General features: G+C 57.1%; 51 protein-coding genes (2 of these 51 cut by a window edge). 26 read left to right on the forward strand and 25 right to left on the reverse strand.

From position 1 onward, the window contains the following. Positions 1–300 carry the 5' portion of an OmpA family protein gene (locus ABY734_RS02955; RefSeq protein ID WP_372777483.1) on the reverse strand. The gene continues 735 nt to the left of window position 1, outside the view, so only the first 300 of its 1035 coding nucleotides appear in the window; its start codon is at positions 298–300; the stop codon falls past the left edge of the window. Between the two features lie 136 nt (positions 301–436). Between ABY734_RS02955 and ABY734_RS02960 the strand changes: the two genes are divergently transcribed. Both ABY734_RS02960 and ABY734_RS02965 read left to right on the forward strand, forming a co-directional pair. Then, positions 437–730: a hypothetical protein gene (locus ABY734_RS02960; RefSeq protein WP_372777484.1), complete on the forward strand. Its 294-nt coding sequence runs from the start codon at positions 437–439 to the stop codon at positions 728–730. Positions 731–773: 43 nt separating this feature from the next. Continuing rightward, the gene (locus tag ABY734_RS02965; RefSeq protein WP_372777485.1) at positions 774–1841 is read left to right on the forward strand and encodes a dihydrodipicolinate reductase; all 1068 of its coding nucleotides are present in this window, start codon (positions 774–776) and stop codon (positions 1839–1841) included. A 15-nt stretch (positions 1842–1856) separates the two neighbouring features. On the opposite strand, the gene ABY734_RS02970 is transcribed toward ABY734_RS02965, so the two are convergent. The 3 genes from ABY734_RS02970 to imuA are packed head-to-tail and all read right to left on the reverse strand — an operon-like array spanning position 1857 to position 7189. Continuing rightward, entirely contained in the window at positions 1857–4985 is a 3129-nt protein-coding gene (locus ABY734_RS02970; RefSeq protein ID WP_372777486.1) for an error-prone DNA polymerase, read from the reverse strand. Further along, complete coding sequence (locus ABY734_RS02975; RefSeq protein ID WP_372777487.1) at positions 4986–6434, reverse strand: DNA polymerase Y family protein; 1449 nt, start codon at positions 6432–6434, stop codon at positions 4986–4988. Then, positions 6434–7189, reverse strand: coding sequence for a translesion DNA synthesis-associated protein ImuA (gene imuA, locus ABY734_RS02980; protein ID WP_372777488.1), 756 nt, complete (start codon positions 7187–7189; stop codon positions 6434–6436). Before imuA ends, ABY734_RS02975 begins: the two co-directional genes overlap by 1 nt. Before the next feature lie 301 nt (positions 7190–7490). On the opposite strand from imuA, the gene ABY734_RS02985 reads away from it, so the two are divergent. Then, a complete protein-coding gene (locus ABY734_RS02985) occupies positions 7491–9662 on the forward strand; it encodes a PQQ-binding-like beta-propeller repeat protein (protein ID WP_372777489.1) in 2172 nt (723 codons plus the stop codon). A gap of 155 nt (positions 9663–9817) precedes the next feature. Here the strand turns inward: ABY734_RS02985 and panD are convergent, their stop codons facing one another. The 11 genes from panD to dksA form a co-directional block, all read right to left on the reverse strand. Further along, a complete protein-coding gene (gene panD, locus ABY734_RS02990) occupies positions 9818–10198 on the reverse strand; it encodes an aspartate 1-decarboxylase (protein ID WP_372777490.1) in 381 nt (126 codons plus the stop codon). Between the two features lie 53 nt (positions 10199–10251). Then, positions 10252–11136: a pantoate--beta-alanine ligase gene (panC, locus tag ABY734_RS02995; protein WP_372777491.1), complete on the reverse strand. Its 885-nt coding sequence runs from the start codon at positions 11134–11136 to the stop codon at positions 10252–10254. Positions 11137–11426: 290 nt separating this feature from the next. Then, entirely contained in the window at positions 11427–12218 is a 792-nt protein-coding gene (panB, locus tag ABY734_RS03000) for a 3-methyl-2-oxobutanoate hydroxymethyltransferase (protein ID WP_372777493.1), read from the reverse strand. Positions 12219–12230: 12 nt separating this feature from the next. Next, the gene (locus tag ABY734_RS03005) at positions 12231–12881 is read right to left on the reverse strand and encodes a deoxynucleoside kinase (RefSeq protein ID WP_372777494.1); all 651 of its coding nucleotides are present in this window, start codon (positions 12879–12881) and stop codon (positions 12231–12233) included. Between the two features lie 15 nt (positions 12882–12896). After that, complete coding sequence (folK, locus tag ABY734_RS03010; protein WP_372777495.1) at positions 12897–13376, reverse strand: 2-amino-4-hydroxy-6-hydroxymethyldihydropteridine diphosphokinase; 480 nt, start codon at positions 13374–13376, stop codon at positions 12897–12899. Next, positions 13376–14707 carry a polynucleotide adenylyltransferase PcnB gene (pcnB, locus tag ABY734_RS03015; protein WP_372777496.1) on the reverse strand — a complete coding sequence of 444 codons (1332 nt, stop codon included), beginning with the start codon at positions 14705–14707 and terminating at the stop codon, positions 13376–13378. Before pcnB ends, folK begins: the two co-directional genes overlap by 1 nt. Before the next feature lie 521 nt (positions 14708–15228). Continuing rightward, positions 15229–16659, reverse strand: coding sequence for a sigma-54-dependent transcriptional regulator (locus tag ABY734_RS03020; protein ID WP_372777497.1), 1431 nt, complete (start codon positions 16657–16659; stop codon positions 15229–15231). 155 nt (positions 16660–16814) lie between these two features. Continuing rightward, positions 16815–19766: an ATP-binding protein gene (locus tag ABY734_RS03025; RefSeq protein WP_372777498.1), complete on the reverse strand. Its 2952-nt coding sequence runs from the start codon at positions 19764–19766 to the stop codon at positions 16815–16817. Further along, the gene (locus tag ABY734_RS03030; protein ID WP_372777499.1) at positions 19744–19920 is read right to left on the reverse strand and encodes a hypothetical protein; all 177 of its coding nucleotides are present in this window, start codon (positions 19918–19920) and stop codon (positions 19744–19746) included. The genes ABY734_RS03025 and ABY734_RS03030 overlap by 23 nt, the downstream gene beginning before the upstream one ends. 63 nt (positions 19921–19983) lie before the next feature. Beyond that, positions 19984–20877 (reverse strand): tRNA glutamyl-Q(34) synthetase GluQRS, encoded by an 894-nt coding sequence (gene gluQRS / locus ABY734_RS03035; protein WP_372777500.1) that lies wholly within the window; start codon positions 20875–20877, stop codon positions 19984–19986. 36 nt (positions 20878–20913) lie between these two features. Next, on the reverse strand, positions 20914–21351 hold the full coding sequence (dksA, locus tag ABY734_RS03040; protein ID WP_372777501.1) for an RNA polymerase-binding protein DksA: 438 nt from the start codon (positions 21349–21351) through the stop codon (positions 20914–20916). 230 nt (positions 21352–21581) lie between these two features. Between dksA and ABY734_RS03045 the strand changes: the two genes are divergently transcribed. The 11 genes from ABY734_RS03045 to ABY734_RS03095 all read left to right on the forward strand — a co-directional run bounded on the left by ABY734_RS03045 (position 21582) and on the right by ABY734_RS03095 (position 31490). Beyond that, positions 21582–22742, forward strand: coding sequence for a pyridoxal phosphate-dependent aminotransferase (locus tag ABY734_RS03045; protein ID WP_372777502.1), 1161 nt, complete (start codon positions 21582–21584; stop codon positions 22740–22742). Positions 22743–22886: 144 nt separating this feature from the next. Further along, positions 22887–23954: an amidohydrolase family protein gene (locus tag ABY734_RS03050; protein WP_372777503.1), complete on the forward strand. Its 1068-nt coding sequence runs from the start codon at positions 22887–22889 to the stop codon at positions 23952–23954. Positions 23955–24194: 240 nt separating this feature from the next. After that, a complete protein-coding gene (locus tag ABY734_RS03055; RefSeq protein ID WP_372777504.1) occupies positions 24195–24668 on the forward strand; it encodes a Na+/H+ antiporter subunit E in 474 nt (157 codons plus the stop codon). 8 nt (positions 24669–24676) lie between these two features. Continuing rightward, complete coding sequence (locus ABY734_RS03060) at positions 24677–24961, forward strand: monovalent cation/H+ antiporter complex subunit F (RefSeq protein ID WP_372777505.1); 285 nt, start codon at positions 24677–24679, stop codon at positions 24959–24961. Further along, positions 24954–25277, forward strand: a complete 324-nt coding sequence (gene mnhG, locus ABY734_RS03065) for a monovalent cation/H(+) antiporter subunit G (protein WP_372777506.1) — start codon at positions 24954–24956, stop codon at positions 25275–25277. The genes ABY734_RS03060 and mnhG overlap by 8 nt, the downstream gene beginning before the upstream one ends. A gap of 72 nt (positions 25278–25349) precedes the next feature. Then, positions 25350–26282, forward strand: coding sequence for a Na(+)/H(+) antiporter subunit B (locus tag ABY734_RS03070; RefSeq protein WP_372777837.1), 933 nt, complete (start codon positions 25350–25352; stop codon positions 26280–26282). Beyond that, positions 26282–26629, forward strand: coding sequence for a cation:proton antiporter subunit C (locus ABY734_RS03075; protein WP_372777507.1), 348 nt, complete (start codon positions 26282–26284; stop codon positions 26627–26629). Before ABY734_RS03070 ends, ABY734_RS03075 begins: the two co-directional genes overlap by 1 nt. Further along, entirely contained in the window at positions 26623–28095 is a 1473-nt protein-coding gene (locus ABY734_RS03080; RefSeq protein WP_372777508.1) for a monovalent cation/H+ antiporter subunit D family protein, read from the forward strand. The genes ABY734_RS03075 and ABY734_RS03080 overlap by 7 nt, the downstream gene beginning before the upstream one ends. Then, positions 28092–29534, forward strand: a complete 1443-nt coding sequence (locus ABY734_RS03085) for a proton-conducting transporter membrane subunit (RefSeq protein WP_372777509.1) — start codon at positions 28092–28094, stop codon at positions 29532–29534. The genes ABY734_RS03080 and ABY734_RS03085 overlap by 4 nt, the downstream gene beginning before the upstream one ends. Next, positions 29534–29794: a hypothetical protein gene (locus tag ABY734_RS03090; RefSeq protein ID WP_372777510.1), complete on the forward strand. Its 261-nt coding sequence runs from the start codon at positions 29534–29536 to the stop codon at positions 29792–29794. The genes ABY734_RS03085 and ABY734_RS03090 overlap by 1 nt, the downstream gene beginning before the upstream one ends. Then, the gene (locus ABY734_RS03095) at positions 29787–31490 is read left to right on the forward strand and encodes a Na(+)/H(+) antiporter subunit D (protein WP_372777511.1); all 1704 of its coding nucleotides are present in this window, start codon (positions 29787–29789) and stop codon (positions 31488–31490) included. The genes ABY734_RS03090 and ABY734_RS03095 overlap by 8 nt, the downstream gene beginning before the upstream one ends. A 275-nt stretch (positions 31491–31765) precedes the next feature. On the opposite strand, the gene ABY734_RS03100 is transcribed toward ABY734_RS03095, so the two are convergent. After that, on the reverse strand, positions 31766–32926 hold the full coding sequence (locus ABY734_RS03100) for a fatty acid desaturase (RefSeq protein ID WP_372777512.1): 1161 nt from the start codon (positions 32924–32926) through the stop codon (positions 31766–31768). Between the two features lie 211 nt (positions 32927–33137). On the opposite strand from ABY734_RS03100, the gene ABY734_RS03105 reads away from it, so the two are divergent. The 3 genes from ABY734_RS03105 to ABY734_RS03115 all read left to right on the forward strand — a co-directional run bounded on the left by ABY734_RS03105 (position 33138) and on the right by ABY734_RS03115 (position 38021). Next, positions 33138–34475: an acyl-CoA dehydrogenase family protein gene (locus ABY734_RS03105; RefSeq protein ID WP_372777513.1), complete on the forward strand. Its 1338-nt coding sequence runs from the start codon at positions 33138–33140 to the stop codon at positions 34473–34475. Then, a complete protein-coding gene (locus ABY734_RS03110; protein ID WP_372777514.1) occupies positions 34472–35506 on the forward strand; it encodes a phosphotransferase family protein in 1035 nt (344 codons plus the stop codon). Before ABY734_RS03105 ends, ABY734_RS03110 begins: the two co-directional genes overlap by 4 nt. Positions 35507–35642: 136 nt before the next feature. Next, on the forward strand, positions 35643–38021 hold the full coding sequence (locus ABY734_RS03115) for an RND family transporter (RefSeq protein WP_372777515.1): 2379 nt from the start codon (positions 35643–35645) through the stop codon (positions 38019–38021). A gap of 37 nt (positions 38022–38058) precedes the next feature. On the opposite strand, the gene ABY734_RS03120 is transcribed toward ABY734_RS03115, so the two are convergent. The 5 genes from ABY734_RS03120 to ABY734_RS03140 form a co-directional block, all read right to left on the reverse strand. Beyond that, positions 38059–38655 carry a TetR/AcrR family transcriptional regulator gene (locus tag ABY734_RS03120; protein WP_372777516.1) on the reverse strand — a complete coding sequence of 199 codons (597 nt, stop codon included), beginning with the start codon at positions 38653–38655 and terminating at the stop codon, positions 38059–38061. Continuing rightward, complete coding sequence (locus tag ABY734_RS03125) at positions 38645–39952, reverse strand: hypothetical protein (RefSeq protein ID WP_372777517.1); 1308 nt, start codon at positions 39950–39952, stop codon at positions 38645–38647. Before ABY734_RS03125 ends, ABY734_RS03120 begins: the two co-directional genes overlap by 11 nt. Further along, positions 39952–40836, reverse strand: coding sequence for an outer membrane lipoprotein-sorting protein (locus ABY734_RS03130; RefSeq protein ID WP_372777518.1), 885 nt, complete (start codon positions 40834–40836; stop codon positions 39952–39954). The genes ABY734_RS03125 and ABY734_RS03130 overlap by 1 nt, the downstream gene beginning before the upstream one ends. Before the next feature lie 28 nt (positions 40837–40864). Then, complete coding sequence (locus tag ABY734_RS03135) at positions 40865–43435, reverse strand: RND family transporter (protein WP_372777519.1); 2571 nt, start codon at positions 43433–43435, stop codon at positions 40865–40867. Between the two features lie 155 nt (positions 43436–43590). Beyond that, on the reverse strand, positions 43591–45738 hold the full coding sequence (locus ABY734_RS03140) for a PQQ-dependent dehydrogenase, methanol/ethanol family (RefSeq protein ID WP_372777520.1): 2148 nt from the start codon (positions 45736–45738) through the stop codon (positions 43591–43593). 141 nt (positions 45739–45879) lie between these two features. Between ABY734_RS03140 and ABY734_RS03145 the strand changes: the two genes are divergently transcribed. The 3 genes from ABY734_RS03145 (at position 45880) to ABY734_RS03155 (ending at position 48035) form a co-directional block, all read left to right on the forward strand. Then, on the forward strand, positions 45880–46209 hold the full coding sequence (locus ABY734_RS03145; RefSeq protein ID WP_372777521.1) for a BolA family protein: 330 nt from the start codon (positions 45880–45882) through the stop codon (positions 46207–46209). After that, complete coding sequence (locus tag ABY734_RS03150; protein ID WP_372777522.1) at positions 46206–47159, forward strand: rhodanese-related sulfurtransferase; 954 nt, start codon at positions 46206–46208, stop codon at positions 47157–47159. Before ABY734_RS03145 ends, ABY734_RS03150 begins: the two co-directional genes overlap by 4 nt. A gap of 174 nt (positions 47160–47333) precedes the next feature. Further along, positions 47334–48035 carry a hypothetical protein gene (locus tag ABY734_RS03155; RefSeq protein ID WP_372777523.1) on the forward strand — a complete coding sequence of 234 codons (702 nt, stop codon included), beginning with the start codon at positions 47334–47336 and terminating at the stop codon, positions 48033–48035. 14 nt (positions 48036–48049) lie between these two features. Here the strand turns inward: ABY734_RS03155 and ABY734_RS03160 are convergent, their stop codons facing one another. Genes ABY734_RS03160 through ABY734_RS03170 form a run of 3 tightly spaced genes read right to left on the reverse strand, consistent with a single transcriptional unit; the run spans position 48050 to position 51040 of the window. Next, the gene (locus ABY734_RS03160; RefSeq protein ID WP_372777524.1) at positions 48050–48427 is read right to left on the reverse strand and encodes a DUF2237 family protein; all 378 of its coding nucleotides are present in this window, start codon (positions 48425–48427) and stop codon (positions 48050–48052) included. Positions 48428–48451: 24 nt separating this feature from the next. Beyond that, complete coding sequence (locus ABY734_RS03165) at positions 48452–49069, reverse strand: transferase hexapeptide repeat family protein (RefSeq protein WP_372777525.1); 618 nt, start codon at positions 49067–49069, stop codon at positions 48452–48454. A gap of 12 nt (positions 49070–49081) precedes the next feature. Next, entirely contained in the window at positions 49082–51040 is a 1959-nt protein-coding gene (locus ABY734_RS03170; protein WP_372777526.1) for a pyrroloquinoline quinone-dependent dehydrogenase, read from the reverse strand. 153 nt (positions 51041–51193) lie between these two features. Here ABY734_RS03170 and pyk point away from each other — a divergent pair, with 153 nt between their 5' ends. Then, positions 51194–52624, forward strand: a complete 1431-nt coding sequence (pyk, locus tag ABY734_RS03175) for a pyruvate kinase (protein ID WP_372777527.1) — start codon at positions 51194–51196, stop codon at positions 52622–52624. Between the two features lie 97 nt (positions 52625–52721). Here pyk and ABY734_RS03180 read toward each other — a convergent pair whose 3' ends face one another. After that, positions 52722–53498, reverse strand: coding sequence for an SDR family oxidoreductase (locus ABY734_RS03180; RefSeq protein WP_372777528.1), 777 nt, complete (start codon positions 53496–53498; stop codon positions 52722–52724). Between the two features lie 308 nt (positions 53499–53806). On the opposite strand from ABY734_RS03180, the gene npdG reads away from it, so the two are divergent. The 5 genes in view from npdG to cofH are tightly spaced (at most 11 nt apart) and all read left to right on the forward strand, a layout consistent with a single transcriptional unit that may run on beyond the window. Further along, on the forward strand, positions 53807–54484 hold the full coding sequence (npdG, locus tag ABY734_RS03185; protein ID WP_372777529.1) for an NADPH-dependent F420 reductase: 678 nt from the start codon (positions 53807–53809) through the stop codon (positions 54482–54484). After that, entirely contained in the window at positions 54481–55248 is a 768-nt protein-coding gene (cofE, locus tag ABY734_RS03190) for a coenzyme F420-0:L-glutamate ligase (protein WP_372777530.1), read from the forward strand. Before npdG ends, cofE begins: the two co-directional genes overlap by 4 nt. Position 55249: 1 nt before the next feature. Further along, a complete protein-coding gene (gene cofD / locus ABY734_RS03195; protein ID WP_372777531.1) occupies positions 55250–56197 on the forward strand; it encodes a 2-phospho-L-lactate transferase in 948 nt (315 codons plus the stop codon). A gap of 11 nt (positions 56198–56208) precedes the next feature. Next, the gene (cofC, locus tag ABY734_RS03200; RefSeq protein ID WP_372777532.1) at positions 56209–56934 is read left to right on the forward strand and encodes a 2-phospho-L-lactate guanylyltransferase; all 726 of its coding nucleotides are present in this window, start codon (positions 56209–56211) and stop codon (positions 56932–56934) included. Next, on the forward strand, positions 56931–57671 hold the 5' end (the start) of the coding sequence (gene cofH / locus ABY734_RS03205) for a 5-amino-6-(D-ribitylamino)uracil--L-tyrosine 4-hydroxyphenyl transferase CofH (protein WP_372777533.1). The gene runs 1746 nt beyond the window's last position; only the first 741 of its 2487 coding nucleotides appear in the window; the start codon lies at positions 56931–56933; its stop codon lies off the right edge, out of view. Before cofC ends, cofH begins: the two co-directional genes overlap by 4 nt.

Genomic DNA, 57671 nt, shown 5'->3' on the forward strand with positions numbered 1-57671 from the left:
GTTGTCTGTGGGCTCGCGGACTTCCAATCCCGGCAGCTCAAATACGGTCGACTCACCGCATTGAATGCCTTCGCAGGTATTGTTTGGGCTTAGTGAGTCGCTATTGTTGCCATCGGCGCCGATCAGGTCGGTAATTCCGAATACATCGGCATCTCCGCCTCCCTGCGGTAAAAGCAGGCCTTCTACGCCGCCCACCGTATCCGACAGCAGATCCTGGGCATGAGCTGGCGCGCAGCAAAGCGCTGCGGCCAACAGCAGAGCTTTGCCAGTGTCAAATGCCTTGTGTGCCCGGTTCTTCAATGCGTATTACACCTGTCATCTCTAAGCATTTATTATGGGTCAAGCATAGCGCGTGTGCCGGGATGATGCATCTGCATTGTGGGCCATGCGGTTTGCTTGTTCGAAAAATAAAAAAAGCCAATCACGGAGGATAATTATGGCTGTCTACAGTGACCATCAACCTCAAAGCCCCTGTTGGAATGGATTGAATACTGGTCAGGCCTATCGGCTTCGCTTGCGGCTATGGGATCAGGGGCAGGGCGATCCCGGCCCCTGCGGCGGCACGCTGGCCTGCAACGAGTGGGATTACCAGCAGCTCATCGAAAATGCCGGTGGCGCGGCGGGTTGTTTCAATGCCATTTCGCTGCCGGTGACTACCATGATGTGGTGCGATTTTACCGCGATTGTCTGTACCGGCTGTAATGTCCACTTGTTGACTGTGACCTTATGATCGGTAGCCAAGAATTTTTGTTGCGAGATCGCTGGAGGTCTTAATGAAGGTTGCAGTCTGGGGTACGGGAAATGTCGGCCGACCGGCCATTCGCGCGGTGCTGGGGCATGCGGAATTGACCCTGAGTGGTGTGATCGTTTCCAGTGAGGCGAAAGAAGGGCGCGACGCCGGTGAATTGGCAGGTGTGCCGGCGACTGGTGTTGTCGCAAGCCGTGACGCCGCTGCGGTTCTGGCCGGCAAGCCCGATGTGGTGGTCTACACGGCCTCGGCCGATGTGCGCCCGGATGAAGCCATGGCGGACCTGTTGAGTTGTCTGGAGGCGGGCTGCAATGTGGTCAGCACCTCCTTTTACGACTTTCTGCATCCGGCACTGGCACCCAAGGATGTGCTCGACAAGGTCAATAGCGCGTGTGAGCGGGGCAATGCCTCCTTACTAGTCTCTGGGATTGATCCGGGCTGGGCCATGGATGCGCTGCCGCTGTTTGCCAGCGGTGTAGTGGCGGGTATCGAGCAAATTCGCTGTCAGGAAATATTCAATTACGCCCTTTACGACGCGCCGGATATCGTGCGTTATGTGATCGGCTTTGGGCAGCCGATGGATGAGCTGCCGTTGATGCTGCACAGTGAAGTGCTGCTGAAAATCTGGGAGCCGATGGTGCGTCTGGTGGCTCAGGGTTTGAATATCGAGCTGGATGAAGTCACCACCCAGGTTGAGCGCCGCCCGCTGGAGAAAACGGTTGAAGTAGCCGGCATGGGAAGCTTTGAAAAAGGCGGACAAGGTGCCTTTCGTTTTGAAGTGATGGGCATGAAAAATGGCCTGCCCCTGATTGTTGCCGAGCATATCACCCGGATCGATGTGGATTGTGCGCCGGACTGGCCAACACCCCCGACCGAGGGCGGCTGCCACCGTGTGCTGATCAAGGGCAATCCGGATCTGGATATTACGGTTCATGCCACTGACCATTTTGACTCAGGCGCGGCTGCCGGCGGCAATGCGACCGCTGCCAACCGTTTGGTTAACGCCATTCCCTCCGTTTGCGCAGCAAAGGCGGGTGTTCTGTCGGCGCTGGATGTGGCGGTGCTGCCCGGCGGTGCCCAATTCAAACGCTAAGGTCTTGTACGCACTTCAGTGGAAGTCGTGTGAGTCCACTTCAAGCGCCAGCTCGTGGCTGGCGTCTTCAAGGTGCAGTGCGACGATGTGAATGACCGGCGGGGTGCTGAAACCCTCCCGGCGGGGCGGATCGGCGCGTTGCACCAACCCTTTCACAATCAGCAGGCGCCCGCTGAGTATCGCTTGGCGGCACTGCGCCTGTACCTGTTTCCAGACCACAATATTGCTGTTGCCGGTTTCGTCTTCCAATGTCAGAAAAAGCACGCCCGAAGCGGTGCCTGGTCGCTGTCGACAGGTGACCAGTCCGGCCAGACGAATAAAGCGGCCATTGTCGATGCGGCCGAGTTCTACGGCCCGACAGCAGTCCTTGAACCGCGGTCGCTCGCGCAGCAGGGCAAGTGGGTGACGGCGCAGGCTTAAACGGCTGAAGCTGTAATCGGCGCGAACCTCGGAAATCTCTGATGGAGCAGGCAGGCTGACGCCGTCGTCCAGCTCACTGGCGGCGGGAAGGAAGGCGTCGTTCTGTTCGCTGGCACTGACCTGCCACTGGCTCTGGTAGCGATGCAACTGAAAACTGGCAAAGACATCGGCCCGGGTCAGAGCGTTGCGCTCTGCCTTGTTGAGAGAAACCCGCGCCAGAAAATCAGCCAGTGAGGCATAGGGTGACTGTTGGCGGTTTTGCACAATCCGTTCGGCAGCGCTCTGATTAAAGCCTTTCACCTGACGCAGCCCCATGCGTAGTTGAGGGCTTTCGGAATGCGGGTTTTCCAGGGTGTAGTCCCAATGGCTGTGATTGACGCAGTAGGGCAGAATTGTCACGCCGTGACGCTTGGCATCCTGTATCAGTTGCGAGGGGCTGTAGAAGCCCATCGGCTGGCTGTTCAGCAGGCCGGCAAAAAAAGCGGCGGGATGATGACGCTTGAGCCAGGCCGAGGCGTAGGCGAGCAGAGCGAAACTGGCGGAGTGGGATTCGGGAAATCCGTAGGCCCCGAAGCCTTTCATCTGATTGAAAAGCCGTTCAGAGAAGGCTCCGCTGTAGCCGTTTTTTGTCATGCCGTCGATCAGCTTGTCGCGGAATATCAGCAGTTGGCCATTGCGGCCCCAGCTGGCCATGGCGCGGCGCAACTGGTCGGCTTCACCGCCGCTGAAACCGGCTGCGACCATGGCCAATTGAATCACCTGCTCCTGAAAAATCGGCACACCCAGCGTGCGCTCCAGTACATTTTTAATGCCTTCGTTTTCGTAAACCACCGCTTCCAAACCCTGCCGGCGCAATAGGTAGGGGTTTACCATGTCGCCTTGAATCGGCCCGGGGCGGACAATGGCAATCTGTATCACCAGATCGTAAAAGCAGTGTGGCGCGAGCCTGGGCAGCATGGTCATCTGGGCGCGGGATTCAATTTGGAATACGCCGACACTGTCGGCCTGACAGAGCATGTCGTAGGTTGCGCTGTCTTCGGCGGGAATATCCTGCAGAGTGAAGGGCCGGCCTTTCTGCACGCTGATCAGTTCCAGGCTTTTGCGAATACTGCTGAGCATGCCCAGTGCCAGCACATCCACCTTCATCAGGTGCATGGCCTCCAGATCTTCCTTGTCCCACTGGATGATGGTGCGCTCTGCCATGGCGGCATTTTCCATCGGTACAATGCTGGTCAGCGGATCGCGGCTGATCACAAAGCCGCCCACGTGTTGCGACAGGTGGCGGGGAAAACCGAGAATCTGTTGCACCAGAGCGTAAAAATGCTCGGCGACAGGGCCCTGCAAACCAAGATTTTGCAGCCGCTGTACCAGCTCCTCGCGTTTGTCCCACCAGGCCATGGATTTACCGAGTTGGGTGATCAGCGCCTCGTCGAAACCGAGCGCCTTGCCCACATCGCGCACTGCACTGCGCATCTGGTAGGTGATAACCGTCGCCGCTAACGCAGCGCGCTCGCGGCCATATTTGCGATAGATGTACTGGATGACTTCTTCGCGGCGCTCGTGCTCAAAATCCACATCAATGTCTGGCGCTTCGTCACGCTCTCTGGAAATAAAACGCTCGAACAGGAGCTGCCCGCGAGACGGGTCCACCTCGGTGATAAACAGGCAGTAGCACACCGCCGAGTTGGCCGCAGAACCGCGCCCCTGACAGAGAATATTCTGACTGCGGGCGTAGTGAACAATATCGTAGACCGTCAGAAAGTAGTGTTCGTAACGCAACTCGGCAATCAATTGCAGCTCGTGTTCAAGCAGTCGCGTTACGGTGGGAGGAATGCCTTCAGGCCAGCGCAGGCGGGCGCCGGCGTAGCTCAGTTGGCGCAGGAAGGCGCTGGCTGTCTGGCCCTTGGGGACCACCTCATCGGGGTACTGGTAGCGCAGTTCCCGGAGTGAAAAATGGCATTGCTCTGCGATGCGCAGGGTCTCTTTAAGCAGATCCTGCGGATATAGTCTGGCGAGGGTGGCGCGGTCGCGCAGATAGTATTCGCTGTTAGCCTGTAGTTGTGTGCCTAAGGATTGGATCGGTTGATTCAGACGAATAGCGGTGAGGGTGTCCTGCAACGGTTTGCGCTGACGCTCGTGCATCAGAATGCCGCCACAGGCCACCATCGGAACAGTGATCTGTTCGGCGAGCGCCAGGCAGCGCTCGTAAAAAATCTGCTCGCCCTGGCGGTACAGGCGTTGAAAGCCGAGCCACAAGCGTGGGCCGAACAGGTCTTTTAGGGTTTCTCCGTAGTGCGCTGCGTGTTCAAAGGCCGCCCCTTGAAACGGCATCAGCCAGACTGCAAAGCAGTGGCCACAGCTGCGGCTCAGATCTTTCAGTGAGAGCCGGTAGTTGCCCTTGACGCTGTTCAGCCGGGCGCGACTGATCAGGGCTGACACGTCGGAATAGGCGCGTTTATCGGGTGCCAGTAGAACGATGTGCAGGCCTTCCTCCAGCTGAAACTCCGCGCCGGCAATCAGCTTGATGCCGCATTGCTCGGCGGCAATATGGGCTCGCACGACACCGGCCAGGCTGCACTCATCGGTGATGGCTAAAGCCTGATAACCCAGTGCGGCGGCCTGTTGCACCAGCTCGTGGGGGTGGGAGGCACCGCGCAGGAAGGAAAAATTGCTCAGGCAGTGGAGCTCGGCGTAGTCCGGCGGTTTGTGGTGCTGGTCGGACATTCAGGCAAACCAACCGTGCAGGTACCAGCGCTGTTGCAGGCGGTCCTGATACACCCAGCACAGGGCGTAGTGAGAGGTGCGGGCAATGTAGTAGTCGCGCACCTGACGTTGCTGCCACCATTGATTGTCCAACCGCTCTGGCCCCTGAAGTAAGGTCAGCGGGCCTTGCCAGCAGGGCTGCCGGTTTTTCTCCTGCAAAGGCAGAGGCGATTCAAGCAGCCAGAGAGGGCGCTCGGGGAAATCGTCTTCAGGCCCATTGCGAGCGGTTTCGCGGCCGGTCGCCTGCTCAGGAAGATGCTGTTCCCGCAATGCTGGCTGCCACAGTGCCTGTTCTCCCAGTCGCGCTCGCAGCTTGTCGAGCAAGGCGAGATAACGGGCCTGGCGTTCGTGATCAAAAAGACTGATGTCGGAAAAGAGTTCCGTACTGCGCTGCTGAACCGCTTCAAACTCGGTGCAATGCAGGGCCAGTGAATCGACTGCACCGCGCAGGGTATAGCGCTCCAGCTTGAGGAGCACCAGCGACAGTAACTGGCGGCGATCGAAATGGGCGTGAGAGACCGGCATGACCAGCTCATCGTGCTCGCCGTTGCAGTAACAGAACTGCCAGCGCAGCTGACGGCAGACCCACTGTTTTAGCTGGAGATAGTGCCCGAGCTCATCGAGCAGCCCGGCCAGTGGAAAGCGCAGTTCCTCGCTACGGGTCAGTTCGCCATTGAACTGGCGTTCACTGAAAAAAACATCCGGCGGCTGAAAATAGGGGCGGGGGTCGGGTGCACTGCCGTAAAGTTGATTGAGCAGCCGGCTGAACCCCTTGCCAAAACGACGGCTCAGGGCGCTGTCGGGCAGCGCCTTGAGTTCGCCCAGTGTATTCAGGCCGAGCGTGAGCAGGCGTTCCTGTTGCTGTTTGTCGCAGGGCAGATGGGCGCTGGGCTGCCGGTTGAGCTGATCGATGACCGCGGCTTCGTTGAGCTGGCCGTCAGCGTCCAGCAGGGTGGTGATATCTAGCTGGCCGTAGCTCAGCAGGGTGGCGGCCCAAGGTGTATGCCCCAGCCCATAGCTGGCCGGAATGCGGCGTTTGCGAAACCCGCTGCGCAGTCGCCGGAACAGGGGCTTGAAGCCGTCAAACAGTTTCAGTGAGCCGCAAATATTCAGCAGCAGGCAGTCGGGCTTAGCCAGGCTGACTTCGGGCGTAAAGCGGTAGGCCCAGAGGGCGAGCTGGGCAAGGCGTTGTTGCATATGCTCGGCATCGGGCTGGCGGCACTGTAATTCCGGGCACAGGCTGCGCGCCGTGCTCAGGGACTGACCGGGGCGAACACCGGCCGCTGCGGCTGCCCGGTTAACCTCGTCTATCCGGTTATTCAGCAGCAGGGCCTGCGGGCCCAGCTGGCGTTGCTCTGGGGCCAGCGCCTGACCCAACAGCAGGCGGGGAAAACGAATGCACAGCCACATCAATGGATTTCCACTAAGGGTGTGGTCTGAGGCCTGGATCGGGGTTGGGCCAGACGCAGGCGACTTTTGCGCCGCAGCCGTTTGCGCGCTACCGGCCACAGGCTGGGAGGCTGCTGTTGGTGCAAAAGAAAGGGCTTGCGAGGCAGAACAAGCTGTTGTCCGGAGGGGCCGCCGCTCTGTTTGAACAGCTCCACTGCCAGCTGCTGTTCACCGGCCTGCAGCCGGATTCTCAGGGGCGCGGGCGAGCTTTGCTGGCGGCAGTTTTCACTGCGAAAGTGAATGTGCCAGCAGTGATGTTCTCTGGCTGCCAGCTGCAGGCGGCGCAGGTCGCGGTCGCTCAGGCGCTGTCTGCCGGTCCAGTTCAAGACGGCGGCGCAGGTCGCTGAGCGCAGCAGTTCTTCGCCGGCCCAGAGCTGTTCGGTCAGGCTACTGGTATCAATAAACAGGCAGTTATTCAAGCGAAAGCCGGCCTGTTTCAACGCCGGCGCGCTGGGCCTGAAGGGTGGGTTCAGCCAGACGATGGTCTGCTGCTGGCTGAGACTGGACAGGGCGGGCGTCAACAGGCTCAGCTCGCCAATGCCACTGTAGTCACAGAGCAATTCTGTGCTTCCAGCCACGGGCCAGCCACCACTGTGTAGCGCGCGGTCCAGCGCGGAATAACCACTCTTGATGCTGCCATGGGCGGCAGCCGTGGTGTTGCGTTGGGAGCCGCGCCACAAGCGGGGGTTTTCCAATAAGTGTGTTATCTCAGACATAACGCATGAATTTCTATCAATGAAGGGCGGCCCACTGGCTTACGCAGAGAGCTCGCGAGTACTGTATAAATATACAATACTCTTGAATGCGTCCAAAGGCTAGCCCTTAGAATGAGGGCTGCCTCTTTAGAAAGGGTTCTATTGATGGGCTTGGGAAATAGTTGCCCGAATCGGCTCAGATAGGATGTTGAGTAAAGCGTGCTGGGTGGGGCTTGAACGATCCGTAATAAAACACGCCTTGTGAGGCTGTTCTGGCAGAGTCATGATCGCTTTATAGTCCTTTAAGTGGAATATAAAAATAATGACAGGAATTTCCTGCGGTCGCCTTTTTGTAATCAGTGTGGTCGTGCTGCTAGCCGCCGCTTGTGGAGATCGTCCGGGTCAGCCGCAGGTCATCCCTGAAACGTCCCTTGCCATTGATCAGGGTGACTGGGCGAGTTATCTGGGGGACAAGAATGCGTCACATTATTCGCCGCTGTCTGAGATTAACCGGAACAATGTGGCTCAGCTGGAGCCTGCCTGGCGCTATAGCAGTGACGACTCATCTGGTGATGGGCTCCAGTTACAAACCAATCCCCTGATTGTCGACGGTGTGCTCTACGGTTTGACTCCCGAGTTGGCAGTCTTTGCACTGGATGCAGCCACCGGGCGCGAGCTCTGGACCTTCAAGACACCGCGGGCATTGAGTTTATTACCCAACCCCGGGCGGGGCTTGGCACTATGGCCGGGCAACGGCGCTGCCCGGCCACGTCTGTTGGTGACGGCGGACTACTACCTCTATGCGCTGGACGTGCGCACGGGCGAGCAGATCACAACCTTTGGCGACGATGGTCGGGTGGATTTACGGAAAGGGTTTTCCGATATCGACCCGAAGTCGATAGCGGTCAATGCGACATCACCGGGTGCGCTTTACGAGGACAAGTTGATTTTGGGCTCTCGCGTGTCGGAATTCGGTGGCGCTTCGCCTGGCGATATTCGCGCCTACAATGTGGTGACTGGCGAGCAGGAATGGCTATTCCGGACCATTCCGGCGAAAGGGGAGGCCGGTGAAGAGACTTGGCCGCCAGAGGCGAGAAAAACGTCCGGCGGGGCAAACTCATGGGCCGGCATGACGGTGGATACGCAGCGAGGTCTGGTGTTTGCACCCACGGGATCGGCCACCTTTGATTTCTATGGCGGGGATCGCGAAGGCGACAACCTCTACGCGAACACCCTGCTTGCCTTGGATGCGGATACGGGAGAACGAGTTTGGCACCAGCAGTTGGTGCGCCACGATTTATGGGATCGCGATCTACCCGCACCGCCCAACCTGATTACGCTGGAGCTGAACGGGAGAAAGGTGGAAGCGGTGGCTCAGGTCACCAAAACGGGGCACATCTTTGTGTTTGAGCGGGAAACAGGGGAGCCGGTATTTCCGCTGAAAGAGGTGGTCGTGGGAGGCGAGGCCCTGCCCGGTGAATACGCCCCCGCAACGCAGCCTCTGCCGGACATCTTGCCCGCCTTTACCCGCCAAACACTGGGGCCCGAAGATTTGTCGACGCGAACACCCTTGGTTACCGAGGTCGTGCGTCGCAAATACGAGCGCTTGGCCTATGAAGGGCTGTACACCCTGCCGAGCCTGGAAGGCACTCTGGTGTACCCGGGCATTGATGGTGGAGCGGAGTGGGGTGGTGCCGCCTGGGAAGAGGATTCGCAAACGCTGTTTATCAATGCCAATGAAGTCCCCTACGTGATTCAAATGGTCGCCGGTGCGGCTACTGAAGACGCGGTAAAAACGCCTCGCGCGGCTTATCTGATGGGGTGTTCCGGTTGTCATGGGGTTGATCGACAGGGGGATGGGCTGACCGTGCCGTCATTGATCGGACTGTCCGAGAGGATGGGACCTCTACAGGCCTATCGGATAGCCCGTGACGGCCGCGGCCGAATGCCGGCCAATGAGATCCTGCCCTGGTATGGGCTGGCTGCTGTTATTGGTTACCTTTATCTGGCAGATGACGAGCCGGAGCCTGAAACCCGCCAAGCGAACGGCAGCTTTGAATTTCTCAATGCCGGCTGGCAGAAGTTCGTCGATCCCGACGGTCTGCCGGCCAGCAAGCCACCCTGGGGCACATTAACGGCCATTGATCTGGCCAGCGCGTCGATAAAATGGCGGCTCCCGCTCGGGGATTACCCTAAAGCGCTGGCAATGGGTTATCAGGGCCTGGGCTCGGAAAACTACGGTGGGCCTGCAGTCACTGCCGGTGGTCTGTTGTTTATTGGCGCTACTCCGGATTCAAAATTCCGCGCCTTTGATAGCGACAGTGGAGAGCTTTTGTGGGAGACGCAGTTGCCGGCCCCGGCCTTTGCCACGCCGGCGGTTTATCGCGCCGGCGGCAAACAGTACGTGGTGATAGCGGCGGGTGGCGGCAAGCTGGGACAGGCGTCGGCGGCGGAATATATGGCCTTTGCACTGCCCGATACGGTTGAGCCGTAATTATCAATCGAACTCGATAATCAGCCCTGCTGTGCGCGCCGGTTGTGGTGCGGTCAGCGATATATTTTGAACGTGCAGATTTTTTGAAAAGTGTTGGATGAGCGGGCACAAAAAAGGGGGCGAAGAGCCCCCTTTTCGTGGAATGTCGTGGTCAATCAGGCAACTTGCACCGGAATGGCGTTGCTGCTGTGGCTGACGGTGTTGTCCGGGTTCATGTAGATCAGACGCGGCTTGAAGTTGATCAGCTCGGCTTCTGAGTAGATGCCGTAGGCGCAGATAATGATGGTGTCGCCCACGCCGGCCTTGTGCGCAGCCGCGCCGTTGACTGAAATGATACCGCTGTTGTCTTCACCGCGGATGATGTAGGTGGTGAAGCGCTCGCCATTGGTGACGTTGTAGATATCGATCTGCTCGTATTCACGCAGGCCAGCCAGGTCCAATAGCTTGCCGTCGATGGCGCAGGAGCCTTCATAGTTGAGCACCGCGTGGGTAACGGTAGCTTTGTGAAGCTTGGCTTTCAGCATGGTGGACTGCATACGCTGTTCCTTTCTCTCTCTTTGCCTAACGTGCCTGTGCGAACCGGCCCAAATTAATGGGCGGCAAGCATACCCCAGTCGGCGCTGGGATTGAAGTTCAGGGTGACATTATCGATCAGCCTGGTTTCACCCAGGCGGGCCGCCGCCAGTATAACAATCTCTTCGGTGTCCAGAGTTACCTGATCCAGGGTTCTGGCATCGCAGATTGAGAAGTAATCGGGCTCAAAACCGGCATCCAGCAGTGACAGGCGAGCGTGCCGCTCCAGCTCCGCATAGCTGTCAAAGCCGCAGGCGATGGCCTCGCGGCACTCCTGCAGGGTTTTGTGCAGGAAGGGGGCCAGTTCGCGCTGGGCGCGGGACAGGAAACCGTTGCGTGAGCTCATGGCCAGACCATCGAGATCGCGGGCTGTGGTGACACCCTCGATTTCAATGGGCATGCACAGATCGGCCACCATCTTGCGAATGACGGCGAGCTGCTGGAAATCCTTTTTGCCGAATACGGCGACATCGGGCTGAACGATCTGGAACAGCTTGGTGACAACCGTGGATACACCGTCAAAATGTCCGGGGCGGCTGGCGCCACAGTGACGTTCAGAAACGCCGGGGACGGAAACGATGGACTGCTCACCCATGCCGTTGGGGTACATTTCGGCTACACCGGGGTGAAACAGGTACTGAACGCCTTCCGCAAACAGCTTTTCCTTGTCGGCGGTCAGGGTGCGGGGATACTTGTCGAGATCTTCGTTGGCGCCGAATTGCAGCGGATTGACAAAAATGCTGACCACTACAACCTCGCCCAGTTCATGGGCACGACGCACCAGCTGCAGATGGCCCTCATGGAGATTACCCATGGTGGGGACAAAGGCAATGCGTCGACCGTTACGTCGTTCGCTGGCCAGGGCTTCTCTCAGCCGCGCTGTTGTACTGAAGGTTTTCATACCACCCAACTTCCTACTCGTGCCATCGCTGATATGCAGATGCAGGTTGCTGTGATGTCAGTCCGCTTTCGCTGCGGGCTGGCGCCCATCTTCCATATTGCCGGAAGCCACTGTCGCAGTGTTTACAATGTGTACAAGGGACAGAGGCGGGCAAGTATGCCCCAATCATGGGGGGGGTTCAATGCTTTTTGGTAACAAATTTCCATCGATTGTGTTACCAAAAGAAGCGGTGTTATAACGTAACATGATAGCCTGAAAGGCCCGCCAGACGCGGCTTTCAGGGTTTTTGTCTACTCAAAGCTGTGTTCGGGGCCCGGAAACTCGCCCTGTTCGACCGCGATTTTGTAGTTGGCAAGGGCGGTTTGGATGTCTGGCGCATCCGCAAGGAAGTTTTTAACAAATTTCGGAATTCGGCGGGATACGCCCAGCAGGTCGTGCAAGACCAGTACCTGAGCATCGGTTTGAGGGCCGGCGCCGATACCGATAACCGGTATTGTCAGGGCCTCGCTGAGGCGTTGGCCCAGTTCTGTGGGCACGCATTCCACTACCAGCAGGGTGGCGCCGGCATTTTCCAGTGCCTTGGCATCTGTAATGATCCGGCGGGCCCCAGCTTCGTCCCGGCCCTGTACCTTGAAGCCGCCGAGAGTATTGACCGACTGGGGCGTCAGCCCGAGGTGGCCGCAGACCGGGATGCCGCGCTCGGTGAGCAGGGCAATGCTTTCAGCCAGCCACTGGCCGCCTTCCAGTTTCACCATGTGGGCGCCGGACTGCATCAGTGCTGTGGCGTTGCGCAGCGTGTCATCAATTGTGTTGTAGCTGCCAAAGGGCAAGTCGGAGACGATCAGGGCTTTTTCTGTGCCCCGGTCGACACAGGCAGTGTGGTAGCACATGTCCTCGACCGAGACCGGCAGGGTGCTGGTGTGGCCTTGCAGTACATTGCCGAGCGAATCACCTACCAGGATGACATCGATACCGGCCTGGTCGACGAGGCGGGCAAAGGTGGCATCGTAGGCGGTCAGTACGGCGAATTTTTCGCCTTGCGCTTTCTTGGCCGCAAGCGATTGTGGGCTGATTTTGTTCATGGGCGACTCCCGTTACACCAGGCTCGGGTTAAAGTAGTGGCGGCCACTGCGAATGCGCGGAATATAGTCAACCAGTTGCCGGAAGTCACGCTCGTTGTTGGCGAAGTCGATATCTTCGGCATTGATAATCAGCAGCGGTGAAGCATCGTAGTAGTGAAAGAATTCGCTGTAAATTTCGTTGATGGTTTCCAGGTAGCTGCGCTCGACCCGCTGTTCGTAGCGAATGCCGCGGTTCTGGATGCGACTCATCAATACGTCGGCAGGCGCCTGCAGGTAAATGACCAGGTCAGGTACCGGCGCGTCGAGGGTCAGCTGCTCATAGACTTTGTCGTAGAGGGCCATTTCGTCGGCGTCGAGATTGGCGCGGGCGAACAGGCGATCTTTTTGCATCAGAAAGTCGGCAACCTGGCGGGGGGCGAACAGGTCGGCCTGTTTGAGTTCGTCGAGTTGTTCGACGCGCTGAAAGAGGAAAAACAGCTGGGTTGCCAGCGCTGACTGGCGGCGATTTTTATAGAAGCGTTCGAGAAAGGGGTTTTCTTCCGCGCGCTCCAGCATGGTGTGATAACCAAAGTGCTCGGCCAGCTTCTGGGTGAGCGTGGTTTTGCCGACGCCGATCGGACCTTCGATCGCGATAAAATCCGGAAGCTCGCTCGTTTCAGTCATTTACACTCCATTCCTTCACTCCAGTCGCCAGACATCTTCGCGGCTCGCGTAGTCTAATAGTCTATCCAGACAAGTTCCATCGGGAAGGGGCAGTTCGGGGGCAATTTCTGCCAGTGGAACAATAACAAAGGGCCGCTCCTGCAGGCGCGGGTGGGGCAGGGTCAGCTCGCTGCTGCTGAGCTGCAGGTTGCCGTAAAGCAGGATGTCGAGATCGAGGGTTCGGGCGCCCCAACGAACTGTGCGTACCCGCCCCTGTTGCTGTTCAATGGTCTGCAGAGCGTGCAGCAAGTCGAGGGGTTCCAGTGCGGTGCGCAACTCGGCCGCCGCGTTGACAAAATCGGGTTGCTCGCCGGGGCCGACAGCCTTGCTGCCATAGTAGTTGGAGGTGCGCACCAGCTCTATCGACGGGTGGGCCCCTAATGCAGCCAGTGCACGCGTGATTTGGCTGCGCGGGTCATCCAGGTTGCTGCCCAGGCCGATATAGCAGGTTTGCATCACGACGAGCGCGGCGGATTCCGGTGCCGTGGTTTGCGGCGGCGACGGCCATTGTTATTGCGGGCGGGGCGGTCGCCGGCGATTTTTTTCTGCATGCCCTCGCGGGTTCCCTCGTCCGCTTCCTGGAATGCGGTCCACCAGGGGCCCAGCTCTTCCGGAATTTCACCGGCTTGCTCGCGCAGTAGCAGGAAGTCGTAACCGGCTCGGAAGTAGCGATGTTCCAGCAGTTCCTGGGCGCGGCGTCCGGTGCGGCGCGGCAGTCGCAGCTGCAGCTCCCAGATATCGCGCATGGGCATCGAAAAACGCTTGGGAATGGAGGTGTGCTGCTGCTGGGCCGAGACGCAGTTCTGGGCCGCCTGATGAAGCGCGGGAATCTCGGGCACGCCCTCGGCTTGCAGCTGGGCCATTTCCCGGCGCACCACCGGCCACAGCATGACCGCGAAAAGAAAGGCGGGGGTGACCGGCTTGTTCTGGCTGATGCGGGCGTCAGTATTGATCAGGCCCTGCTCGATCAGTGCTGCCGCGCTGGGGTCGTCGCCGTCCAGTACCGCCTGCGTGGCGGGAAACAGTGGGCGGAACAGGTTGTAGTGTTTCAGCAGGGCATACACCCGCAGCGCCTGACCTTCCATAAACAGTTTGAGCACTTCATCAAACAGGCGGGCGGCTGGAATCTGTTCCAGCAGTGGCGCCAGCTTTTTCAGGGGCGCGGCGGTACGGGCTTCCAGCGTAAAATCGAGCTTGGCGGCAAAACGTACCGCGCGCAGCATGCGCACCGGGTCTTCCTGATAGCGATTGGCGGCATCGCCGATGATACGCACTTCGCGTTTTTCCAGGTCACTCAGGCCTCCGACGTGGTCGAGGACGGTGAACTTCTCACTGCAGTAGTAGAGTGCGTTGACCGTGAAGTCCCGGCGCACAGCATCTTCTTCCAGCGTGCCGTAGACATTGTCCCGCAGCAGCATACCGCTTTCACCGGCGACGGCGGTTTTGCCGTTGCCATCTTCGTGGTTGCCGCGGTAGGTGGTGACTTCGATGATTTCCCGGCCAAAGCGAACGTGCACAATCTTGAAGCGGCGGCCAATAATACGGCTGTTGCGAAACAGCTGGCGCACTTCTTCGGGCGTCGCATTGGTTGCGATGTCAAAGTCTTTGGGTTGTTTGCCCAGCATCAGGTCGCGGACACCGCCACCGACCAGGAAAGCATCAAAGCCGCCGCTGCGAAGTCGGTGCATGACTTTCAGAGCGCTGTCACTGATATGCTTGCGGGATACCGGGTGTTCGTCGCGACTGAGTATCCGGGGAAATTTTTCCGAGCTGGTTTTTCGTGTCACGGCAGAGGTGATTTTTGTCCAGAGATTAGCCACTTAGATCCATTCATCAGTTATATAAAACAGGCGAATCAGCCAGCGGCGCATTCTAGCATAGAACAATTTGTGCGCAGCACTTGATTGCAGGGGAGGGGGGAGGGGATTAAAAATTGCTGGCCCAGAAATGAAGAAGGGGAAAACAGTGTCTTCCCCATCCAGGTCTCTATGCAATTGTTTTTATTGGTTTTTCTGCTCTTATTATTATTGTTGTCTGTTATTATTCTTATTCGCGTATACCTATAGCACCTACTGTGCCAACTATGTAATTTGCTTTAAAAACAACAGGTTAGTCTATGTGTTCGGTGATTTTGATGGCTAGGTATTAATGCCTATTGTTACTGTTCTGCCCGCCTGCTGTTACTTTTTACATTTTGGGTAACGTCCCAATAACTTTATTTTGTGACAGAATGGCGTTTTTAAGGAACTTTTGCAGTATTTTGTGTACAGCCGTCAATTTTGGGTCTACCGCAACTGCCGCATTTGGGTCAGGCTGATTTGGAGGTCTTTTTCCGCGGTATACCCAGCCGCTGACGTCGTTCCCACAGGCATTTTCGGCTCACGCCCAGTTTTTGCGCCAGCTCGGTTTCGCTCATGGAGTCCTGGTGCTCCAGCACAAAGCGCTGGAAATAATCTTCCAGTGACAGGTCTTCGTTAGGGTCCAGCGCGTTATTTTTGGGTTTGTTCGCAGGCTCCGACTCTTTGCGGGGTTTGTTGTCCGCCGGCTTTTGCTTGCTGCGCATCTGGCTGACATCTACCAGTTCCAGATCGATATCGAGCAGGTCATTATCGATTTCATTGCCATCGCTGAGAATGACAGCGCGCTCCACGGCATTTTCCAGTTCGCGGATATTGCCCGGCCAGATATAGGTGGTTATGGCTTGAATAGCCTTGGGCGAGAAAAACATCTCGTCTTTGCCCAGCCGATCACAGCAGCGTTTGAGCACGGCTTCGGCAATCTCGAGAATATCCTTGCCGCGTTCGCGGAGGGGAGGCAGCTCAAGGCGCACTACACCGATGCGATAGTACAGGTCTTCCCGGAACTCATGTTCGCGCGCCATGGTCTTGAGGTCGCGGTGGGTGGCGCAGATCAGTCTGACGTCAACAATGCGGGCGTGAACCGAGCCAATGCGGCGAATTTCGTTCTCCTGAATAAAGCGCAGCAGTCGCGCCTGAGCTTCCATGGGCAGCTCGCCAATCTCATCCAGAAAGAGGGTGCCGCCGTCGGCCGCCTCGATCAGTCCGATACGGTTGGCATTGGCGCCGGTAAATGCGCCTTTTTCGTAGCCGAACAGTTCCGATTCAATGAGGGTTTCGGGAATGGCGGCGCAGTTGACTGAAATAATGGGTTTGTCGGCGCGGCTGCTGCGATTGTGAATGGCTTTCGCGACCAACTCCTTGCCCGTGCCGGTTTCGCCGTGGATCAATACCGTCGCTTCTGTGGGGCCCACTTTTTTGATGCGCTCGTAAAGGGTGGTCATGCTCTTGCAGCTGCCGATCATTTCGCCCAGTTGCGGCTGGCCGCGCAGCCCCTTGCGCCGTGGGCGGCTGCCGTTTTCTGCTTTATCTTCGGAGTGGGCCTCGATATTGCGTCTGACCGCTTCCAGCATCTCGTCGTGATCGAAGGGTTTGGCGACGTAGTCGACGGCGCCCTGTTTCATGGAGTCGACAGCCGAGCGCAGGCTGGCGTAGCTGGTCATGATAAGGACGGGAGATTCGGTTTGCTGGATCAGCTCGGTGCCGGGCGCACCGGGCAGACGCAGATCGGAGATGATGAGGTCAAAGTCGTCGAGGGTGAAGTTCGCCAGCGCTTCTGCGACAGAGGAGGCTTCCTGCACACTGTAGTCGTTGTGTTCCAGCAGGCGCCGCAGGGCTTTGCGGATTACGTCTTCGTCTTCGACTATCAGAATGTCACTCATTTCATACTCGCAAATCTGGCTGAATCAGAGAGCCGGGTGCTGGCGCGCCCTCGATGGCAGAGAAAATGTTACCAATCTGCCCAAGCGTTCGTAACATTCAAACATACCGCGTCGCAGCGCCTTTTGCCAGTCCTGAACGCGGTTGCAGTGCTGCGCTAGGAAATGAAGGGGGGCAGGGTGATGTGCACACAGGTGCCGCGGCCGGTATCTGCGACCGGACTTTCAATTCTGATCTCGCCGTTGAGTTCTTCAATGATGTTGTAGACCAGCGCCAGCCCCAGCCCCGTGCCTTTGCCGGGTTCCTTGGTGGTAAAAAAGGGCTCGAAGATTTTTTCCAGCGCGTGGCTGGGAATGCCGCTGCCACTGTCGCAAACAGACAGTTGAATAGCGTCTCCGCCCTCGGCCCGGACGGTGATGATACCGCCGGGTTCGCTGGCGTCGCGGGCGTTGGCCAACAGGTTGATCAGCACCTGAATCAGGCGCTGGGCCTCTGCGGCCGCCAGCAGCCCCGGCGGACACCGATTGACGAATTTTACCTGCGTAGCTTCGCGGTCGAGTGACAGCAGCTGAATGGCTTCCTGGACACAGTGGTCGATATCGACCGCTTCGATATTGCTGGCCTGGGCGTCGCGTCCCTGGTGAGCGAAGTTCACCAGACTTTGCACAATGCCGGTGATGCGCTGGGTTTGCTTGATGATCTGGTCAGCGGATTCCAGCACTTCGGGTTCGCTTGAATCATAGCGCAGGTTCTGGGCGAGGCAGGCTATACCGGTGACCGGGTTGCCTATTTCGTGGGCTACCCCGGCTGCGAGGCGGCCGATGGAGGCGAGGCGTTCCTGGTGGGTGAGTTTGTCTTCCATCAGGTGGGTTTCGGTGACGTCTTCGACAATGATGACCTGCTCGCTGCGTGCCAGCGGGTCAACCGAGGCCTTGTGCAGATTGAGGATGCGGCTGCCTTCCTCGCTCTCTAGAGAATGCTTGCGCCAGTGCAGGTCGCCGCTGGCGAGAAAGCTCTCGAGCAGGGTATGCCAGTCTTCGTCGAGGTCGGTCAGGCGCGAGCCGGTGATGTCATCGCTGGCGATGCCGGAGAGTTCACTCATCGCCCGATTCCACATCAGGATTTCACCGTCGCTGCCGAGTGAGCACAGCCCGATGGGCAGTTCGTCGAGAGTTTGCCGGTGGTAGCGGCGCAGATTGTTCAGGTCTGCCGCCAGCCCGGTCAGGTGGGCGTTATAGAGCTCCAGCCGGCTTTCGATAAACGTGATGTCTTCGCTGCTGGTGGTGGGGTCCGAGACATAAGGCAGTTGCTGGTCCACCAGCGACTTGGCCACGCCCGGCCCCATCAGGGCCGACAGGTTAATCTCGATGCGATCGCGCAGACGCCGCAGTGCGTAGGGGCGACGCTCATCGGGGGTGAGCTGGAGCTCTTCCAGTGCGCGTGCGACTTCGCGGTGAGCTACGTTGTCACCTAGAACATAAGCGAGTCGCTGTTGCATATCTGCGGCATCGCGCAGATCCAGAATCTGTCGAACGGGGCGGTTCAGGTCATCCAGGGTGCAGACTTCGGCAGCGATGCGCTCTTCGTCAGGGGTATTGGTCAACAGGGAAACCGCAATGAACACCAGCGCATTGGCCGTTAATGACAGAGCGACCACGGCTACCCAGTAAAGGTCTTCCGGCAAACCGGCGACGTAAAACGACAGCAGCAGGCTGGAGTCGACGAGCTCGACCAGGCTGGCAAGGGAGCCCCATGCCCATACCGCGAAGCCCACAAGCAGCCCCGCGATCAAACCGTAGCTGTTGGCGGAGGGCCAGTAGAGTATGGCCAGCACCCCCGGAAAGAACTGCACGCAACCGGACATAGCGGCGATGGCGAGCTGGCTGAGGGTGTTGTTGTCCGGGATGGCGAAGTAGAACAGGTAGCCGGCGCCGATAATCACAGCGACCAGAAGCTGGCGAGTGCGCAGTAGCCAGAGGTAAATATCGCGGCGACTGTCCGGCTGAAACAGGGGCAGTATCAGGTGGTTGAGCGACATGCTCGCCAGCGCCAGTGTGGCGACAATGATGACCCCGCTGGCGGCGGACAGGCCGCCGATAAAAGCGAGGTAGGACAGCCAGTCATGCCCGCTCTGCTTGCCGATGATCAACGAGTAATATTGAGCCGCAGCGTCGGTGCCGAGAGCCTCGCCTGCCCAGAGAATGGGAAAGACCGGCAGACTGATCAGCATCAGGTAGAGCGGAACAGCCCAGCTGGCGACTTTCAGATGCCGGGGGTTAGGGTTTTCTGCAAATACCAGATGAAACACGTGGGGCAGGCAGACGGCGCTGGCAAAGAACATGACCAGCGACATGCGGGTGGTATCGCCGCCGACAGGTTTGTTGAGCACTTCGACCAGGGCCTCTTGGCCGCTGAGCCAGGTTTGCATATTGTCAAAGCTGCCGAAAACGTAAATCACGGCAAAGATGCCGGTCAGGCCGAACGCCAGCAGTTTTACGACGGATTCAAAGGCAATGGCGGTGACCAGCCCGCGGTGACTTTCGCGCGAATTCAGATGGCGTGAACCGAACAGGATGGCAAAGACAATGATGACCACACAAAACAGCAGCGCCAGCACATCGCGCTGTTGCTGGCTGTCGGCGGGGTTGTCCGGCCGGCCGCTCAAAACCTGCATGGATTCCGACACCGCCTGAATCTGCAGGGTCAGCAGCGGCAGCATTGCCAGCAGCATGAAAATGGTGATCAGTGAACCGGCCCATTGGCTGCGAAAGCGAAAGGTGAGCAAGTCGGCCAGCGAGCCCAGACGGTAGCTCTGGCAGATACGCATCAGGGGGGCCAGCAGCAGGGGGTAGACGATAAACACCGTTGCTACCCCCAGGTAGTAGTTCATGTAGCCGTAACCGGAAACACGCGCCTGTTCGACCACACCGTAGATACCGTAGGCACTGACGAAGACGCCCAGGGACAGAACATAGGTGGCGGGGTGCCGGTTCAGCCAGTCGGACATCAGCCGGCGTTCGGCGGCGTAGGCGATGGCAAAGAGCAGAATTAAATAAACCGAGCCCAGCAGGAAGAGATTGAGGAACTCAGCGTTCATCCGGGGCGGCATCCTGCTGGCTGATATAAACAAACACTACGACGGCCAGCCAGATCAGGTGCGGCCGGTACCAGGCTACGCTGTCGTTCAGCAGCCACTGCTCCAGTGAGGGGGTGAACAGGAAAAACACGGTAAACAGTAATATCAGGGAGGAATGTATCAGCATCACCGGGCCTCTCGGTTAGAGGCCCAATGGTAATAGAGCCTGTTCGCGAATGTAAAACATCGATCAGTCGAAGAACGCGCTTTCTGGCAAACCCATAACTGCGGGCAGTTGTTGTCGGTGCCAATGGTCCACTGCGTGATTGAGGATGCGCTCGACGGAGCTCTGTTGAGCACGCGGCGGCAGTTCCTGCCCGAGAAAGCGCAGGGCCAGTAACAGGTTGTCGCAGGCGCGGCTGTCATCAATGGCGGCGGCAAAGGTCTGCTTGCTGAGTTTGTGGCCGTCGCTGCCAACGATAACGGGGAAGTGCAGGTAGGTCGGTGTTGGCAACGCGAGTCTGGACTGCAGCAGTCGCTGTCGGGGGGTGGACACCCAGAGGTCGGAGCCGCGCACCACGTGATTGATGCCCTGATAGGCATCGTCAACCACGACCGCGAGTTGATAGGCATAGTAGCCGTCGCGTCGCCGGAGGGTGAAATCGCCCACCTCCTGTAACAGGTTCTGTCGCAGGGGGGCTTGCAGCAGGTCGTGGGCCTCCCATATCTCATCCGGTACTGCCAGTCGAATAGCGCAGTCTTCCTCATTGACGCTGGCGACACAGGCTCCGCGATGGATGCCGTCGAAACGAGCGAGTTGGCGTCGGGAACAGCTGCAGCGAAAAGCGTCCCCAGAAGACAGGAGCTGCTGCAGGGCAGCATCGTAGGCCTCGGAACGCGTCGACTGTTCCAGTACGGGGCCGTCCCAGTTGAGCCCGTGGCGGCGCAGCGTATTCAGAATGCGCTCGTCGGAACCGGCAATTTCCCGAGGCGGATCGATATTTTCCATTCGCAACAGCCACTGCCCGCCATGAGCTCTGGCGTCGAGAAAACTGGCGAGGGCGCCAATCAGGGAACCAATATGCAGCGGGCCGGTGGGAGAGGGGGCAAAGCGGCCAATATAAGGCGATTCTGGGGAGTACATGCAGATGAAGGGGCGGCGCGAACCGCCCGCTCAGGATCAGCCGTGTTCCTGCTTTTCTTTGATTTCATCCAGCGTCTTGCAATCGATGCACAGGCTGGCGGTGGGGCGAGCTTCAAGTCGCTTGATACCGATTTCAACGCCGCAGGTGTCGCAATAACCGTAGTCATCGTTATCGATCAGATTGAGGGTCGAGTCGATTTTCTTGATCAGCTTGCGCTCGCGGTCGCGGGTGCGCAGTTCCAGGCTGAACTCTTCCTCTTGAGTCGCTCGGTCGGCCGGATCAGGGAAATTGGCAGCCTCGTCCTTCATGTGGGTAACCGTGCGGTCTACCTCTTCCATGAGCTCGGCTTTCCACTTGTACAGGATGTTGCGGAAGTGTTCCTTCTGCTTGTCGTTCATATACTCTTCACCCTTTTTTGGCTTATAGGGCTCAAAGTTTTTGAACACACCCGCTTCTTTTTGCTTTGCTGGCATTGATTCAATCTCTCCATCAACGACTGGAAGTGCGCCGCAGCAGGCCATATCAGCTGCTACCCCCGGCGCCAAAGCGGCAAAGCTACCAGAATAATTGGGCTCGCGCCATAACAAAAAGGCTGCAAAACAGCACCGCGCCGGAAGTTAAAGTATAGACGGTAATCGCGCTTTTGGACGGTGGCGGTTACAGCTACGACTGGTAACATAAGCCTTTTTCCGGAGGTAACACCTTGGCCAGACCCTACGCCCGTCGTATCAACGATATTGAGCCTTTTCGCGTGGTGGAGGTGCTAACCCGCGCCAAGCAGTTGGCGGCACAGGGCCGGGACATTGTGAGGCTGGAGGCGGGCGAACCGGATTTTTCCACCGCCGAGCCAATTGTGCGTGCGGCCCAGGCAGCACTGAACCGGGGCGAAACCCACTACAGTCAGGCGGCCGGTCTGCCGGAATTACGCGAGGCCATTTCCCGTTATTATCAGCGTGACTATGGCCTGGATATTGCCCCGGAACGGATCATGGTCACGCCCGGGGCGTCGGGAGCGTTGTTACTGATTTCCGGGCTGCTGCTGAACCCGGGCGACGGCATTCTGATGACCGATCCCGGTTACCCCTGCAATCGTAACTTCTTTCGTCTGGTGGAAGGCGAGGGGCAATTAGTGCCGGTCGGACCGGAAGACCGCTACCAGCTCACCGCTGCCAAGGCCGAAGCGGCCTGGCGTAACAATACCGTGGGTGCCATTGTGGCCTCACCGGCTAACCCCACCGGTGAAATCCTGACCGCTGATGAACTGCGCGATCTGCACACCCTGTGCGAGCAAAAAAACGGGCATCTGATCGTCGATGAGATATACCACGGCCTGGACTATGACGAGAAAGCCGCCAGCATTCTTTCTATTACGGACCGGGCCTTTGTCATCAACAGTTTCTCCAAATACTTCGGTATGACCGGCTGGCGGCTGGGCTGGCTGGTGGCGCCGCCTGATGCCATCCCGCATCTGGAGCGGATGGCCCAGAACCTGTTTATCTCCATGTCGACCATGGGGCAGTTTGGCGCACTCGCCGCGTTTGAGCCGGAAACCAGAGTGATCCTCGATAGCCGCCGCGACGAATTCAAGCGGCGCCGCGATTTCCTGCTGCCTGAACTGCAGCAGCTCGGTTTTACGCTGCCCCATACGCCAGCCGGTGCGCTGTATCTGTATGCAGGTATTGAACGCTTTGGCCAGACGAGTGCAGACTTCTGTCGGTCGATGCTGGAAGAGCACGGCATCTCCATTACACCGGGCGCGGATTTTGGGCGCTACCGTGCTGACGAACATGTACGCTTTGCCTACACAACGTCCATGGAGCGGTTGGAGGAGGCGGTTGGTCGTTTACGACGGTTGTTTGCTTAGAGCCTAATGCGCAGGGTGGGCTGTCGCGACCTGCCTACAGTATCTGAGGCTCCGGTGACTGAAGTAGTGAAATAATTACCTTCTCTGCCAGTAGAAGGAACCCGGTCCATGGCAGTCAGTCTTTGAGCGCAATGGAGGAAAACCATGCGCTTGAAGAATCTCTCCCTTTTGCTGTTGTTGGTGGCAACGCTGGCATTTGCCGTCGACGCTGAATCACGCCAAAGCAGAGTAGATGCCCATCTGCACTATGTAAATTTCATGCAGGAAACCAACGGCACCCGCGAGTTACTGGAGGCCATGGATAAGGCCGGTGTCGAAAAAGCCTGGATTTTTGGCTTGCCGGTGATCAAAAAATGGGATGCCAGTGCGCCAAAACGCCCGCGTTATTATCTGGGCGATGAAGCTCCGTTGTATTACTTCAGCGGCACCGACGATATCCTGGCTCGTGATCTGCTCAGCTTGCCGGCTGAGCAGCGCAGGCGATTTGCTCCCTTTATCAGTGGTTTTAACCCAACCGATATGAATGCCGCCGCTCAGGTGGAAATGCTGATACAGCGTTATCCCGGGTTTTGGCAGGGAATAGGTGAGGTTCTTACCCGGCATGATGCCCTAACGGCTTTGACCGCCGGTGAAACACCGCGCGCCGACCACCCAGCGCTGATGAAGGTTTATAAAGTCGCGGCCAGGCACAAAATGCCGGTGCTGCTACACAGCAACCTGTCCTCGTTGCGAGAGGACGAGCCCATCTTTCAACCCGAGCTTGAAAATGCCCTGACAGCCAATCCGGATACCCACTTTGTGTTGGCCCATGCCGGCACCAGTGAGTCTATCGAAGCATTGCAAAAGCCGATTGCCAATCTGCCGGATATTCTCAACGACTTGCTTCGTCGTTACCCCAATCTGTCAGTCGATCTTTCCTGGAGTGTTCGCGAACATTATCTTTTTAAAGATAAAGACGAGGTTGATCCTCAATGGCTGGCTTTAATTGAGAAATTTGCCGATCGTTTTCTGATCGGTAGTGACAAGGTGGGTAAATTTACGGGGCTGGACGACAATCTGGACGGCTATGCCGGTCTGCTTGGCAAACTGTCAAAAGAAGCTGCAGATCGAGTGGAAAGGCGCAATGCTCTGGAGCTGTTGCCTCCGCGGGGCGCCGGCAGTGTCGCCGTCAGTGATGATCCAGCTCTGGCACAGGCAGAACCTCGCGAATAGATCCAGTAGGTAAGCTTTTGAGTAATGCCGATGCTTCTTCTTGCTTCTTATTTAACAGTCACAGCTTTTGCGATATTACACTCGGCGGCTGTGGATCTGGTTGACAGGAATGTCCCCGCTCCGGAGAATGAGGCCCTTCTTGAGGTAGTCACAACGGGCGATATCCTTTGTCTGGCGGTACACAGCCTGCTCAGAAATCGCTAAAGTAGCTACCGGTTTTTCCGGAGCGGTAATACCAATATGAAACATACCGTTAGCGTTTTTCTGTTGCTCGTCTTCTTCTGGCTGATCAACTCGGGCTATTACAAACCGCTGTTGCTGAGTTTTGGCTTGTTTTCCGCGATCTTTGTGGTCTACCTTACGCACCGTATGGATGTAGTTGACCATGAGTCGCATCCTCTCCACCTGTTCACTCTCAAGTTGCCGAGCTACTACGTATGGCTGGTGGGGCAATTGATTATCAGCAATATTGATGTGGTCAAGCGCGTCTGGTCAGGTCGAAACAGCATCTCACCCTGTGCAGCCTGGCTGCCGCTGAGTCAGACCACTGATATCGGACGGGTGATCTACGCTAACTCGATTACCCTCACTCCGGGCACGGTAGCAATGGATCTGGAAGACGATCGGGTCTATGTACACGCATTGAGTCGTGAAGGCTTGGAAGATTTACGTGCCGGTGAGATGGATCGGCGTGTAAGTAATTTGGAGCGGTAGGGTCCCGGATGATACTGACGGTAGTCGCAATTGCTCTGATTGTCGTAATGGCTATGGCCATCGCCCGCGCCTTGCTGGGCCCGACCATTTACGATCGCATTCTGGCGGTCAACCTCTTTGGCACCAAAACCGTTCTGTTGATTGCGGTGGTGAGTTATATCTTCGGACGACCAGACTTCCTCGATATCGCCCTGATTTATGCCCTGATTAACTTTATCAGCGTGATCGCGGTATTGCGCTTTTTCGAGTACGGCTCGAGCAAAGTAAACGAAAAGGTGGGTGAAGATGGCTGAGTTGGTGACCGTGCTGAGTTCACTGTGCCTGCTGCTCGGCGCCTTTCTGATTTTCTCCGGCGGTCTGGGTGTGTTGCGCTTCCCGGATTTTTTTACCCGCATGCATGCGGCGGGGGTGACCGAAACTATGGCGGCCACTCTGATTGTAGTGGGGCTGATGTTGCATTCGGGTTGGGGTCTGCCGCTATTCAAGCTCCTATTGATACTGCTTTTTGTAATGATTACCGGCCCCACGGCAAGCCACGCTCTGGCAAAATCAGGGCTCCACGGTGGCCTGCGGCCCCTGGGCGATAATACGAATAACGAGCGTCATTAGTCAGGAGTGTTTGCCATCAGTACCCTGCTAGATATTTCGGTTTTAACCCTGCTTGTTGTCGTGGCGCTGGCCATGGTGCGCGAGCGTGATCTGTTTGCCACGGTGATGCTGTCGGGCATTTACGGTTTGTTGTCGGCCAGCTTTTTTGTACTGATGGATGCCGCCGATGTCGCCTTCACAGAAGCGGCCGTGGGTGCCGGTATTTTTCCCTTGCTGATGCTGACGGTTTTGACCAGTGTCGGGCGTTACGAAGCAGGCGCGCGCCGCATTCGTATCCTTCCTCTTGTTCTCATGCTGGCTCTGGCTGGCGCATTGTTTGCTGCGGTTGTGCAGATGCCGCCCTTCGGTGCGGTCGACGCTCCTTCACACGCCCATGTCGCTCAACGTTATATTCATGAATCCCCCGATGAAATCGGCATTCCGAATATGGTGACCAGTGTGCTGGCCAGCTATCGGGGCTTTGATACGTTGGGCGAAGTTGTGGTGATCTTCACTGCTGCGGTCGGCGTGGTAGTGGTTTTGCTGGGCGGTCGACCGAAAACGCCGCAGCAGTCCTCACAGGCGCTGATGGCGGAGCACAAGGTGCTGCGTATTGTCGGCAAAATGCTGATCCCCATGATTCTGTTGTTTGGTCTCTATGTGCAGTTTCACGGTGAATACGGGCCGGGTGGGGGCTTTCAAGCCGGGGTTATTTTTGCGGTCGGCATTATTCTCTATGCCATGCTGTTCGGTCTGAGTAATGCCCAGCGGGTCGTACCGCTCGGCGTACTGCGCTGGCTGGTCGCTCTGGGTGTATTGATCTACGGCAGCGTCGGTCTGGCCAGCTTGTTAGCCGGCGGCGAATACCTTAACTACTCGGTTTTGGCGAGCGATTCGGTCACCGGGCAGCACATCGGCATTATTCTTATTGAGTTGGGTGTGGGCATTACCGTGGCCTCGGCCATGGTACTGATCTTCTTTGCCTTTACCCGCGCGACGCGCAGCCGCGATGAGCTGGAGGAGTAATGGCAGACTACTATAACTACCTGATCGTGGTGCTGTTAATGGTGATTGGGCTTTATATCGTCATGGCACAGGCGAATCTGGTAAAAAAATTGATTGGCCTGAATATATTCCAGACCTCTGTGTTTATTTTTTATATCAGCACGGCCAAGGTCAGTGGCGGCACTGCGCCGATTGTTGTGGAAGGGGCGGAGCTGTATTCAAACCCCTTACCGCAGGTTTTGATCCTCACTGCCATTGTGGTGGGTATCGCCACCATGTCACTGGCGCTAGCTCTGGTGTTGCGTATCAAGCGTGCCTACGGAAGCGTCGAGGAAGATGTGATACTGGAACAGGATAAGCCGTGCTGAACCATCTTGCCGTTCTCCAGGTTGTCGTCCCGCTGCTCGCGGCTCCGGCCTGTCTCATTCTGGAGCGGGCCCGCGCGGCCTGGCTCTTCGCCTGCCTGGCCTGCCTGCTGTCGCTGGGTATCAGCATTGTTTTGTTTTTGCAGGTTCAAGCCAGCGGACCGATCAGTTATGCATTGGGTGGTTGGGACGCTCCCTGGGGCATCGAGTATCGGATCGATGCCCTGTCGTCCTTTGTGCTGTTGCTGATCAATCTGGTCGCCGTCGCCGTGGTTATTGCCGCCAACAGCAGTCTTGCTGCCGAGTTACCCGAGCCCCGGCATTCGCCTTTTTATGTTCTGCTGCTGCTCTGCCTCGCCGGGCTGCTCGGCATTGTCGCAACCGGGGATGTCTTTAACGTCTTTGTATTTCTGGAAATTTCGTCACTGGCGACCTATGCGCTGGTGGCACTCGGGCGGGATCGACGTGCACTGTTTGCAGCCTATCAATACCTTATTGTCGGTACGATAGGGGCAACCTTTTTCCTGATCGGCATCGGCTTTCTATACAGTCTGACCGGCACGCTGAATATGGCCGATCTGGCTCAGCAGTTGCCAGGGTTGGAGGAAAAACGTCTTGTGGCCGCGGCCTTCGGGTTTATCGTGATCGGGATTGCGATGAAGCTGGCGCTGTTTCCGCTGCACGGCTGGCTCCCTGACGCATACACTCACGCCCCGTCGATGGCCACTGCCTTTCTCGCGGCCTCGGCGACCAAGGTGGCGCTCTATCTGTTCATCCGGATGTACTTTGACGTTCTTGGTCTCGAGGCGGTCAATGCCCTGTTTCCGGTCGGGACGCTGTTCCTGGTGCTGGGCTCGGCAGCGGTGCTGCTGGCGTCGCTCGCAGCCATTCGGCAGGATAATGTGAAACGCATCTTCGCTCTCTCCAGTGTTGGGCAGATAGGCTATCTGGTAATCGGTGTGGGTCTCAGCAGTGCTTTGGGCTTGCAGGCGGCGTTGCTGCACTTGTTTAACCATGCGCTGATCAAAGCCGCACTGTTCATCGCTGTGGCGGCTGTAATATGTCGGGTCGGCGGCAGTCGGCTGGAGGATTTTCGTGGTCTCGGGCGCGCCATGCCCTGGACGATGGGGGCCTTGCTGATCGGCGCTCTGAGTTTGATCGGTGTGCCCTTGACGGCGGGTTTTGTGAGCAAGTGGTTTCTTGTGCTGGCGGCGATGGAGGCGGGCATGTGGCCGTTGGTGGCGCTGGTCCTGATCGGCTCGTTTATCGCGTTGTTCTATGTGTGGCGGATTGTGGAGGTTGCCTATTTCCAGCAGCGCGAGGCAGCGGCGGTTGGCGAGGCCCCCTTGATGCTGCTGATTCCGCTTTGGGCCATGGCACTGGCGAACCTGTATTTCGGTATTGATACGAGTCTCACCGTTGGCGGCTCAGAGCAGGCGGTTAATTTTCTGATGGGGGGCAGACCATGATGCAGTCGAACCTCCTGCTGATAGCGCTGGCGCTGCCGCTGCTGGCGGTTCCCGGCATTTTGCTGGCGCGACACCGCCCCAATCTGCGCGAAGCGATTTCGCTGTTGACCGGTGTCGCCTTATTTATTGTGAATCTCTCCCTCTATCGCCTTGGGGAGGGCGGTGTGGTCTTGGTGGAAATTCTGCCGAGGCTTGCCATCAGTCTGGAGCTGCAACCGCTGGGGCTTTTGTTTGGCTTGGTAGCCAGCGCCTTATGGCCGATTACCACGCTCTATGCCATCGGTTATATGCGCGGCCACGGGGAAGAAAACCAGACTCGCTTCTATGTCTTTTTCGCGGTGGCGATTGCAGCGGTGATGGGGCTGGCCTACGCGGGCAATCTGTTTACCCTGTTTGTGTTCTACGAAATCGTCACCTTCAGCACCTATCCATTGGTGACTCATGCCGGCACCGAAAAGGCATTGAAGGGCGGGCGCACCTATCTGAGTTTGTTGCTCGGTACGTCCATTGTCTTTTTCATTCCGGCGATGATCGGTACCTGGTTTTTTGCCGGAACCCTCGAGTTCCAGCCGGGTGGGGTCTTCGGAGATGAGGTTTCGCCGCTGGTCCTTTCGATCTTGCTCGTGCTGTTCGCGTTTGGTATCGGCAAAGCGGCCCTGATGCCATTCCATCGTTGGTTGCCGGCAGCAATGGTGGCTCCGACACCGGTGTCGGCCCTGCTGCACGCGGTGGCCGTGGTCAAGGCGGGTGTGTTCTCGGTGGTAACGGTCGTAGTGTATATCTTCGGCATCGATACCGTTGCCAAGCTCCCGATCACGCCCTTTCTGGTCTATCTGGCCAGTGCCTCGATTCTGCTCGCCTCGCTGGTGGCCATGCGCCAGGACAACTTCAAATCCCGGTTGGCCTATTCTACGGTCTCCCAATTGGGTTACATCACCTTGGGTGCCTTTCTGGCCAGTCAGGCGGCCATCGCCGGCAGTCTGCTTCATATCGTTATGCACGCCTTTGGCAAGATCACACTGTTCTTCTGTGCCGGCGCGATTTATGTCGCCCATCATAAAAGCCAGATCAGTGAGTTTGATGGCATGGGTCGGGTGATGCCGGTGACTTTTATAGCCTTTACGCTCGGGGCCTTGTCCATCATCGGCCTGCCGCCGCTGGGCGGTGTCTGGAGCAAGTGGTTTTTGATGATGGGGGCGCTGGATAGCGGCTACATCGTTGTGCTGGCTGTGCTGTCGATAAGCTCGCTACTCAATATCGTTTACCTGCTGGAAATACCGGCTCGCGCTTTCCTGAAACCGGCACCCGAGGGTGCGACTATGCAGGAGGCGCGCAGTAGCTCGGTGTTGGCTATGGTCATCACCGCCCTGATGTGTATCGCGCTGTTTGTGTACGGCGGCGATCTCTATGACTTTATTCGCTCCGCGAGGCTCACCTGATGGCATCCGAACAACGCGATGAGCGGCAACGCTGGTTGGACCGCCCGGAAAACGTCACCAAAATTGTCAGAACGTTATGGGTCGCCTGTGCGGCGCTGGTACTGGCTGAGTTTTTCTACCACAAGCATCCCTATTTTGGTTTTGATGGCAGTTTCGCTTTCTACGCGATCTTCGGTTTTGCCGCTTACTGCGTCATCGTGTTTTCAGCCAAGGGATTGCGTCGACTGATCAAGCGCGACGAGGATTACTACAATGAGTGAAGTGCTGCTCAACCCCGCGCTGTTAATGATGCTGGCAGGTCTGGTGGCGCTGTTGCTGCCCAAGCGTGTGCTGGGTGTCTGGGCCGTGCTTGTCCCGTTTGCGACGCTGGCGTTATTGGTCGCCTTGCCCGAGGGCTCGGCAGAGCATATCACCGTCTTCGGAATGGAGCTGGTCACCCGGCGTATAGACGGTCTCAGTTTTGTCTGGGCGGTGATCTTCCATATCGCCGCGATTCTCGCCGGTCTCTATGCCTGGCATGTGCAGGATCGGGTACAGCAGGTGGCGGCGCTCATCTATGCCGGTGCTGCCATCGGTGCGGTGCTGGCCGGTGATCTGCTGACACTGTTCCTCTACTGGGAGCTCACGGCACTTTCATCCGTCTTGCTGATCTGGGCCTCGCGCAACCCGACGGCGACCAAAGTGGGTTTTCGCTACCTGATTATTCAGGTGATTTCCGGTCTGTTGCTGATGTGCGGTGCGCTGGTGATGCATCAGCAGACTGGCAGTATTGCCTTTGACCATATTGGGCTTGAAGGGCTCGCCGGTTGGCTGATCTTTGTGGCTTTCGGCATCAAATGTGCGTTTCCCTTTCTGCACAACTGGCTGCAGGATGCCTATCCTCACGCTACGCCCACCGGCACAGTGGTATTGTCAGCCTTTACCACCAAGCTTGCGGTCTATTCACTGGCGCGCGGCTATGCCGGCGAGGATCTGCTGATCACCATCGGCGCGATCATGACCGCCTTCCCGATATTCTTTGCCGTTATTGAAAACGACCTGCGCCGGGTGCTGTCTTACAGCCTCAACAACCAGTTGGGCTTTATGGTGGTGGGTGTTGGCATTGGCACAGAGCTCGCCATTAACGGGGCGGCGGCTCACGCCTTTGCCCACATCCTCTACAAGGCCCTGTTGTTTATGTCGATGGGTGCGGTGCTGTATCGGGTCGGCACGGTGAAAGCCAGTGAGTTGGGCGGCTTGTATAAATCCATGCCCTGGACCACGGCGTTTTGTATTATCGGCGCAATGTCGATTTCTGCCTTCCCGCTGTTTTCGGGCTTTGTTACCAAGTCGATGATTTTGACGGCGGTGGCCTATGAAGGGCACTGGGTCATCTGGACGGTGCTGCTGTTCGCCTCGGCAGGTGTGCTGGATCATTCCGGTATCAAGGTGCCGTTCTTTACCTTCTTCTTCCACGATGCCGGTCATCGGGTGAAGGAAGCGCCCTGGAACATGCTCTTGGCCATGGGTATCACGGCCTTTTTGTGCATTGGTATTGGCGTTTATCCCGATCCGCTTTACGCGATTCTACCGTTCCCGGTGGACTACCATTCCTACACCGCAGCCCACGTGATTACGCAGCTGCAGCTGCTGCTGTTTGCGGCGCTCGCGTTCACGGTGCTTATGCGCAAGGGCTGGTATCCGGAAGAAATAAAATCCACCAACCTTGATTTTGACTGGGTTTATCGCAGGCTCTTGCCGAGAGTAACAACCGCTTTGCTGAATGGGGTGTGGGCTGCCGATCGCGCTGTGCGTGGTTTAGCCATGCGGGGGCTGGACGGTCTGGTGGCGAAAGCCAATCACGGTCTCGGCCCAGGCGGTGTTTTCTCTTCTAGTCTGTCTACCGGTGCCATGGTTATTGGGGTTTCACTGTTGTTGGCTTTCTACGTCGTGTTCAGTTTCTTCTGGTCTGCCTAGACGCTGAGGCCTCAAAGCGAGAATTTGCTAAGCCGATCAGTGCAATTTCCCTACCTGCCACGCTGAACGGGAGATGCTAGGGTTTGCGGCTTCGCTGCTCTCGTGCCTCTCGCAGCCTAGCGCGACACAGCCTGCGCTCGCTTTTGCATCTCCCGTCAAGCGTCTCCCACAGCCTGGCTTGGCGGCACGACACGTCCACCTAAACCTATTTCAGGACGGGACAAAGAAGCAAAAAAAAGCCTCCGCAAGGGAGGCTTTCAACGAACCCAATGGGCTCAGGCTGCAGAGGCCTGAAGTTCCATGGTCAGCACCCGCAGGCGGCGAGCCTGCATTTTCAGGTTGTATTCCAGTTCCTTGCAGCGGCTCTTGAGGGAAACTTCTTCCCATTTACGCTGCAGCCGCTCCTTGCTTTCGGCAAGCTGCTGAACCTTGTCGGAGTAGGTCTTCTGACTCAACTCCTTGAATTCCTGCAGGCAGGCTGAAAACTGCTGGTATTCCTGCTCGAGGAAGGCGGTGACTGCACTGACGTCGACGGCTTTAGCCTGTTTCAGTTTTTCCTCGGCGTGGCGGAACTGCATGGCCACAATAGCGCGCTGAATTTTAAAATCCGGTACCTTTTTCAGATCCCAGGTCAGGCCCAACCAGGAGCAGGTCTTGATCAGCCACTTGGTCGGATCAAAGTGCCACCAGCGGATGCCGTTGCGGTAGTCATTCTGAAATATATGGTGGTAGTTGTGGTAGCCCTCACCGTAGGTAAAGAGCGCCAGAATGTCGTTATCGCGGGCAGAGTTCTCGTCGGTATAGGGCTGACGACCCCAGAAATGGGCCAGCGAGTTGATGAAGAAGGTGGTGTGGTGGCTGACGACCAGGCGCAGGAATCCGGCCAGCAAAATGCCCGCCCACACATCGCCGCAGAGCCAGCCGGCCAAGGCGGCGGGAACGACGTTCATAAACAGGGCGATTTTCAGGTAGTGATTGTGCTGCCACATCACGATTTTGTCGCGCATCAGATCCGGCGAGTTGGAGAAATCGTCGCGACCTGCTTCGTAGTCGCGGATCATCCAGCCCATGTGAGAGAACCACAAGCCTTTTCTGGCGGAGTAGGGATCCTGCTCTACATCATCCACATGGCGGTGGTGACGACGGTGACCGGAGGCCCAGATCAGAATGCTGTTCTGAAGAGCAGCGGCGCCAAACAGTGCGTAGAACAGTCGCAAGGACCAGTGAGCCTTATAGGCATTGTGTGCCCACAGGCGATGGTAGCCGGCGGTAATGGAGATGCCATTGGCGCCAAGAATGACGACAAAAGCGAGCCATTGGCTCCAGTGGAAGCCTACGGTAAAGCCATACCAGGGAACACCAATAGCGGCGACAGCAAAGGTGATTGCGAACATCAACGTTTGCGGCCAGAGAATCGGGGGTTTTTGCTCAGACATCGGATTTATAGTCTCACTTGCAATGTGTCTACTCAGCGAAGGCTTTATGATACCCAAAGGAGTCAGGGGGCGATATAGGGGAAAGTGCCCAATCGCAGTGTCATTTTAGTCAATCACGGCCGGCCAGACGCCGGAAATCATTAACATTTTGTAGGTATTGCCCGCAGCAATTACGGCACACTTGAGTTTCGATTGCAGAGGACATTCAGCGATGGCCTGGGATTTTTCTACAGACCCGCAATTCCAGCCGCAACTGGACTGGATGCGCGATTTCGTCGACAACACACTGATTCCGCTGGAACTCCTGCTGGATGGCCTGAATCAGCGTGAGCTCGATGCCCTGTGGGCGCCCTTGAAGCAAACAGTGAAAGATCGCGGCTTGTGGGCTGCTCATTTAAGCGAGGAATACGGTGGGCCGGGGTTTGACCGGACCGGCAGTGGGCAACAGAGGCTGGCTCTCATGCACGAGATTCTGGGGCGCTCGGAATTAGCTCCGGAGATCTTTGGTTGTCAGGGCCCGGATTCGGGCAATGCGGAGCTGATCGCAGTCGGTGCCACGGAAGAACAAAAGCAACGTTGGCTTTACCCCTTGCTGCGGGCGGAGGTTCGCTCGGCTTTTTGTCTTACCGAACCGGATACCTCCGGCTCTGATCCCACGGGCATCGCCACTCGCTGCGAGCGCGACGGTGAGCACTGGGTACTGAACGGCGAAAAATGGTTTGCCTCCAATGCCTCTGTGGCGGATTTCCTGGTCGTGATGTGTGTCAGCGCTCCCGACGCAGGGCCCCACAAACGGGCCTCCATGGTCATTGTTGAGAAAGGCACGCAGGGGCTGGAGCTGCTGCGCGATGTGCCCACCATGCATAAGCCCCACGCTGCGACGGGCGATGTTCTGCTTGATCGCATTGGCGGTCACACCCATGTGTGCTTTAACAACTGCCGGGTGCCGCTGGATCATATGATCGGCGAGCCGGGCGAGGGCTTTATTCTGGCCCAGAAGCGTCTGGGGGGCGGGCGTATTCACCACGCCATGCGCATGATCGGTCAGTGCCAGCGCGCCTTTGAGATGATGAAGGAGCGCGCCGTATCCCGTCACACCAAGGGCAAGCCGCTGGCGCGCCAGCAGATGGTGCAGGACATGATTGCCGAGAGCTACGTTGAGATTGAAATGGTGCGTCTGCTGGTGATGAAAGCCGCCTGGACCATGGATACCCAAGGCGCCTTCAGCAAGGAATCCCGGGCCGAGATTGCGGCCGTCAAATTCGCTACGCCCCGTATTTTGCTGGGAGTCATCGATCGGGCGATTCAACTCCACGGTGCCCTTGGCTATAGCTGTGATATGCCCTTGGAGGGCATGTACCGCAGCGCGAGAGCCTTGCGCGTGGCTGACGGCGCCGACGAAGTGCACAAGCAAAGTCTCGCCCGGCTAATACTCGAATATACAGAGCCTGTCTCCGGCTGGCCGTCGGAGCACATTCCGACTAAACGGGCCCAGGCGCAGAAGAAATTTGGACATTGGATAGAACAGGCCAAGGCAGCTGCGCAATGAGTGAGTTAAAAGGCATAGAGCTGGATTCAGTCACCGCCTGGCTGGCTGCGAACCTGGCAGGCAGCCAAGCTCCCTATAACTTCGAGTTGATCGCCGCAGGCGGTTCCAATCTGACCTATCGGGTGACAGATGCGAAGGGCGGGATCTTTGTCCTACGGCGGCCGCCAGTCAAAGGCGTGGTGGCAACAGCCCATGATATGAGTCGTGAATGGCGCATTATGGATGCCCTGAACCGCCACACGGATATTCCCGTGCCAGAGACACTGGCCTATTGCGAGGAAGCCTCGGTTACTGGTGCGAGCTTCTATGTGATGGAGTTTGTGGATGGCCTGATACTGCGCGACCAGACAACGACGCAGGGCTTAACTGAAACTCAAGCGCGCCGTGCAACCGAGTCACTCGTTGATGTGCAGGTGGCCTTTCACACGCTGGATATCGACAAGGCCGGCCTGGGCGAACTCGGAAAGCGGGATGATTATCTTCAGCGCCAACTCAAGCGCTGGCACCGCCAAGCCGAGGCGGTTAGAACCCGGGAATTGCCTCTTCTGGATCAACTCCATGCCGCTCTGGTAGAGGGGGCTCCCAAATCAGAGCGCTGCCCTGGGCTCGCTCACGGCGATTATCGCTTTGACAATTGTGTGCTCGATAAAAGAAGCGGTGAGGTGATTGCGGTTCTCGACTGGGAGCTGTGTACTTTGGGTGACCCGCTGGTCGATTTCTGTTGGTCATTGCAGTACTGGGCTGAGCCGGGTGAAAGGCTCACCTTCTTGCAGAACCCGCCGACGCTCAATTCCGTATTTCCCGATCGCGCCTTTGTAGCGCAGTTATACGAACACAAGTCCGGCTATCGGCTGGATGACCTGAATTACTACAGGGCGTTTGGCTGGTGGAAAATGGCTTGTATAGTGGAGGGCGTTTATGCCCGGCTTAAAAAAGGCGCGGGGGGCGGCATGAAAACCGCGCCAGTGGAGCAGGTGGGGCAGATGGTTGAGGCTTATCTGGAGGAAGCGCGGCGGAGTTTGGGCGCGTAAACCCCCTCACCTCTCTCCCAAAGGGAGAGGGTACCCACCAAGCTAGTTCTGTGCGCCCCCTCTCCCTTTGGGAGAGGGTTGGGGTGAGGGAATTGCCCCTCCACCTAAAAAATAAAAACACAAAAAGAGCAAATCCATGCAAAAGAAACTCGTCGACCACATAGACCATGCCTTCGAATACCTCGCCGCCTGGTCCATCCGTTTCCGCTGGCTCGTTGCCTTGTTTTGCCTGGTATTACTGGGCGGCGGCATGTACTTCGCCACCAAGGTCGTCAGCGACAACAGCCTCGACGCCTACTTTGACCGCAGTGACGAAAGCTATATCGCCTACATGGACTACCTCGACGAGTTTCTCTCCGACGAGGTGGGCTACATTCTTTACCGGGTGCCGGATTCACCGTACGGACCCTTTGATCTGGAAGCCGTGAAGAAGATTCACGAAATCACTGAGCGCCTTGAAACCGGCGTACCCTTCGTTCGCGAAGTCACCAGTCTGAGTAACACTGAATTTATACGGGCCGACGACGATACCATTCACGTCGGCAAGCTGATGCGCAAGATTCCAGAAAGTCAGGAAGCTTTGCTGGAGTTGCGCGATCTGGTGATGAGCCGGCCGCTGTATGTTGATTATCTCGTGGATAAAACCGCCCAATACGGGGCGATAGTGATCGAGATGGAGAAGAGCAGCGTCGATCCCATGTCCGAGATTATGCTTGATCCGGAAAAGGGTGCCGCGCTGGATAATCTCTACCCTCAGGTCAGTGATATTGCCATTCGCGAGATCCTGAGCGATCCGGCCTATAGCGATATCGAATTCTTTATCACTGGCGATGTGCCGATGAACGCCGCCTACAACATCGTGTTTATGGAAGACTCGGCCATTGGTATTCCGCTGACCTTCCTGCTGTTGGCACTGTTCTCCTTATTTTTGTTTCGCGCCAGTCTGGTGGGCATGATTGGGCCGCTGGCGGTCGTCATCCTCAGTGTAGTGCTGGTAGCAGGCTTTATGGGTCTGTTCGGTTGGGTGCTGGGGATGTTCTTCGGCATTGTGCCTACCCTGATCTCGGGGGTTGGTGTTGCTCAGTCGGTCCACATTATTCTGGAATACCAGCGCCGTCTCGCAGCGGGCGATGACCGGCCTACCGCTGTGCAGGGCGCCATCGGTAAGGTGGGCGGTGCCTGTTTGATGGCTGCAATTACCACGGCGCTGGGTTTTCTGGTGATGTCGGTATCCGAGATGAAGGCCCTAAGCGAAATGGCCTTTTATGCGTCCATCGGGGTGATGTGTACCTTTATTTTGTCGACCACTTTGCTGGTGGTCTTCCTTGGTAGTGGTAAACCGCCAAAGAAAACCGGCAAGGCCTACGTTCAACCCTTTGTGCTGAAAGCTGTCGACTGGTGTGCGCGGGTCTGTGTGCGCTACCCGCGGCACCTGGTTGCCGGGGGTGGGGTGATTCTTCTGGTCAGTCTGGTGGGCTTGATGTTCCTCAAAGTCGACTTCAACTTCCTGAAAGAGTTCAAACCCCATGTGGAGTGGCGCAAGCATACTGAACTTGTGGAGCAGGTGATGGGTGGTACGCTGAGCGTGGTCTATATTTTTGATACCAAACAGTCCGATGGCATCAAGAATCCCGAATTTCTGCAGGCGCTGGACGAGCTGCAAAGCTTTAGCGAAGCGCAGCCCTTCGTGCAGAACTCCTTTTCCGTCGCAGATCTGCAGAAGGATATCAATCGCAGTTTTCACGGTGATGATCCGGCCTGGTATCGCCTAGCCGATGATGCGCAACTGATCAGTCAGTATTTCTTTGTGTATGAGCTGTCCGGCGGCAAGGAAGTGTATGATTTTGTCTCACACGACTATGCCAAAGCCGTCGTCGAGCTGCGCGTACAGATGACCGACTCGAATAATCTTAAAAAACTGCTGGCGGATATCGACGATTTTCTGGAACAGAATCCGGTACCGAATGCAGAGATAAAGAAAACCGGCGTGGGTTTGATGTGGGTCAAGATGGCGGACTATATCAGCCGTACCCAGATTGTCGGCTACAGTCTGATCTTTTTCAGCATCGCGGTGATTCTCTGTGTTGCCTTTGGCTCGATCAAAGTGGGTTTATTGGCCATGATTCCCAATATCGCGCCGGTGCTGGTGGTGCTGGGCGCGATGGGCTGGCTGGATATGCATCTGGATTATGTGAAGCTGCTATTGGCAACCATCGCCATCGGTATAGCCGTGGATGACACCCTGCACCTGATGATCAATTTAAGGCGCCAGTTTATAAAAACCGGCAATTATGAGCAGGCGGTTGTGTTGGCGCTGAAAGACGTTGGGCCGGCGCTGTTGATTACCACCATTATTCTGGTCGGAGCCTTTTCCTGTTACCTATTGTCGAGCATGGCGATCTTATCCAGCTTTGGCATCCTGTTGTCGGCAGCAATCGTGGTGGCGCTGGTGGCGGATTTGCTGTTTATGCCAGCCTTGATTCTTATGACCAAACCGTTTGGGCCGGAGCGATGAGAACTTTACGCTCCGTTTACTTAGCAGACTGATCGTCTTACCGAAACTCGTCGTTTAAGATTCCCCGGAGCATCGCCATCGCGCTCTCGACGGCGTAGTGGGGAAATTCAATTTTATTTTGCGTAATGGTCAGCGCTATGCCCACACCGTCAAAGACACCCATTAAGCCGGCCGCTATAGCTTCGGGATTAGTGGTGGGCAAAAATTCTTGCCGTTGAATGCCACGTTGAATGATCTCTACAAGCTGCGAGTGAAATAGCTCGTAGTGGTTGCGTATCATTTGCTGAAAACGCGGTAAATATGGCGACTGGGAAAGAAAATCGATGAAGAGCTGAGTGTAACGTCCGAGGTCAAGCATCATTGATTCGTGCGCGTGTAGTAGTTGCTCAAGTTGCTGGTAGGCACTCGAAACCGGGGGCTCTTCCAGCTGAATGATGACAATGAATTCTTGCATGAAGTATTCGAGCACGCCGATCAGCAAATCTTCCTTGCTGTCAAAATGATGGTAAACGCCGCCCTTACTTAAACCCGATGCCTCTACAAAGTCATTCATCCGACTGGCGGCGACGCCTTTGTCCAGCAGAACAGTAATTGCCGCATCGATGATTTTCTGTCGTCTCTCGTCAGAATTCATATTTAACACTCACGGTGGCGGCTTCCTCCGCTGGAATGATGGGAATATCCATCTCCAGCTCGTCCAGGTCCGCAGCGCTCAGGGCTAGTGAAGTATTCCAGTAATCATTCCACTGGTATTCGGCAAGTACGGTAAGGGCACTAAAGCGTGGCTCTGAGGACCAGTTACCCAGCAGGCTCATGATCAGATTGTCGTTGAGATAGGTCTTTCGCCAGCCGAGAGTCAGTACCTGGGTGTCGCGAGTTTCTACATTGTTATTCTTAAAATGTGTTCCCCAGATTCCGCCGTTAAACATATGGTTGCCGCTGGTAGTGTATTCAAAGCCCAGCGCGGCGTCATAACGTTCGGTTTCTTCACCGCTGATCTGAATCAACTGACGATCGCGGTGGGCCGCCTCGAATTTCAAGAGCAGGCGGCCAATGGCGACCGAGCTGGCCATGCCCAGCAGGTTAAAACGCGCGAGTTTTGATTCGACAGGAATGTCAGGGCGCGGTGCTGTGCCTGTTAAAAAAGGAGCTAGCAGTGTGCTGAGGGGGTCGTTGGGGCTACTTGGCAAATCAACCACCACAGTGGGTGTGTTGTCGAAGAGCCGGGCGGCCATCAGGCTGAGATCAAAACCGCTGCCAGAGACTTTGTAACGAAAGCCCCATTCCTCTTCGGCGTCGACGCTGAGATCTTCCTTTGGAAAGCCTGGCGCCAGCTGAAAGGTAAGGCGGTGGTGCTGGAAAATATCCGTACGTGCTTCGGGGGTGTAAAAAGCCTGAAACTGGTGCTTGCTCACAAAGCAATCGCCCACCAGCATATCCTGAGCCAGGCGCACATTGCCGAAATCGGTGAGCAGTTGTTCGGTGTAGTCAAAGGGCGTAACGATGTCTGTTACAAACGTGCCTTCCACTGTGCCCCAGATCAGGGTCTGGCGGCCGGCCGTGGCGGTGCAGGAGCCACGGCTGTATTGCAGCCAAGCGCGCTGCCATTTGTTTTTGCCGTAAGCGCCACCGCGATTTTGGGCCAGATCGTCGTCTTCGTAAAAGTAGCGGTAGCGAGTGTCCAGCTTGAGGTACCAGCCCTCGGCAAGATTACCCTCGTATTCCAGGCGGGCGCTGCTCTGCTGGCGGTTGGGGTCGCCGGGCACTTGGGTATGGCTGTGCTCAAGCGTGGTTTTAAAACCGTCGGACCAGTGAGATTCGCTCGTTTCAATGGCTGAGGAATCAAAGGCAAAGTCGTCCCCGCCCAGAAAATCCTGGGCTGCAAGGGGAGTGGCCACAGCCAAGGCAAGCAGTGCAGTAATTTTGTTCATTATTGAAATTGCTTGCGCAGCTCTTCCAGGGTTTTTTCGCGATAGGCGAAGTCAGTCAGTGTGCGCTGGGTGAGAAATTCGTCATCAACCTTAACGTTCATGGTGATGGCTTCGGTTTTCATATTGGACAGACGCTGCGACTGCAGGTTGATCAGTGTGACGTCGCGGGCGATCCAGTGACCGTTGATTTGTTCGATGTCCTTGAAAGCGATCTGTTTAAAGGGTTTGCCGCGCTTGTCGTAGGTCTGGGCTTTGAGCAGGGTGTAGCGTTCCTTGTCGATCCAATAGAGCACTTTGCTGTACTCGGTCTTAGGCTCGCGAATGGGTTTGGGAATGGCTTCAATCACCCAGACCTCTCGGCCACCGAAGGGGCCTTCCTGAAGGATTTTGTAGGTGTATTCGTCTACGGTTCCGCTTTCCATGTCTTCGGTGGTGAATTCCGAACCAAATACGGAAACCGGTTCGCGGTCTTCGCCGGTGCCGCTGGCCATGCGCTTGACCTTTCCCAGGGCAGACAAATAGAGCCAGGATTCCGTGTCTTTGTTTGGATCGTCGTAGCTATAGGTGAGCATGCCGATGCCGCGCTCGCTGGCCGGTTCCAGCAAAATGGATACACCCTTGCTGTCTTTCTTTTCCTCGCCGTACTGTTTTGAGACAGATTCCAGTACTTTCACCCGCGGTGTTTCTACGCAGGTGATTTGTTTGTTTTTCTGGCCGAACTTACAAGTGGAAAGCTGTGAGCGCATCATGGTGCCATCGGCGATTTCCCGCTGTTGCCGGTCCATTTTTTCCACAATGCTGTAGGCCTTGTTATCCGCGGCAAAGGTGCCTGTGGTCAACAGGCCAAGCGTCAGGCTGGTCAGTAGCGTTTTCAGTTTCAACATAATGTGACCCTTAAATGGATGTGAATGATCAGCTTTGCGCTGTTTGCGCGGCCAGCTGTCTGAGAGCCTTGTTGCGCCCCATGCCGGGTTTAAACCAGTGCATCAGTGCGGGCAGGAACAGGAGATCGGACAGCAGCGCCACCATAATGGCCATTGCGCCGAAAATGCCGGGTTTGGCCAGCCCCAGGTAACCGGCAAAACCGAGTACCGCAAAGCCAAGGCCGAGAATCAGGCTGGTGAAAGCGACTGCCTGCCCGACTTCGCGCAAGGTCTGGCGTACCGCAGTGCCCACGTCACCGTGTTCTATCCAGCTGTAACGGTAGTGGGTAAGAAAGTGAATCGTGTCGTCGACGGCTATACCGATAATAATGGGCGCCACGATGAGCGTGTCAGTATCCAGTGGAATATTGAACCAGCCCATCACGCCGAACGTGAACAGCGCCGGCATCAGGTTGGGAACCATTGAGATCAGCCCGGCTTGGGGTGAGCCGAGGGTGACAATCATCACCAGCGTGATCACCATCAGCGCCACGCTGAAGCTCTTTAGCTGAGTCCAGGCCACGTGATCCATCAACTCCATCATCAGGTAGAAGGTGCCGGTGGTTTCCAGACTCAGGCCGGGGTAGTCGGCTTTCAGGTGGCCGAAAATGCGCTCAAAATCGCCATCGAGTTTGTCAAAGAATGCGGTGTATTCATTGGTGCCGGCATTACGCAGCAAGAAGGAAATATGGCTGTGGCGGTAGTCGTCGCTGACCACGTCGCGGCGATCGTCCGGATTGGCGTTGTTGAAGAGATACAACAGTTGGGCGGTGAGCTGCGGATCGTCGGGTACGGTATGGTAGGCCGGGTCGTCACCGTGCATCACCTGATTGGTGTCTTCCACGACGTCTGCCAGTGAAAAGGTTTTGATGACCTTATCGCTGTAGTTCTCTGATATATGAGTTTGCAGTTCATTGATGGCCTGCAATACCCGAGGGTCTTTCAAGCCTTCTTGTTGATCAACGCTGATCAGTACTTCCAGATTCATGCCGCCCATCATGTCTTCGTCAACCAGTTCCAGGGCAACTTGCACTGGCGAGCCTTCGCGGGCGAGTTTGGAAAAATTGGTGTCGATTTCGAGATCAAAGGCGCCGTAGATCAGCAGGGCAAAAATGGCCAGGTAACTGATGACAATGGCCTTGGCACGGCGCTCTGTGAAGTCGGCTATTTTTGCCAGCATGGGTTGCAGATCAACCAGCGGCTTTTTCGCCTCGCAGGTGGCATCGTTGTCCCTGCGCAGTTTCGGGTGCCAGGACTCCAGCAAAACGGGCAGCAAACCAAAAATCAGCAGGAAGGCAAAGGCGACCGCCATGGCCGAGGTTATACCGAAGACCGTAATGATGGGCATATCCGCGAGCGTCAGGGCTAGCATGCCGATCATGGTGGTAAGCGTGGTCAGCAAAATCGGTGTGCCGGTTTTGCGGTAGGCCAGTGCCATCGCCCGGGCGTGATCCTTTCCTTCGCGGCTGAACAGGGTGTAGGCGCTGAGTACGTGCACGCAGCTGGCGATGCCCACCGCCAGCACGAGCATAAAGCTGAGCGCGAGCATGCTGGTGTAGGTCATGCCCAGCCAGGCGCCTATGCCAATGGCCCAGAAACCGGCGGCCAGAACCACCAGCAGGGGCCATAGCACGGCGCTAAGTGAGCGGAACAGGATCCACAACAGAACAACCACGAGCAGCACCATGATCAGCAGCAAGCCTGCCGCCTCCACGATGCTCTGCATAACAAATTCCATGGTCACCGGGTTGCCGACAAAGTGAATTTCGAAGTCGTCGTACTTCGGCTGCTCGGTGATAGCGCGGAGAGCGGTCATGAAGCGGGTGTATTCTTCCAGCTGTACTGAAGCGAATTCCACCTCGGCAACATCGGCGCTGGTGTCGACACTGAGCGGGTCGCTGGCCTCAAGGCCGAAGCCAAAACCATCGTCGGCCAACAGGTCTTCAGTATTTGCCGCGCTGGTGTTCAATTCGCTTTCGACAGGCAGGGTGCCGAAATTGGTTTTAATTGCGATGCCGCCGTAGCGAAAATCTTCCGAGTAATACACCCGGGCAAAGGCATCCTGACTAACTGCGATGTCGCGGCGGCGCTCTCGCTCAGCGGCGCTTTCCGGGAAGTCTGCGCCGATCAGTTTTTTTGCAATGAGGGTATCGCCGTCGGCGATTTGATAGCGGGCATTGAGCAGGCTGTCCACCTGTATTACCCGTGACATGCCATCGGCTCCGCCTTGCAAGCTGGCTTCTTCGATTTCCTTGTGCAGGCTTTCGAGCGTGCGCAGGGCATCGTCGGAGAACACATCATTGGATGCCGGCCGATAAACGATATAGACACCCTCGTCACTGCCAAATTTGCGCCTGAATGCATCTCGAATTTGAAGAGGGGCCGCATTGTCTTCAAACCAGACTTCCGGGGACATGTTCAGCTGAAAATGCTGAACCAGGCCCGAGCCGGTAAACAGTGACATGGCCAAAAACGCCAGCAGGCAGAGCCAGCGGTAGGGCAACAGGGCACCTGGGAGCTGTTCAAACAAGGTGTTCAGACGAAACAGAATTGACTGCACAGGGTAGCCTTAGCAACTGGAAAGTGTATCGGATAATACAAACCGACCGGTTGGTCTGCAAGAGCGGCGCGCTAAGATTACGGTAGTGTCATGTGCCGAACGTAGCGGCGCTTGCTTGCGAGCAAGCGCCGCTCCTGTGCTTCCCGGAATGGGACCTAGCTGGTCGTGAGCCGGATAAACCAGGCGATGACGCGGGTCATCAGGTCGGTCGCGGTGCTTTTCAGCTCGGCCCACCAGCCGCTTTGCTGACGCAGGGCGTAGTCTTCATGGGCGCGCTCAATAATATAGGCGTGGATGTTTTCCACCTGCTCAGCGTTGAGCACATCATCGAAGCGCGGCATGCCCGCTTTCTCCATCAATCCGTGCAGAACTACGGCTTCAAAATTGTCGTGCCATACCGGTGCCAGGTAGCGCATATCCGGAATGGAACCATCGCCGACGGCCGTCGCGCCGTGGCAGCGCGCGCAGAAGCGGTCAAACAGGCGACGGCCATTTTCAATTCGCTCGGCGCTGATCTCCATACGCGGCGGCGGCACAGGACGCTCGGGTTTTGACACGGGCGGCAGTGCTGCGCTGCCGTTCAATTTGAAGGCCATGATGCGGTTGTTGGGATTGCCTGTGGGGTAGCTCTTGCCGGTGTTCATGGTCAGGGCGCCGCCACGGCCAACACCCACGGCAATGTATTGTTCACCGTCCACCGAATAGCTGACCGGCCCGGGTAGGATGCTGTTCTGGGCATCGAAGCTCCAGAGTATTTCACCCTTGTCGGCACTCACCGCCAGAAAGCGGCCGTCGGAGGTGCCCTGAAAGACTAGGTTGCCCGCGGTGGCGAGGACGCCGCCGTTGTGGATGTAGGGGTGGGGTAGCTTCCAGGCGATCTCGGCTTTTTCCACATCCCAGGCCAGTAAGTGGGATTTCGGGAAGTGCTTGAGAATGCCCTGGGTCATCGGCTGCGCCATGGCGTCCTGGCTGAGCTTGTAGCCGGTGTTGAAGTGGCGTTTCAGGTGCTTGTAGTCAGGCGCTTTTATCTCGTCGAACAGCATGCCCATATCCAGCTCCGGGATATACAGCATCCGGGTATTGGGGTTGTAGGCCATGGGTTGCCAGTTGTGACCGCCAATTGCGGAGGGGTAAACCATGGCGGGCTTGCCGTCGTAGTCCTGACCTTTGTTTTCGACCGGGCGACCGGTGGTCATATCGTAGTGGCTGGCCCAGGTAACGGTGGTAAAGGGTTCGGCGGACAGCAGCTCACCTGATTGTCGTTCGATCAGGTAGACGAATCCCGCTTTCGGGGCGTGGACAATGACTTTGCGGGTCTCACCCTGCCACTCAATCTCTGCCAGCGTGATTTGCTGGGAGGCGGTGTAGTCCCAATTGTCCGCCGGTACTTCCTGATAGTGCCAGATATAATGGCCGGTATCGGGATCGAGTGCGACCACAGAGCTGAGGTAGAGGTTGTCACCGCCGCCGGGGCTGCGAATACGGCGGTTGTGAGGCGCGCCGTTGCCGACACCGATATAGAGCTGATCCAGCTCCGGGTCATAGACGATGGCGTCCCAGACCGTGCCGCCACCGCCGTACTGCCACCACTGGCCGTTCCAGGTTTTCGCGGCCTCTTCCATCGCGGCGTTTTCAAATCCGTCGGCGGGGTTGCCGGGAATGGTGTACCAGCGCCAGCGCATCTCACCGGTATCCGCATCGTAGGCGCTGACATAGCCGCGGGTACCAAACTCGCTGCCACCGTTACCGATAAACACCAGCCCTTTGGCCACTCGGGGGGCGCCGGTAATGGAGTAGGCCTGTTTCGGGTCGGTGGTCTGTGCCGACCAGAGGCGTTTACCAGTCGCTTGGTCGATTGCAATCAAGCGTCCATCGACTGTGCCGAGAAAAAGTGTGTCCTCCCAGGCGGCCAGGCCCCGGTTCACCACGCCGCAGCAGGCGGTAATGCTCTTTTCCCGGGGAACTTCCGGATCAAATTTCCAGAGCATCTCACCGGTTTTGGCGTCGATGGCGTAAGCCATGCTCCAGGCGCCGGTAAAGTACATGATGCCGTCGATAACCAGGGGTGTAGTTTCCAGTCCAAGGTGGGTATCTGTTTCGAAATACCAAGCCAGTCCCAGCTGGTTCGCGTTGTCGTCGCGAATCTGCTTCAGGGGAGAAAAACGCTGTTCTTTATAACTCCTGCCGTGACTGAGCCAGTTGTTTTCATCGCTATCGGCAGCCAGCAGGCGTTCCGGGCTCACCGGCGCCGAGAGGCCGGGCAGGGCAAGCAGTGACAGGGCAATTCCAAAAAACAGACGCATGATTTCTAGGCTTCTCTGGGTAAAGGGTGCAGTTAATCATTTCACTGTCCGAGCGGCCAGTGAGTTAATAAAATGTTAAACATCGCGACCTTTCCGCCCGATCGGTATAATGGCGTGCCATTTTTCAAGCTGTAGAGAGTTATGCAAGTACAACAGACCATCGAGCAAAAACTGGCTCAGGCACTGTCTCCCAGCCATCTGGAGGTGGTCAATGAGAGCCATATGCACTCGGTGCCGCCCAATTCCGAAACCCACTTCAAGGTGGTTGCGGTGGCCGATCAGTTCAGCGGCATGCGCAAGGTCGCCCGTCATCAGGCGGTTTACGGCGTGCTGCAGGAAGAACTGGCCGGCCCGGTACACGCTCTGGCTCTGCATACCTATTCGCCGGAAGAGTGGCAGGCAAGAGCGGAGCAGTCGCCGGATTCACCGGACTGTCTGGGTGGCAGCAAGCGTGAGGGCGGTTCGCAGTGAGTGAGAAGATTGTCGTTGCGGCGCTGTATCGCTTTGTAACGCTGGACGATTTCGAAGCCCTGCGCGAACCTCTGCTGGCGGTGTGTCAGGAGCAGGGAGTAAAGGGTACGCTGCTGCTGGCCCACGAGGGTATCAATGGCACCATCGCCGGCAGTCGTGCGGGGATTGATGCCGTGATTGCCTGGTTGCGTGCGGATGAGCGCCTTGCCGATTTGTCCTGGAAAGAGTCCTACGACGAAGCCCAGCCCTTCTACCGAATGAAGGTCAAGCTCAAGAAAGAAATCGTGACCATGGGCGTCAGCGATGTCGACCCGAACGAGGTAGTGGGTACCTATGTTAAGCCTACAGACTGGAATGCGCTGATTTCAGACCCGGACGTTCTGCTGATCGATACCCGAAACGATTATGAGGTCGAGATAGGCACCTTCAAGGGCGCGGTGGACCCCCACACCAAAACCTTTCGGGAGTTTCCCGACTACGTAAAGCAGAACGTGGACCCCGCCAGGCACAAGAAAGTGGCCATGTTCTGCACCGGCGGCATTCGCTGCGAAAAAGCCTCCTCGTATATGAAACAGCAGGGTTTTGAAGAGGTTTACCACCTGGAAGGCGGTATCCTGAAATACCTTGAGGAAGTCCCACAGGAGCAGAGTCTGTGGCAGGGTGAGTGCTTTGTGTTCGACAACCGGGTGACGGTAAAACACGACCTGACGGCAGGCAGCTTCGATCAGTGCCACGGCTGTCGCCGACCGATTAGCGATGAAGACAAACAAAGCGAATTCTATGAAAAAGGGGTTGCCTGTCCACACTGCTTTGACGAGCTGACCGAGGACCAGAAAGCGCGTTTCCGCGAACGCCAGAAGCAGGTTGAGCTGGCCCGGCAGCGTCGCGAGGCTCATATCGGTGCGCCGCCGCCGGCAAGACAACTGCGTAATTCGAGAGAAACCGGCTGAAACGGCTTTTTGACTCCATTTGCTGACTTTTTACGGTTGTTTCGGTTAACCAGTATATTCAGATATCTCAGGCCGACTATACTTTTATGTCACGCATCTGGCAGGAGCTGGACGACATTGACGTTGTCACATAGCAAATGGAAGCGCATTAAACGGTGTCTTTGGTCGGCTTTGGTGCTTTTTCTGCTGGCCCAGGGGCCCTTTGTTTATGCCAGCGAGCCCGTGCAGCTCTGGATACAATCGATTTTTGGCTCCCGCCAAACACACACCCATTTCAAGCCTTTCTTTGACGAAGCTTTTTCCAGCACAGGCCGAAGCTACAAGACCTTTTACAGTAATGATTTTAATGCGCTGCGTCAGCGCTGCCAGCATCAAGACTACGACGTGATCATGGGCAGCTATAGCGCGGCCATGCAGCGTATCGAGCAGGAGTGTGGTTATCTTAGGGTGGCCTATACGGTTCAGCCGATTCATCTGTACACCCGCGCCGGGCAGTCCTTGGCTGATATTCGCCGGGTTGGCATTGTGCCGGGTATCAGGGCGGCTGATGTGGAGTTCCAGTCTGTTATTCCCGGCGGAGCAATCACAGCGCCATTTCGCAATCACATTGCCGCAACGCTGGCCTTGTTGGAAGGCGAAATTGATGCGCTATCCAGTGCTCCGGTAGCTATCCAGCGGCTCTCACCAAAGTTGAAAGACCGGCTTGTGATCGCCCATACCTTTAAAGATTCGGGGCAGGGTGTAGCTCTGTTGTCACCGCGATTTTTGGCGTCAGGTGACGGCGAAGCCTTTCGGAAGTTTGTACTGAGTAACGGTGAGACCAGTCGCCGAATCTATGTGGACGGGATGGGGATCAGTCTTTGGCACGCACCGTGACGCATGGGATGATCCTAATTCAAGTCCACCGCAAAGGACTTCAAAACGCCAAGTGGTATGGTGTCCAGCGCCTTTAAGTGGGTGCGTCGCAGGAAAACGCGGGGTGCCATCTCCTGTTGGTAGGCCTCCAGCCAGCGGGCGGCGCACAGGCACCAGCGGTCGCCGGGCTGCAGACCGGGGAAGCCGAATTCCGGGTGGGGGGTGGACAGGTCATTGCCGCGAAACCGCGAATACTCCAGAAAGTCCTGAGTGACTTCTACGCACACCGTATGCGAGCCAATATCATCGTCGCGCGTATTGCAGCAGCCGTCGCGAAAGAATCCGGTCAATGGGTCTTCACTGCAGGGCAGCAGGGTTTCGCCAAATACGTTGAGGGATTCATCCATATCCATTAGTGGTCTGCCTCTTGGTAAGCGCTAATCACGCTGTTTTTTCAGTTCGTGCAATGCCATCGACGTAGTTTTGTCGCACTGCAGTCGCGGCCTGTTTGCTTCGAGTTCCGGCAGTGCGTCTGCGGCTTCAAAGCTGTCGAAGTAGCGCTCGGCCAGATGCTGATATTGTTCCGTGCCGTGGGTTTTCCAGTTGACCTCTTTGTCTGACAGTTCGCGGATGATGCGTGCCGGCACGCCGGAGACCAGCGTGCGTGGCGGTATGACGAAACCCGCTTTGACAAAGGCATTGCCGCCGACAAAGGATTCCTCTCCGACAATGACATCATCCATGACCGTGGCGTTGATGCCCACCAGTGCATTGCGTTTGACGGTGCAGCCGTGCAGCACCGCGCCGTGGCCGATGTGTCCGTAGCTTTCCACGATAACTTTTTTATCGGGGAAGGAGTGCAACATACAATGATCCTGCACATTGGCGCCATCGTGTACTTCGACAATCCCAAAGTCACCGCGTAAACAGGCAAAGGGCCCGATAAAACAGTTGGCGCCGACGCGGACATCGCCAATCAGTACTGCGTCCGGATGTACAAAACTGCTCGGGTGAACTACCGGAATAACGCCCTCCAGGGCATAGACTTTGGCCATGGGAACTCCGTTTTAATCGGGCAGGGCGAAAGCAATCAGCGCATCGCCGGGTTCAGACCAGCCGTGGCCACCGGCTGCCACCACCAGATATTGGCGACCGCCAATACTGTAGGTCATGGGAGTGGCGTTGGCGGTAAAGGGCAGGCGTTGTCGCCAGACTTCGTCGCCGGTGTGTTGATCAAAGGCGCGGAGGTAACGGTCGGTTGTCGCGCCGATAAAAACCAGCCCGCCAGCGGTGGCCAGGGAGCCGCCCGCATTGGGTACCCCGGTATTGAACCAGAACGGAAAAGGCGCCAGATCGCGGGTGGTGCCTAAAGGCACCTGCCATTTTATGTCACCGGTTTTGAGGTCGACGGCGGTAAAACTGCCCCAGGGTTTCGGCACACAGGGCGTTCCCCAGTTCGATACCAGCGGCGTGCGCAGTGCGCCGTAAGCGGTGCCTTTCATCGGAAAGTATTCCAGGGGGTACACGCCGTCCCGGGGCTCGGCATCGTATTCGTCGCGCGGAATAAGTTTGACCACGGTGGCAAAATGCATCTGGTTGACGAACATCAGGCCGGCTTCAGGATTTATCGCGACACTACCCCAGTTGATGCCGCCGATATTGGCCGGGTAGAGCACTGAGCCTTCCAGTGAGGGCGGGGTAAAGATGCCCTCGGAGCGATACTGGCGGATCAGCTTCTGGCAGGCGCGCTTGCCAAAGCCAAACAGTCCCTCAACATTGTCTTCATCCAAAACGCCGGTGAAGTGCAGTGGCTTGGGGTGGGTTGTAAAGGGTTGGGTAGGAGAGAGTTTTTCGCCGGGCACACCGTTTTGCGGTACCGGCTTTTCTTCTACCGGGTACAGCGGTTTACCGGTTTCCCTATCCAGCAGAAAAACCATGCCGGTTTTTGTGCCCTGAGCAATGGCCGGGCGTCCCTGTCCGACGCCGGGTATCTGAAACAGGGTAGGCTGGGCAGCCACGTCAAAATCCCAGACATCGTGATGGACTGTCTGAAAGTGCCAGCGATAGCTGCCGGTACTGGCGTCCAATGCAACCACGGATGAGCCGTATTCATCGATACCGTCGCGTTCACCGCCGTAGAGGTCTGGGGAGGGGTTGCCGGTAGGCACCAGCACCAGGTTTAACTTGCGGTCCACGGACATAGGCGCCCAGACGTTCGGAGAACCCTGATGGTAGCGGGTGTTGCCGTTTTCATCCCGGTGACGGGCTTTGTAATCTTCGCTAACGGGGTCCCATGCCCAGGCCAGTTTGCCGCTGCGGATGTCAAACGCTCTGACGACGCCTGATGGAGCGTCCGTGCGCAGGTTGTCGACCACCAGCGCCCCGATCACGGCTTTGTCATCCACAATGACCGGCGGTGAGGTGGGGTAGTACTCCCAGCTGTCGTGTTCGGAGAGTTGTTCGCGCAGGGCGACTCGACCGCTGTCGCCAAAGTCCTGACAGGGCAGGCCGGTATCGGCATCCAGTGCGATCAATTCGGCGTCGCGTGTGCCGTAGACGATGCGTTTGCTGCAGCTACCCTGACTTGAGCCTTCCCAGTAACTGACGCCCCGGCAAAGAGCCGGATAATATCCGCCCGAGGTGTTTTTGATTTGTGGGTCAAACACCCAGCGCTCTTCTCCGGTCTGCGGATCGAGGGCGAATACCCGGCCAAAAGGCGTGCAATAGTAGAGCGCATTATTGACGGCGATAGGTGTGACCTGAAGGCTGGTAAAGGACCATTCGCCTTCACCCGTACTGACATCGCCGGAATCATGCCGCCAGGCAATCTCCAGCTCTTTAACTGTGTCGACGTTGATTTCGCTGAGTGGACTGAAGCGATCAGTGCCGCTGCCCCCATAGGCGGGCCAGTCGGTATCCGCGACGTCGGGCAGGGGTTCGGGGTTATTGTTGGCCCAGCAGCCGCTGAGCAGAACATAAATCAGCGCAAGGCAGGCAAGTGATGCCGGTGAACGTGGTTTTTTCATGGCGCCTCCGTAAGCTGGAGGGCAGCATAGCAATTGCGGCGGGGCGATTGAATCACCCATTTGGCGAGCTATACAGTTAATGCCACTGATTTTTAACGGAAACTCAGTGATAATGGAGCGACATTTAATTCCAAGAGTGAAATTGAAGGCTTTATGCGCAGAACCAAGATAGTTGCCACCGTGGGCCCGGCGTCAGACAGCCCTGAGATTCTTCAGGCACTGATTCGCGCGGGCGTTAATGTATTCCGGCTGAACTTTTCCCACGGCCAGGCCGATGAACAGCGCCAGCGCGCTTACCTGATTCGTGATCTGGCGGCGCAGGCAGGGCAACACGTTGCCCTGCTGGGTGATTTACAGGGCCCAAAAATTCGCTTGCGGAAATTGCCCGGCGACAGCATTGAACTGAAAAAAGGGCAGACCTTGATTCTCGACACCGCCATGGCAGACGGCGATGGCGATGCCAGCCACGTAGGTGTCGATTACGAGCCTCTGACAAGTAGTGTCACTGCAGGCGACACCCTGCTGTTGGATGATGGCCGGTTTCGGTTGATTGTGGAGTCGGTTGACGGCTCTCAAGTTCATACGCGATCGGAGAGTGCCGGTAACCTGAAGTCGCGCAAGGGCATCAACAAACTCGGCGGTGGTCTGTCGGCACCGGCGCTGACTACCAAGGATCTGGAAGACGTTAAAGTGGCGGCAGAGCTGGCACTGGATTACGTAGCCATCTCTTTTCCCAGCAGTGCGGCGGATATTGAGTACGCCCGCAGTGAGTTGAACAAGGCTGGCTGTATTGCCGAAGTGATCGGCAAGGTAGAGCGCGCCGAGGCGGTGGCCGACCACGCCACGCTTGATGCGATTATCGAAGCCTGTGACGGCATTATGGTTGCGCGAGGGGATCTGGGCGTTGAGATTGGTGATGCCAACCTGATTGCCTACCAGAAACATATGATCAAGCGTGCCCGGCAGTTAAACCGTGTGGTCATCACTGCCACACAAATGATGGAATCGATGATCTCCAACCCCATGCCGACCCGCGCGGAAGTGTTTGATGTGGCCAATGCGGTGCTTGATGGCACCGATGCGGTCATGCTGTCGGCGGAAACGGCGGCGGGAGAGTATCCGGTCGAGACGGTTGAAGCCATGGCCAGCACCTGTGTGGGGGCGGAGCAGTCGCCGACCATTCGCCGGTCGGGCCACCGGATGGACCGCGAATTTACCAGCGCTGAAGAAGCGGTTGCGATGGGTGCGATGTATTCAGCCAACCACCTGCAAGGGGTGAAAGCCCTGATTGCACTGACCGAGTCCGGGCGGACTCCCTTGTTGATGTCGCGCATCAGTTCGGGGCTGCCGATCTTTTCCGTGAGCAGTCACCAGACCACCTGCAACCGGGTTTGTCTCTACCGCGGTGTCAGCCCGGTCTACCTGGATACGTCAAAGTTTAGTAAAGATGAATTGATCGAGGGCGTGGTTGCTCATCTGCGGGACAAGGGGCTGGTTAACAGTGGAGATACGGTGTTGTTCACTCATGGCGACAACGTCGGGGTGGGCGGGTGCACCAACACACTGAAGATTCTAACTGTTTGAGAGGTAGGCGTCGGACGCCGCTAAGCGGCGAGAAGCTGAGAGCTTTTAACGTCCGACGTCAGACATCCGACTACATAGTTGCCATCGCCAACACTACCTACCCATCCGCATTCGCTGCATCCAGAAACGCGGGCTTTTCACCGCCACCGTGCACAGTTACGGTGGTGCCGCTGATATAAGCGGACATTTCGCCCCCCAAAAACAGGCAGGCATCACCAATATCTTCCGGTACCGCCATTCGGCCCAGAGGAATGGTGGCGCCAACGGCCTCAATGCCTGCTTCATCGCCATAGTGCAGGTGAGACTGCTCGGTTCTGATCAGGCCGCCGATGATCGCGTTTATGCGAACTTTCGGTGCCCATTCCACCGCCAGCGAGGTGCACAGGTTCACCAGCCCGGCTTTTGCCGCACCGTAAGCAGCTGTGCCCGGAGAGGGGCGGACTGCTGATACGCTGGCGATATTGATAATGCTGCCGCCGCTATCCTGTTGCTGCATCACCGCGTTGACACACTGGCCAAAATTGAGCGGCGCCAACAGGTTCAGCCTGATAATGGATTCGGAAAAGCGGGGCGAGGCGGTAGCCGCATCGGCATAGGGTGCGCCGCCGGCGTTGTTGACCAGCACATCGATACGGCCATGCTCTTCGGCTACCTGATTAACGAAAGCCTGGATTTGCTCGAAGTCTTTGACGTCACAGGGAAGAAACTGGGCGCTGCGACCACCGGCGCTGGGCAGAGTCTCGGGTTCGGAGCGACCGCAGATCACCACATGCGCGCCGCAGCTTAGAAAGCGCTCTGAAATTCCCTTGCCAACGCCCTTGCCGCCACCGGTTACGATGACCACTTTGCCGCTATAGTCGAGTCGATTATCCATACAAGCCCCTTGAATGGTGGATCTATCTGCTGCTGATAATTATACGGGAGCCGCGTCGCAATACCTGCGATCCGAGAGCCGCATGCTGCCCAGCTGTCATAAAAGCCCGCAAGACTAACGGCCGCCCGAAGCGATTGTATCGTCCAAACGGGGCATATTGGCTGGCGAAAGGGGTCATTACCCTCCTGATGCCTGATTTGGCTAAATTTCTCGTCACTTTGAGTGCTGGATGGGCGTCGAGCCTTTTGAGAGAATGCAGCGCGGCTTTGGCCACGACAAGAATTCTGACATGACACAGGAAGAAAGTAATGAGCGATTCAAAACCGGTACTGGCAATTCTGGGTGGCACGGGTGACTTGGGGACGGGACTGGCGCGACGTTGGGCCGAGGCCGGTTATCGGGTCATTATTGGTTCGCGAACCCAGGACAAGGCCGAAGCTGCAGTTGCCGACCTGCAAAAGGTAATGGCCGAGCGCGGTGTGGCGCAGGTTGCGGTTGAGGCTATGGAGAATCTGGCGGCCGCCGAGGCAGCTGACATCGTTGCCATGACGGTTCCCTTTGCCCACCACAGCAGCACACTGGAGCTCGTCAAGCCGGCATTGAAAGGCAAGATTCTGATCGACGTTACGGTACCCCTGGTGCCGCCCAAGGTTGCACGGGTGCAACTGCCCGAGCAGGGCAGTGCTGGTCAGATCGCCCAGCAACTTCTGGGTGAAGATACCCAGGTTGTTTCCGCGTTCCAGAATGTGGCAGCGCATCACCTGCAGGAAGGCAAGGGTCTGGATTGCGATGTGCTGGTGTGCGGTGACAAGAAAGATGCCCGCGCTCAGGTCATAGAGCTGGTCGAAGCCGCCGGCATGCGCGGTTTTCACGCAGGCAGTATCGCCAACGCTGCAGCTGTGGAGGCTATGACCTCGGTACTGATCTTCGTCAACAAGCAGTACCAGTGCCACGCGGGTATTAAGCTGACCGGCCTCGCTGAGTGAGCAGCTCGCTTTCACTGACGGTCTTGCCGGACTTCCCCTTGGTGGAGCCCGGCGATGACCTTGCGGAGTTGATTGTTCGCTGTTGCGAGCAGGCCGACATGAGTTTGCAGGATGGCGATGTACTGGCGCTCGCGCAGAAAATTGTGTCCAAGGCCGAGAATCGCTACGCCTATTTTAATGACGTCGAGCCCTCTGAAGCTGCTCTGAAGCTGGCAAGTGAAACCGCCAAGGATCCTCGTCAGGTTGAATTGATCCTGCGCGAATCCAACGAAGTGGTTCGCCAGCGACCCGGTGCGATCATCGTCGAACACCGGGAAGGCTATGTACACGCGAATGCCGGTATTGATGCCTCAAATATTCACTCTGACCCTGACAATCCGCGGGTGCTATTGTTGCCCAAGGATTCCAACGCCTCGTCGAGGGCCTTGCGCAATGCGCTGCGTGAGCGCTTGGGCGTAAATCTGAATATCCTGATTAATGACAGTGCCGGGCGCGCCTGGCGCAATGGCACCTGCGGTTTTGCCCTCGGCAGTGCGGGTTTTGAGGCGCTGGTCAGCCGCATTGGCGATGCGGATTTATATGGCCGCCCGCTGGAAATCACCCAGATTGGCGTGGCAGACGAGTTGGCGGCTGCAGCCTCATTTTTGATGGGGCAGGCTGATGAGGGGGCCCCGGTGGTGTTGATTCGCGGTGCCGAGTTACGCCCCTCAGAGCAGGGCTGCGAAACCCTGATCCGTCCCAGATCCGAAGATATGTTCCGCTGATATGACGGACTTCGATGGCAAAGTAGTGGCACTGACCGGTGGCGTAGGTGGTGCCAAACTGGCGCGGGGGCTGGTCGAATGCCTTGCACCGGAGCAATTGCTGATTGTTGCCAATACCGGTGATGACTTCTCCCATCTAGGCCTCTCCATCAGTCCGGATCTGGATTCGGTGATGTACGCGCTGGCTGATCTCAACGACCCTGAGCGGGGTTGGGGGCTTGCAGGTGAAAGCTGGCAAGCGATGGATGCGCTGAAGCAGCTGGGCGGCGCCGACTGGTTTCGGCTGGGCGATCGCGACCTGGCAACCCATCTGCAGCGCAGTGTTCGTTTGCGCGAAGGCGCGCCCCTGTCGCAGGTTACCAAAGAATTGTGTGCGGCCCTTGGCTTGCGCCACGCCTTGGTGCCGATGACCGATGATCGCGTCAGTACCATGGTGTCGACAGCGCAGGGCGAGCTGGCCTTTCAGGAATATTTCGTGCGTGAGCAGTGCGCTCCGGCGGTAAGCGGGTTTCGCTTTGAGGGCATTGAGTCTGCCAAGCCCCTGCCGCAACTGATGGAATGGCTGGCGGCCCCGGATTTGAGTGCCGTTGTCATCTGCCCATCCAACCCGTTCGTGTCGGTTGATCCGATCCTGAGTTTGCCGGGTGTGCGCGAGGCCTTGCAGAGCAGTAGCGCCCCGGTGGTCGCGGTATCGCCCATTGTCGGCGGTATGGCAATCAAGGGACCAGCGGCGAAGATGATGCAGGAGCTGAATATGCCGGCGACGGCGGAGGCCATTGCGCAGTGGTATGGCAAGCTCCTGGATGGCCTGCTGATCGATAGTGTGGACTGCGAACTTGCCGACTCCATTGCTGTGGCAACCCGCGTACTGCCGACCCTTATGAGCGATCTGGACAGTAAAGTACAACTGGCCCGTGAAGCTCTCGACTTTGCCCGACAGCTTGATTAGTGTGATTCACCATGTGGGTATTTATTCCGTTAAAAGATTTTGTTCAGGCCAAGCAGCGCCTGTCAGGCTTTCTCAGTCCCTCTGAACGCCGGTGCCTGTTTCAGGCCATGGTCGAAGATGTGCTGGATGGGCTGACGAAGGTCGAATCGCTGGAGCGGATCATTCTGCTGTCCGATGATCCGGCGGCAGGGCTGTTGGCTGAGCACTACCAGATTGACTGCTGGAGCGAACGTGCGCTGGCGCCGCCGGGGCTGAATTCCGTGATTAATGCAGCGATGCAGTCGGTGGTCGGCCAGGTTTCCTCGGCCATGGTGGTGCATGGCGATCTACCACTGGCAACGGTGGACGAGTGGAATCAGGTGCTGGATCTACACCGTCAGGCTGATGCGGCGCGGATAACCCTGGTGACCGATCGGCATTGCGATGGCTCGAATGTGATCATCGCAAGCCCGCCGGGCTGCCTGACCTTTGATTATGGCCGGGAGTCCTGTCATCGCCACCGCATTCAGGCGCTCGACAAGGGCATTCCGCTGGAAATACTGGAGCGTCAGGGGTTGAGCCGGGATATCGACGACGGTGACGATCTGGCGGAGCTGCTGGGTCGAGACTGGGGCAGCAGGGCGCCCAAAACGCTGAATTACCTGCGTGAAAATGGACTTGATCAACGAATCAAAGCACTGACCGCTGGCGAAGCGAACAGCGCTTTCATTAAAACGGATGTGGTAAGAGATTCATGAGCGAGTGGCAAAGCATTGCGGCTAAAGCACGCTGTCATAACCGTTTGACTGACGGAGAGGTACTTGCGCTCGCCGATATGGGCGGAGAAAACGATGCCGAATTGCTGTCTCTTGCGGGCTCACTGCGCGACAGCGGTTTTCGCAATGTGGTCACCTATTCTCGCAAGGTCTTTATTCCCTTAACCCATCTCTGCCGTGATGTTTGCCACTACTGCACCTTTGCCAAAACACCCAAGCGTATCGATTCGCCCTACATGTCGGTGGAGCAGGTACTGGATTCCGTGCGCGAAGCGGAGAAGATGGGCTGCAAGGAGGCGTTGCTGACACTGGGTGAAAAGCCTGAGCTGCGCTACAAGGCTGCCCGCGAGGCACTGGCCCAAATGGGTTTTGCGACCACTCTGGAATACGTCACCCACGTAGCCAAACGCATTCTGGAAGAAACCAGCTTGCTGCCCCACATCAATGCCGGTTGTATGACAGCCGACGAGATCGCCATGTTGCGCCCGGTATCGGCATCCATGGGTATCATGCTGGAATCGGCCGCAGAACGCCTCAGCGAAAAGGGTATGCCACACTACGGCTCGCCGGACAAAGAGCCGGCCGTGCGTCTGGAGACCATGCGTCTGGCGGGTGAGGCGAGGGTTCCCTTCACCTCCGGTATTCTCATCGGTATTGGTGAAACCCGGCGCGAGCGCCTTGAGTCCCTGTTGGCGCTGCGTGAACTGCACGAGGAGTTT

It is taken from the genome of Litorivivens sp., from assembly GCF_041624475.1.
Lineage (GTDB): Bacteria > Pseudomonadota > Gammaproteobacteria > Pseudomonadales > Spongiibacteraceae > Litorivivens.

Excerpts from the sequence above, each read along its gene's own strand:
- panC (WP_372777491.1), bottom strand. The coding sequence starts at position 11,136 with ATGAAAACCTTCAGTACAACAGCGCGGCTGAGAGAAGCCCTGGCCAGC.
- ABY734_RS03025 (WP_372777498.1), bottom strand. The coding sequence starts at position 19,766 with ATGCCGCCCCGGATGAACGCTGAGTTCCTCAATCTCTTCCTGCTGGGC.
- ABY734_RS03060 (WP_372777505.1), top strand. The coding sequence starts at position 24,677 with ATGATACTGACGGTAGTCGCAATTGCTCTGATTGTCGTAATGGCTATG.
- ABY734_RS03020 (WP_372777497.1), bottom strand. The coding sequence starts at position 16,659 with ATGAGTGACATTCTGATAGTCGAAGACGAAGACGTAATCCGCAAAGCC.
- ABY734_RS03070 (WP_372777837.1), top strand. The coding sequence starts at position 25,350 with ATGGTGCGCGAGCGTGATCTGTTTGCCACGGTGATGCTGTCGGGCATT.
- ABY734_RS02970 (WP_372777486.1), bottom strand. The coding sequence starts at position 4,985 with ATGTCCGACCAGCACCACAAACCGCCGGACTACGCCGAGCTCCACTGC.
- ABY734_RS03130 (WP_372777518.1), bottom strand. The coding sequence starts at position 40,836 with ATGTTGAAACTGAAAACGCTACTGACCAGCCTGACGCTTGGCCTGTTG.
- ABY734_RS03145 (WP_372777521.1), top strand. The coding sequence starts at position 45,880 with ATGCAAGTACAACAGACCATCGAGCAAAAACTGGCTCAGGCACTGTCT.
- panD (WP_372777490.1), bottom strand. The coding sequence starts at position 10,198 with ATGCAGTCCACCATGCTGAAAGCCAAGCTTCACAAAGCTACCGTTACC.
- ABY734_RS03140 (WP_372777520.1), bottom strand. The coding sequence starts at position 45,738 with ATGCGTCTGTTTTTTGGAATTGCCCTGTCACTGCTTGCCCTGCCCGGC.
- ABY734_RS03115 (WP_372777515.1), top strand. The coding sequence starts at position 35,643 with ATGCAAAAGAAACTCGTCGACCACATAGACCATGCCTTCGAATACCTC.
- gluQRS (WP_372777500.1), bottom strand. The coding sequence starts at position 20,877 with ATGTACTCCCCAGAATCGCCTTATATTGGCCGCTTTGCCCCCTCTCCC.
- panB (WP_372777493.1), bottom strand. The coding sequence starts at position 12,218 with ATGAACAAAATCAGCCCACAATCGCTTGCGGCCAAGAAAGCGCAAGGC.
- ABY734_RS03160 (WP_372777524.1), bottom strand. The coding sequence starts at position 48,427 with ATGGATATGGATGAATCCCTCAACGTATTTGGCGAAACCCTGCTGCCC.
- ABY734_RS03085 (WP_372777509.1), top strand. The coding sequence starts at position 28,092 with ATGATGCAGTCGAACCTCCTGCTGATAGCGCTGGCGCTGCCGCTGCTG.
- ABY734_RS02975 (WP_372777487.1), bottom strand. The coding sequence starts at position 6,434 with ATGTGGCTGTGCATTCGTTTTCCCCGCCTGCTGTTGGGTCAGGCGCTG.
- dksA (WP_372777501.1), bottom strand. The coding sequence starts at position 21,351 with ATGCCAGCAAAGCAAAAAGAAGCGGGTGTGTTCAAAAACTTTGAGCCC.
- ABY734_RS03105 (WP_372777513.1), top strand. The coding sequence starts at position 33,138 with ATGGCCTGGGATTTTTCTACAGACCCGCAATTCCAGCCGCAACTGGAC.
- ABY734_RS03095 (WP_372777511.1), top strand. The coding sequence starts at position 29,787 with ATGAGTGAAGTGCTGCTCAACCCCGCGCTGTTAATGATGCTGGCAGGT.
- pyk (WP_372777527.1), top strand. The coding sequence starts at position 51,194 with ATGCGCAGAACCAAGATAGTTGCCACCGTGGGCCCGGCGTCAGACAGC.
- ABY734_RS03050 (WP_372777503.1), top strand. The coding sequence starts at position 22,887 with ATGCGCTTGAAGAATCTCTCCCTTTTGCTGTTGTTGGTGGCAACGCTG.
- ABY734_RS03100 (WP_372777512.1), bottom strand. The coding sequence starts at position 32,926 with ATGTCTGAGCAAAAACCCCCGATTCTCTGGCCGCAAACGTTGATGTTC.
- ABY734_RS03170 (WP_372777526.1), bottom strand. The coding sequence starts at position 51,040 with ATGAAAAAACCACGTTCACCGGCATCACTTGCCTGCCTTGCGCTGATT.
- ABY734_RS03110 (WP_372777514.1), top strand. The coding sequence starts at position 34,472 with ATGAGTGAGTTAAAAGGCATAGAGCTGGATTCAGTCACCGCCTGGCTG.
- ABY734_RS02985 (WP_372777489.1), top strand. The coding sequence starts at position 7,491 with ATGACAGGAATTTCCTGCGGTCGCCTTTTTGTAATCAGTGTGGTCGTG.
- ABY734_RS03125 (WP_372777517.1), bottom strand. The coding sequence starts at position 39,952 with ATGAACAAAATTACTGCACTGCTTGCCTTGGCTGTGGCCACTCCCCTT.
- ABY734_RS03005 (WP_372777494.1), bottom strand. The coding sequence starts at position 12,881 with ATGACTGAAACGAGCGAGCTTCCGGATTTTATCGCGATCGAAGGTCCG.
- imuA (WP_372777488.1), bottom strand. The coding sequence starts at position 7,189 with ATGTCTGAGATAACACACTTATTGGAAAACCCCCGCTTGTGGCGCGGC.
- ABY734_RS03165 (WP_372777525.1), bottom strand. The coding sequence starts at position 49,069 with ATGGCCAAAGTCTATGCCCTGGAGGGCGTTATTCCGGTAGTTCACCCG.
- ABY734_RS03090 (WP_372777510.1), top strand. The coding sequence starts at position 29,534 with ATGGCATCCGAACAACGCGATGAGCGGCAACGCTGGTTGGACCGCCCG.
- mnhG (WP_372777506.1), top strand. The coding sequence starts at position 24,954 with ATGGCTGAGTTGGTGACCGTGCTGAGTTCACTGTGCCTGCTGCTCGGC.
- ABY734_RS02965 (WP_372777485.1), top strand. The coding sequence starts at position 774 with ATGAAGGTTGCAGTCTGGGGTACGGGAAATGTCGGCCGACCGGCCATT.
- cofC (WP_372777532.1), top strand. The coding sequence starts at position 56,209 with ATGTGGGTATTTATTCCGTTAAAAGATTTTGTTCAGGCCAAGCAGCGC.
- ABY734_RS03055 (WP_372777504.1), top strand. The coding sequence starts at position 24,195 with ATGAAACATACCGTTAGCGTTTTTCTGTTGCTCGTCTTCTTCTGGCTG.
- ABY734_RS03180 (WP_372777528.1), bottom strand. The coding sequence starts at position 53,498 with ATGGATAATCGACTCGACTATAGCGGCAAAGTGGTCATCGTAACCGGT.
- ABY734_RS02960 (WP_372777484.1), top strand. The coding sequence starts at position 437 with ATGGCTGTCTACAGTGACCATCAACCTCAAAGCCCCTGTTGGAATGGA.
- ABY734_RS03075 (WP_372777507.1), top strand. The coding sequence starts at position 26,282 with ATGGCAGACTACTATAACTACCTGATCGTGGTGCTGTTAATGGTGATT.
- folK (WP_372777495.1), bottom strand. The coding sequence starts at position 13,376 with ATGCAAACCTGCTATATCGGCCTGGGCAGCAACCTGGATGACCCGCGC.
- ABY734_RS03120 (WP_372777516.1), bottom strand. The coding sequence starts at position 38,655 with ATGAATTCTGACGAGAGACGACAGAAAATCATCGATGCGGCAATTACT.
- cofD (WP_372777531.1), top strand. The coding sequence starts at position 55,250 with ATGACGGACTTCGATGGCAAAGTAGTGGCACTGACCGGTGGCGTAGGT.
- ABY734_RS03030 (WP_372777499.1), bottom strand. The coding sequence starts at position 19,920 with ATGCTGATACATTCCTCCCTGATATTACTGTTTACCGTGTTTTTCCTG.
- npdG (WP_372777529.1), top strand. The coding sequence starts at position 53,807 with ATGAGCGATTCAAAACCGGTACTGGCAATTCTGGGTGGCACGGGTGAC.